This is a genomic window from Polaromonas sp. (genome assembly GCF_039932935.1).
GTDB lineage: Bacteria > Pseudomonadota > Gammaproteobacteria > Burkholderiales > Burkholderiaceae_C > Polaromonas.
In genome coordinates this window covers 1-57,671 of the sequence record NZ_JBDTPB010000053.1, presented here as the reverse complement: position 1 = coordinate 57,671, position 57,671 = coordinate 1, and the positions used below count along the sequence as shown (strand labels likewise).

General features: G+C 60.9%; 40 protein-coding genes and 1 pseudogene (1 of these 41 running past the window's edge). 17 read left to right on the top strand and 24 right to left on the bottom strand.

Features of this window, described 5'->3' with window-relative positions:
• The 12 genes in view from ABI546_RS10280 to ABI546_RS10225 are tightly spaced (at most 57 nt apart) and all read left to right on the top strand, a layout consistent with a single transcriptional unit that may run on beyond the window.
• Positions 1 to 591: the 3' portion of a tripartite tricarboxylate transporter substrate binding protein gene (locus tag ABI546_RS10280; protein ID WP_348046496.1), read on the top strand. 399 nt of this gene lie to the left of the window's left edge; 591 of the gene's 990 nt are visible here — the last part of the coding sequence; its start codon lies beyond the left edge, outside the window; it ends in the stop codon at positions 589 to 591.
• 13 nt (positions 592 to 604) lie between these two features.
• The gene (locus ABI546_RS10275) at positions 605 to 2,164 is read left to right on the top strand and encodes an acetolactate synthase large subunit (RefSeq protein WP_348046495.1); all 1,560 of its coding nucleotides are present in this window, start codon (positions 605 to 607) and stop codon (positions 2,162 to 2,164) included.
• Between the two features lie 57 nt (positions 2,165 to 2,221).
• Positions 2,222 to 3,016: an SDR family oxidoreductase gene (locus ABI546_RS10270; RefSeq protein WP_348046494.1), complete on the top strand. Its 795-nt coding sequence runs from the start codon at positions 2,222 to 2,224 to the stop codon at positions 3,014 to 3,016.
• A gap of 23 nt (positions 3,017 to 3,039) precedes the next feature.
• Complete coding sequence (locus ABI546_RS10265) at positions 3,040 to 4,095, top strand: glycosyl hydrolase (RefSeq protein ID WP_348046493.1); 1,056 nt, start codon at positions 3,040 to 3,042, stop codon at positions 4,093 to 4,095.
• Positions 4,088 to 4,567: a VOC family protein gene (locus ABI546_RS10260; protein ID WP_348046492.1), complete on the top strand. Its 480-nt coding sequence runs from the start codon at positions 4,088 to 4,090 to the stop codon at positions 4,565 to 4,567. The genes ABI546_RS10265 and ABI546_RS10260 overlap by 8 nt, the downstream gene beginning before the upstream one ends.
• Before the next feature lie 46 nt (positions 4,568 to 4,613).
• Positions 4,614 to 5,219 carry an amino acid synthesis family protein gene (locus ABI546_RS10255; protein WP_348046491.1) on the top strand — a complete coding sequence of 202 codons (606 nt, stop codon included), beginning with the start codon at positions 4,614 to 4,616 and terminating at the stop codon, positions 5,217 to 5,219.
• Between the two features lie 9 nt (positions 5,220 to 5,228).
• Complete coding sequence (locus ABI546_RS10250; protein WP_348046490.1) at positions 5,229 to 6,086, top strand: alpha/beta hydrolase; 858 nt, start codon at positions 5,229 to 5,231, stop codon at positions 6,084 to 6,086.
• A gap of 9 nt (positions 6,087 to 6,095) precedes the next feature.
• Positions 6,096 to 6,392: an NIPSNAP family protein gene (locus ABI546_RS10245; RefSeq protein ID WP_348046489.1), complete on the top strand. Its 297-nt coding sequence runs from the start codon at positions 6,096 to 6,098 to the stop codon at positions 6,390 to 6,392.
• Positions 6,393 to 6,416: 24 nt separating this feature from the next.
• The gene (locus ABI546_RS10240) at positions 6,417 to 8,099 is read left to right on the top strand and encodes a bifunctional 3-(3-hydroxy-phenyl)propionate/3-hydroxycinnamic acid hydroxylase (RefSeq protein ID WP_348046488.1); all 1,683 of its coding nucleotides are present in this window, start codon (positions 6,417 to 6,419) and stop codon (positions 8,097 to 8,099) included.
• Positions 8,100 to 8,109: 10 nt separating this feature from the next.
• A complete protein-coding gene (locus ABI546_RS10235) occupies positions 8,110 to 9,537 on the top strand; it encodes an NAD-dependent succinate-semialdehyde dehydrogenase (RefSeq protein ID WP_348046487.1) in 1,428 nt (475 codons plus the stop codon).
• Between the two features lie 25 nt (positions 9,538 to 9,562).
• A complete protein-coding gene (locus tag ABI546_RS10230; RefSeq protein ID WP_348046503.1) occupies positions 9,563 to 11,011 on the top strand; it encodes an NAD-dependent succinate-semialdehyde dehydrogenase in 1,449 nt (482 codons plus the stop codon).
• A gap of 40 nt (positions 11,012 to 11,051) precedes the next feature.
• Positions 11,052 to 11,648 (top strand): nitroreductase family protein, encoded by a 597-nt coding sequence (locus ABI546_RS10225; protein ID WP_348046486.1) that lies wholly within the window; start codon positions 11,052 to 11,054, stop codon positions 11,646 to 11,648.
• A gap of 120 nt (positions 11,649 to 11,768) precedes the next feature.
• Here the strand turns inward: ABI546_RS10225 and ABI546_RS10220 are convergent, their stop codons facing one another.
• The 9 genes from ABI546_RS10220 to ABI546_RS10180 all read right to left on the bottom strand — a co-directional run bounded on the left by ABI546_RS10220 (position 11,769) and on the right by ABI546_RS10180 (position 24,599).
• A complete protein-coding gene (locus ABI546_RS10220; RefSeq protein WP_348046485.1) occupies positions 11,769 to 12,998 on the bottom strand; it encodes an ABC transporter substrate-binding protein in 1,230 nt (409 codons plus the stop codon).
• Between the two features lie 68 nt (positions 12,999 to 13,066).
• Positions 13,067 to 14,404 carry a D-amino acid dehydrogenase gene (locus tag ABI546_RS10215; RefSeq protein WP_348046484.1) on the bottom strand — a complete coding sequence of 446 codons (1,338 nt, stop codon included), beginning with the start codon at positions 14,402 to 14,404 and terminating at the stop codon, positions 13,067 to 13,069.
• A complete protein-coding gene (gene alr / locus ABI546_RS10210) occupies positions 14,401 to 15,528 on the bottom strand; it encodes an alanine racemase (protein ID WP_348046483.1) in 1,128 nt (375 codons plus the stop codon). Before alr ends, ABI546_RS10215 begins: the two co-directional genes overlap by 4 nt.
• A complete protein-coding gene (locus tag ABI546_RS10205) occupies positions 15,525 to 16,523 on the bottom strand; it encodes a YCF48-related protein (RefSeq protein ID WP_348046482.1) in 999 nt (332 codons plus the stop codon). The genes alr and ABI546_RS10205 overlap by 4 nt, the downstream gene beginning before the upstream one ends.
• 22 nt (positions 16,524 to 16,545) lie before the next feature.
• A complete protein-coding gene (locus ABI546_RS10200; protein WP_348046481.1) occupies positions 16,546 to 18,891 on the bottom strand; it encodes an efflux RND transporter permease subunit in 2,346 nt (781 codons plus the stop codon).
• A 227-nt stretch (positions 18,892 to 19,118) separates the two neighbouring features.
• A complete protein-coding gene (locus ABI546_RS10195; protein ID WP_348046502.1) occupies positions 19,119 to 20,768 on the bottom strand; it encodes a DUF1302 domain-containing protein in 1,650 nt (549 codons plus the stop codon).
• A gap of 41 nt (positions 20,769 to 20,809) precedes the next feature.
• On the bottom strand, positions 20,810 to 22,213 hold the full coding sequence (locus ABI546_RS10190; RefSeq protein WP_348046480.1) for a DUF1329 domain-containing protein: 1,404 nt from the start codon (positions 22,211 to 22,213) through the stop codon (positions 20,810 to 20,812).
• Between the two features lie 274 nt (positions 22,214 to 22,487).
• Positions 22,488 to 23,108, bottom strand: a complete 621-nt coding sequence (locus ABI546_RS10185; protein ID WP_348046479.1) for a cytochrome b — start codon at positions 23,106 to 23,108, stop codon at positions 22,488 to 22,490.
• Positions 23,109 to 23,147: 39 nt separating this feature from the next.
• On the bottom strand, positions 23,148 to 24,599 hold the full coding sequence (locus tag ABI546_RS10180; protein WP_348046478.1) for an aldehyde dehydrogenase family protein: 1,452 nt from the start codon (positions 24,597 to 24,599) through the stop codon (positions 23,148 to 23,150).
• A 397-nt stretch (positions 24,600 to 24,996) separates the two neighbouring features.
• Here ABI546_RS10180 and ABI546_RS10175 point away from each other — a divergent pair, with 397 nt between their 5' ends.
• From ABI546_RS10175 to ABI546_RS10165, 3 genes are all read left to right on the top strand, one after another.
• Positions 24,997 to 25,965, top strand: a complete 969-nt coding sequence (locus ABI546_RS10175; RefSeq protein ID WP_348046477.1) for a helix-turn-helix domain-containing protein — start codon at positions 24,997 to 24,999, stop codon at positions 25,963 to 25,965.
• Positions 25,966 to 26,230: 265 nt separating this feature from the next.
• Positions 26,231 to 27,700 (top strand): APC family permease, encoded by a 1,470-nt coding sequence (locus ABI546_RS10170; protein ID WP_348046476.1) that lies wholly within the window; start codon positions 26,231 to 26,233, stop codon positions 27,698 to 27,700.
• A 275-nt stretch (positions 27,701 to 27,975) separates the two neighbouring features.
• A complete protein-coding gene (locus tag ABI546_RS10165) occupies positions 27,976 to 29,346 on the top strand; it encodes an aspartate aminotransferase family protein (RefSeq protein WP_348046475.1) in 1,371 nt (456 codons plus the stop codon).
• Between the two features lie 68 nt (positions 29,347 to 29,414).
• Here the strand turns inward: ABI546_RS10165 and ABI546_RS10160 are convergent, their stop codons facing one another.
• The 15 genes from ABI546_RS10160 to ABI546_RS10090 all read right to left on the bottom strand — a co-directional run bounded on the left by ABI546_RS10160 (position 29,415) and on the right by ABI546_RS10090 (position 55,133).
• A complete protein-coding gene (locus tag ABI546_RS10160) occupies positions 29,415 to 29,588 on the bottom strand; it encodes an AbrB family transcriptional regulator (protein WP_348046474.1) in 174 nt (57 codons plus the stop codon).
• A 136-nt stretch (positions 29,589 to 29,724) separates the two neighbouring features.
• Entirely contained in the window at positions 29,725 to 30,735 is a 1,011-nt protein-coding gene (locus ABI546_RS10155; RefSeq protein ID WP_348046473.1) for an aegerolysin family protein, read from the bottom strand.
• Between the two features lie 109 nt (positions 30,736 to 30,844).
• Complete coding sequence (locus ABI546_RS10150; protein ID WP_348046472.1) at positions 30,845 to 36,157, bottom strand: beta-ketoacyl synthase N-terminal-like domain-containing protein; 5,313 nt, start codon at positions 36,155 to 36,157, stop codon at positions 30,845 to 30,847.
• Positions 36,158 to 36,170: 13 nt separating this feature from the next.
• Positions 36,171 to 42,317 (bottom strand): FG-GAP-like repeat-containing protein, encoded by a 6,147-nt coding sequence (locus tag ABI546_RS10145; RefSeq protein WP_348046471.1) that lies wholly within the window; start codon positions 42,315 to 42,317, stop codon positions 36,171 to 36,173.
• Positions 42,318 to 43,833: 1,516 nt separating this feature from the next.
• Positions 43,834 to 44,151 (bottom strand): hypothetical protein, encoded by a 318-nt coding sequence (locus tag ABI546_RS10140; RefSeq protein WP_348046470.1) that lies wholly within the window; start codon positions 44,149 to 44,151, stop codon positions 43,834 to 43,836.
• A gap of 2 nt (positions 44,152 to 44,153) precedes the next feature.
• On the bottom strand, positions 44,154 to 45,416 hold the full coding sequence (locus tag ABI546_RS10135; protein WP_348046469.1) for a dihydrolipoamide acetyltransferase family protein: 1,263 nt from the start codon (positions 45,414 to 45,416) through the stop codon (positions 44,154 to 44,156).
• Between the two features lie 2 nt (positions 45,417 to 45,418).
• Positions 45,419 to 46,480, bottom strand: coding sequence for an alpha-ketoacid dehydrogenase subunit beta (locus tag ABI546_RS10130; protein ID WP_348046468.1), 1,062 nt, complete (start codon positions 46,478 to 46,480; stop codon positions 45,419 to 45,421).
• Between the two features lie 2 nt (positions 46,481 to 46,482).
• Complete coding sequence (locus ABI546_RS10125) at positions 46,483 to 47,718, bottom strand: 3-methyl-2-oxobutanoate dehydrogenase (2-methylpropanoyl-transferring) subunit alpha (RefSeq protein ID WP_348046467.1); 1,236 nt, start codon at positions 47,716 to 47,718, stop codon at positions 46,483 to 46,485.
• Between the two features lie 74 nt (positions 47,719 to 47,792).
• Positions 47,793 to 48,665 (bottom strand): DMT family transporter, encoded by an 873-nt coding sequence (locus tag ABI546_RS10120; protein ID WP_348046466.1) that lies wholly within the window; start codon positions 48,663 to 48,665, stop codon positions 47,793 to 47,795.
• Between the two features lie 21 nt (positions 48,666 to 48,686).
• Positions 48,687 to 50,222 (bottom strand): AMP-binding protein, encoded by a 1,536-nt coding sequence (locus tag ABI546_RS10115; protein WP_348046465.1) that lies wholly within the window; start codon positions 50,220 to 50,222, stop codon positions 48,687 to 48,689.
• A gap of 117 nt (positions 50,223 to 50,339) precedes the next feature.
• Positions 50,340 to 51,455 carry a radical SAM protein gene (locus tag ABI546_RS10110; protein WP_348046464.1) on the bottom strand — a complete coding sequence of 372 codons (1,116 nt, stop codon included), beginning with the start codon at positions 51,453 to 51,455 and terminating at the stop codon, positions 50,340 to 50,342.
• A gap of 45 nt (positions 51,456 to 51,500) precedes the next feature.
• Positions 51,501 to 52,706 carry a cytochrome P450 gene (locus tag ABI546_RS10105; RefSeq protein ID WP_348046463.1) on the bottom strand — a complete coding sequence of 402 codons (1,206 nt, stop codon included), beginning with the start codon at positions 52,704 to 52,706 and terminating at the stop codon, positions 51,501 to 51,503.
• Positions 52,707 to 52,742: 36 nt separating this feature from the next.
• On the bottom strand, positions 52,743 to 53,813 hold the full coding sequence (locus ABI546_RS10100; RefSeq protein ID WP_348046501.1) for a ketoacyl-ACP synthase III: 1,071 nt from the start codon (positions 53,811 to 53,813) through the stop codon (positions 52,743 to 52,745).
• 2 nt (positions 53,814 to 53,815) lie between these two features.
• The gene (locus tag ABI546_RS10095) at positions 53,816 to 54,034 is read right to left on the bottom strand and encodes a hypothetical protein (RefSeq protein ID WP_348046462.1); all 219 of its coding nucleotides are present in this window, start codon (positions 54,032 to 54,034) and stop codon (positions 53,816 to 53,818) included.
• 133 nt (positions 54,035 to 54,167) lie between these two features.
• Complete coding sequence (locus tag ABI546_RS10090) at positions 54,168 to 55,133, bottom strand: LysR substrate-binding domain-containing protein (protein ID WP_348046461.1); 966 nt, start codon at positions 55,131 to 55,133, stop codon at positions 54,168 to 54,170.
• Positions 55,134 to 55,927: 794 nt separating this feature from the next.
• Here ABI546_RS10090 and ABI546_RS10085 point away from each other — a divergent pair.
• A complete protein-coding gene (locus tag ABI546_RS10085) occupies positions 55,928 to 56,326 on the top strand; it encodes a helix-turn-helix domain-containing protein (RefSeq protein WP_348046460.1) in 399 nt (132 codons plus the stop codon).
• A 396-nt stretch (positions 56,327 to 56,722) separates the two neighbouring features.
• Positions 56,723 to 57,588, top strand: a pseudogene (locus tag ABI546_RS10080) (IS30 family transposase); the annotation flags it as partial.
• Between the last annotated feature and the right edge of the window lie 83 nt (positions 57,589 to 57,671).

Genomic DNA, 57,671 nt, shown 5'->3' with positions numbered 1-57,671 from the left:
CTGGTGGTGAGCTCCCAACTGCCGGTTTCGGACTTTAAATCTTTCGTGGCCTTTTCAAAGGCGCATCCCGGCAAGGTGACCTTTGGTACCGGTGGTGTGGGAAGCGTCATGCACTTGAATATGGAGCTGTTGCAGGCGGGCACCGGTGTGGAGTTCCTCCATGTTCCCTACAAGGCGCTGGCGGAGGTCATTCCCGCCATGCTGGGAGGGCAGGTCGAGGCGACTTCGGGCGGTGTGGAGGCCATCCTGCCTCATGTGCAAAAAGGGACCATGAAGCTCCTGGCGGTCGGGGCCAAGTCGCGCGCTCCCGTCGCGCCGAATGTACCCACCATCACCGAGGCCAGCGGGTCCGACCTGCTGCTCTCCACCTCCTACTCGCTTCACGCGAAGGCCGGCACTCCACCGGAGGTTCTGGTGCGGATGAATGCGGCGCTGGCCAAAGTTCTGGCGGCACCCGAGCTGCAGGCGTTTGCGACGGCGCGCGGCCTGCACGCGGAGGCGTCCAAGCCTGCGGAGCTCGATGCGCAGATCTCGATGGATGGCGAGCGCGTGGGCAAGCTGGTTCTTGAACGCAATATCAAAGTGCAATGAAAGATTCCGTGTAATGACAAGCAAGACTGGCGCTCAGGCGCTCTGGGGAGCGCTCGCCGGTGAAGGGGTGGATACCTGCTTTGCCAACCCAGGCACGACGGAGCTCGATCTGGTGCGCGCGCTGGAAACCCACGACGAGATCCGCTGTGTGGTCGGGCTTCAAGAGAATGTATGCACCGGTGGGGCCGATGGCTACGGCCGCATGCTGGGTCGTCCGGCGGCCACGCTGCTTCATCTGGGGCCGGGCTTTGCCAACGGTATCGCCAACCTGCATAACGCCCGGCGCGCCCACACGCCTATCGTCAACATTATTGGCGACCACACCAGTTGGCATCTGCCCTATGACGCGCCGCTGACCTCGGACATCGAGTCCCTGGCGCGATCCGTCTCCGGCTGGGTGCGCCGCATCGAAAGCGCGGAGGATAGCGCGGTCGCCGGCGTCGAGGCTGTGCGCCGGAGCTTCGGCAATGGCGGGCAGGGAACGTCGATCATCTTCCCCGCCGACTTCCAGTACGGCGAGGTTCCGGCCGCGGCCCAGGAGGTGATATCCGGCAACGCCCCTACGGTCGTGACTGAGGACTATGACCAGGAGCAGGCCATCGCACGGTTGCGTGCAGGCCGCCGGGTGGTGTTTCTTCTAGGGGGTGGAGGCGAGCATGGCGGGCTGGGGGAGCGCGCCCAGCGCGCGACGGCCCGGCTGTGCTCCCTGTTGGGCGCGACGGCTTATGCAGAAACATTTCCATCGCGCGCTGAGCGCGGCCAGGGGCTGCCTGCCTTCGACCGGTTGCCTTACTTCCCGGAACCCGCACGGGCGGTGCTGGATCCGGCCGATCTTGTTGTGCTTGCGGGCACGCTGGCGCCTATCACCTACTTTGGCTATGTGGGCCATCCCAGCGCACTGGTGAAGTACGAGCAACTGCTGGTGATCGGGCAGCCCGGCCAAGCCGTGGCCGAGCGCCTTGAAAAATTGGCCGACGCGCTGGGTGCGCCGGCTTATGAAGCACCGTCTCTCGCGATGCCCGAGCAGCCGGACGGTGAACTCACGCCGGCCAAGATCGCCGCCGTGCTGGCGCGCGAGCTACCGGATCGCGCCATCGTGTCGGTCGAAGGCGGAACCTGCGGCTACCCCTTTTATGCCGCATCAGCGGCGGCGCGTTCACACACCACGTTGACAAACACCGGGGGTGCCATCGGCCAGGGATTGCCTGTTGCCCTGGGTGCAGCCATCGCCTGCCCGGACCGCCAGGTGGTGGGCCTGCTGTCGGACGGCAGCACGCAGTACACCATCCAGACGCTGTGGTCGCTGGCGCACGAGAACCTCGACGTTGTGGTGCTGATCGCAGCCAACCACCAGTACGCCATCCTGCGTAATGAACTGCGCCGCGATGGGGCAAAGCTGGGTACTCGGGCCGAGGCGATGACTTCGCTGGACCGTCCACGCATCGACTGGGTGGGCCTGGCGCAGTCCTACGGTGTACGCGCGACGCGCGCGTCCACTGCGCACGTGCTGGCCGAACAACTACGTCAGGCGTTCGGGCGCAAGGGGCCGGCACTCATAGAAATGGCCCTCTGAAGGGCCTCGCAACCAATCGGGGCGCACAGCCGCCCCACATCAGTCAAGGAGCAGCGAATGGATTTGAAACTCAAGGGCAAGGTCGCCGTGGTGACCGGCGGCAGCCTGGGCATAGGCCGGGCGGTAACGGAAGCGCTGGCCGCTGAAGGCGTGCGCGTGGCGATCGTGGCGCGCAGCAAAGGGCCGCTGGAGCAAGCCGCACGCGAGATCAGTGAGAAGACGGGTGTCGAAATCCTGGCAGCCCCGGCCGATGTCAGCAGCACCGAACAGGTGGAAGCCATGATCAGCAAGGTTGCCGCGCACTTCGGGCGCATTGACATCCTGGTGAATGGCGCCGCGCACCCCGGCGGCCTGGTGCGCAGTGAAATCGAGAACGCCAGCCCCGAAGGACTGCTCGAAGACATCAACATCAAGGTGGTGGGCTACATGCGATGCGCCAAGGCAGCAGCGGTCCACATGAAAAAGGGCGGCTTCGGTCGCATCATCAATATTGGCGGACTCACGGGACGCGGCAGCAAGCAGCTCTCGGGCATGCGCAACGTAGCCATCTGCCATCTCACAAAGACACTTTCCGACCAGCTCGGCCCTTCGGGCATCACTGTCAATGTGATCCACCCCGGTGTGGTCGAGACACCGCACATCCATGAGCTTTACGCCAAGGAAGCCAAGTTGCAGGGCCTGACGCCGGACCAGGTTGAGGCGAACTACGCCAAAGCCACGCCGATCCGCCGCGTCCTGCAGCCCGACGAGATCGCCGATACCGTTCTCTTCCTCGCCTCCGAGCGCGCCGGCGCGATCACGGGTGAATCGATTGCCGTGGACGGCGGCATCACCCGCGGCATCTTCATCTGAACGCATTCAAGAAGGACTCGGTCATGCAAGGAACAATTCTCGTGGGAACCGCTGGGCAAGGCATCCTGCGCAGCGCGGATGACGGCGCCACGTGGCACCGCCTCGGACTGAAGGAGGCCATCGAGTTCGATGGCGTGGTACGCAGCCTGCTGGTGGATCCCTGTGACCCGAACCGGATCTTTGCGGGTGCGGATGCGGGCATTTGCCTGAGCGAAGACGGAGGCGTGCGCTTCAAGCGGCTCGAATCGCCTGCGAACGGCATGCATGTCTGGGCTCTGGCCATTGATCCGCGCGACTCCAATGTGATCTATGCCGGCACCGGCGCACCGTCGCGGGCAGCGATGTTCCGCTCGCTTGACGGCGGCAAGACCTGGACGCGGCTCCCCATTGAGTTGCCGGAATTCTGCGCCGGCGTGAATCGTCCCCGCATCCTCTCGGTCACGGTGGATCCGGACGACGGCGCCGTCTGGTTCGGTGTAGAGGAAGGTGGCGCCTGGCACAGCCTGGATCAGGGCGACAGCTGGCGCCGTGTTGACGATGCGAAAAGCGGCATCGTCAACAGCGACGTCCACGCCATCAGCATCCTGCCGGCGCGCGGCACCCGGCCCAGAACACACCTGATCGCCACCGTCAACTCGGTCTATACCAACACCAGCGGCGGGTATGGTCCGTGGTCCGCGGAGAGCTCCGCCGACCGGTTCGACGGAATGTATTACACGCGCACGTTGGTGCCCCTCGAAGGAGACCAGAATGTGCTTCTGGTGGCCATAGGAGACGGCACACCGGGAACGCGCACCCAGATCTACCGCTCGCTTGACTGTGGTGTTACCTGGGCCACGACCGTGCAGCACGCGGTGCCGAATTCCACCTTCTGGGCGCTGGGCACCCATGCCGCTGATCCCAACCTGGTGTTCGCCGGCACCAAATATGGACACCTCTTCCGCTCGACTGACGGGGGCAAAAGCTGGTTCAAGGACTGGCGCGATTTCAGCGAGATCACGGCCGTGGCCTGGACCCCAGTGGTGGCGGCCGTCAAGCCACATCCCAAGTCCACCCTTGGGGCCAAACCTCATGACTGAGCATGCCACCGGAGTCGTGCGTCCCAGGATACGTCGCACGCATCTCTCGCTCTTCGTGACAGATCCGTTCGCCTCCGCCGCCTGGTACGAACGCATCCTGGGCATGCAGGAGACCGCGCGCGGTGAACGTTGGGTGTTCATGAGTTTCGGCCAGAAGCACCATGACATCGCCCTGATCCGTCCGGAGCCGGGCGAGACTGTAGGCGGTTGCGCGCTGCAGCACTACGGCCTGGAGATCGAAGGCGATCTGACCGAGTTGCGCAGGCTCTATGGGCAGCTACTCCGTGCGGGCGTCGAGGTGGTCAAGACTACCGACCACAAAGTGGGCTATGGCCTGTACTTCAACGACCCTGATGGCCACCGCTTCGAGTTCTTCCTCGAAACCGTCCACGACGATGAGGAGGGCAAGCGTGTGCTGCACTCCCACAACGCGCCCAGCGACCACTTCCAGCTGGAGCCCCTGTACGACTGAGTACGCCGGCTTCCTCTTCCTTCACTCCCACATTCACGGACCTATTATGACCAAGTCTGCCAATTTCAGTGTCTTCCATATCCGCAAGTGGTATCTACAAATCGAGGACACCCTCGCCGGCGAAACCGGTGCGCCGGCCGACGGCGATCCGCTGCGCAAGATCGTTATCGCGGCCTGCATCCATAACCCGTTTGCCGGCAGGTTCGTTCAGGACCTCTCGCCCTGGATTGATCCCTCGCCTGAGTTGGGCCGTGAGTTTGGCCGCCGTATCCAGGAGGCCGCCCAAGGCCGGGCCATCGAGAGCTACGGCAAGGCCATCGTGGTCGGGATTGATGGCGAGTACGAACACGGCAACGCGTTGCTCACCAACCCGGCCGCCAACCCGATACGCGACGCCATCGGCGGCGGCAAGTCCTGGGTTCCGTCCTCCGGAAAGCGTGGTGGTCCTGGTACCGAACTCGACATCCCGTTGGCGCACAAGGACGCGCTGTATGTGCGGTCGCACTACGACACCGTCACCGCCCGATTTGCGGACGGTCCCAACCGCGACGAAGTCATCGTGGTCTGGGCCTTCGCAACGCGCGGCCGCCTCAATGCCCGGCTCGGCGGCCTGAAGGCCTCGGAGGTCAAGGGCCAGGACGGCCTGGTCTAGGTGGCAGAAATGGAGCGGAGCGACTACAGGTTGGCACTGTCCGGGCTGAACTTCCACGTCACCGAGTGGGGGAATGCGCGGGCGCGCCCCGTGGTGATGCTCCATGGCATACGCGGCTACGCCGAGACTTTCGCCGGCGTGGCGGCGGCGCTGCAGCCGGATTTTCGCGTCATCGCCTTTGACCAACGGGGCCGGGGCGAGTCGGACTGGGACCCGGCGCACGACTACTACACCGATGCCTACGTCGCCGATCTCGATGCGCTGGTCCAGGCGCTGGACCTTGAACGTTTCGACCTGCTCGGCCACTCGATGGGGGGTATCAATGCCATCGTGTACGCGGCGCGGTATCCACGAAAAGTGCGACGCCTCATCATCGAAGACGCAGGCCCCGGGGCCTTCGAAGTCAGCGACGGGGCCACGCGTATCCGCAGGGAATTCGCCACCACGCCCGACCGTTTTGCATCCTGGGAGGCCGCCGGCGACTTCATGCGTACGTTACGGCCCACGGTGACCGAAGAGGCTCGCCAGCAGCGTCTGCAGAACATGTTGAAAACATTGCCCGAGGGTGGCTTTACTTGGCGCTATGACCACGTCGGTATTGCCTCCACGCGGCTGAACCCGGACCCGGCTCGCGCGGTTGATCTGGAGTCCGGTGTTCGCGCTATCTCCTGCGAAACGATGGTGCTGCGCGGCGGCCGTTCCGACTACCTACAGCCGGCCATGGTGGCGCGTATGCGTGAACTGAATCCGCGCATCACGGATATCGACATCCCGGACGCCGGGCATTACGTGCACGACGATCAACCCGCATTGTTTGAGCGGGCGGTCGCCAACTTCCTCCAACGAGACGATATTTCTGCTCCCTGATTGAACGCCATGCTCCACGAACTTCGAACCTACACACTGACGCCCGGCGGCACGCGCGAGTATTTACGCATCTACAACGAGATGGGGCGCGAGGTGCAGACACGCCTGCTGGGCAACCTGGTCACGCTGCTAACGCCCGAAAGTGGCGATCTCAATCAACTGGTCTTTCTCTGGGCCTTCGAGAACTACGAGGAGCGTGTCCGGCGCCGGGCGCAACTGATGACCGATCCCGTTTTTATGGAGTTCCGCAAGGCGGTTCGACCGCTTATGGTCCAGCAGGAGAGCCGCCTGTTCAATCCCGCTTGACGCACGCGCACCGGGATCGTCACGATGACAAACTTCACCGAAACAGATGTGCTCATTGCCGGCGCGGGGCCCGTCGGCGCCACGATCGCAAATCTCCTGGGCACCTACGGAGTCTCCACACTGATCGTTGACCGCAGCCCCCATGTGCTTGACTACCCTCGCGCAGTGGGGCTCGACGACGAAGCCCTGCGCACCTTCCAGGCCGCCGGACTCGCTGAAAACATGCTGCGCGACATGATCCAGAACGTGCCCATGCGCATGTACACCGCCAAGAAGCAGTGTTTCGCCGAAATTCTGCCCCGCACTCGCGAATTCGGCTGGTTCCGTCGCAACCTGTTTTCCCAGCCGCTGGGCGAAGCCGTGCTGCGCCGGGGCCTGGCGCGCTTCCCCTGCGTGCAACTGCGCCTGGGCGTGGAGCTGGTCGATCTCACACAGGACGAAAGCGGTGTGAGTGCCACCCTGCGTGACGCGCAGGGCGGCGAGAGCTGGGTGCGTGCGCGTTACCTGGTGGGTTGCGACGGTGGGCGCAGTCTGGTGCGCGAAGGCATTCTCAAGCTGCCCTTTGAAGGCCGCACGCACGCGGCCAAATGGGTGGTCATCGAATGTGATCAGGATCCGCTGGACGCTCCCTACACTGCGCTGCACTGCGAGCCGGCTCGGCCCTACGTGTGCCTGCGCCTACCCTACGGCTTGCGCCGCTGGGAGTTCATGCTGTTTCCCGGCGAAGACGGCGAGCAGATGCTGGCGCCCGAGAAAGTGCGGGAACTGCTCGGCCGCCACGTGGCGAACCCGGAGAAGCTCAACGTGATCCGGGCCCGCGTCTATACGCACAACTCCCGTGTGGCCGGCTCCTTTGTTTCAGGACGGGTGTGCCTGGCGGGCGACGCCGCGCATATCACACCGCCGTGGATAGGCCAGGGCCTGAATGCCGGCTTGCGTGATGCGTTCAACCTGTCCTGGAAACTCGCCTGGATACTGCAGGGCCGGCTGAAGCCGGAACTGCTGTTGAGCTACCACGACGAGCGTCATGCCCATGCCAAGGCCATGATCGATCTGGCCGACCTGTTTGGGTCGGTGCTTTCGCAGCGCAACCGGTTCGTGGCTTGGTGGCGCGACCTCTTCTTCCTGTCCATCAAAAACATTCCGCGTGTGCGGGATTACGTGTTGCAGATGAAGTTCAAGCCCATGCCGCGCTTCGTCAACGGCATTGTCCAAAACAGCGGCGATGTTCGGCGCGATGAGCTGGTAGGGCGCATGTTCATCCAGCCCAATGTCGAAAGCGAAGCCGGCCGTACGCAACGGCTCGATGACGTGGTCGGACGGCGCTTCGTGTTGCTGAGCTGGCGCAGCGACGCACTGGCTGGCGCATCAGCCGATCTGCTGGCGCAGCTCGATCGCCTGGGCTGCGACCCCTACCTGGCGGAGCGTTCGCGCAGCGCTCCGAACGAAGCGTCTTCGCGTTCTTTGGTACAGCCGCGTGGCAATCGCATCGAAGACGTCGACAACACGCTGAATTTCTGGTTCCAAGACCAGAAGGTCGACTGGGTGCTGATCCGCCCGGATCGTTTCATCGCTGCTGCAGGCAAGGTGAGTGACGCCTTACAGCAACTCTCGACCTTCTGCGACACCGTGTTGCCGCGTACGGATACGGTCCCGCCGCAGCAGGCAATTGATACCGAAAAGTCGTGCCAGTTGGCGCGTGCGTGAGGAGCGAGTGATGTATTCAGAGCTTTCCCTTTACATCGACGGACATTTCCTCGGTGGAAATGATCGCCCCGGGCAGGCCGTGCACAACCCGGCCACCTTTGAGGTACTGGGCCATCTGCCGTGGGCTACGCAGGCGGACATTGACACTGCGCTCAATGCCGCGCACCGGGCCTTCCAGGCTTGGCGAACCAGTTCGCCGATGGAGCGCTCGGAGGTGCTGCGTCGTGCCGCGGCACTGGCGCGTGAGCGCGCCGATGTGATTGGACACTGCATCACGCTGGACAACGGAAAACCCCTGCCCGAAGCTGTGGCTGAAGTGCTTAATGCCGCCGAGCACATGGAATGGCATGCGGAAGAGTGTCGGCGCATCTATGGCCGGGTGGTGCCTTCACGCAACCCGGCGGTACGCCAACTGGTGGTACGTGAGCCCGCGGGTGTCGTGGCGGCCTTCAGTCCGTGGAATTTCCCGTTTGGCCAGGCTGCAAAAAAAGTTGTGGCCGCCATCGGCGCAGGTTGCACCGTGGTGCTCAAGGGCCCGGAAGAGTCGCCCAGCGCCATCGTCGCCATGGCGCACCTGTTTCACGACGCGGGCTTGCCCGAGGGTGTATTTAACATCGTCTGGGGCGTGCCCAGCGAGATTTCGCGCCAGCTGATCGAGTCGCCCCTGGTGCGCGTGGTCTCCTTCACCGGCTCGGTGCCGGTGGGGCGGCAGCTCGCGGCCCTGGCGGGCAGCCACATGAAGCGCACCACCATGGAGCTGGGCGGCCATGCCCCGGTGCTGGTGTTCAACGATGCCGATGTGGACCACACCGCCAGCATGCTGGCGCGCATGAAAACCCGAAACGCCGGGCAGGTGTGCGTGTCACCCACGCGTTTTTTTGTTCAGTCCGGCGTCTATGAGCGATTTGCCGTCCGCTTTGCCGAAGCACTGGGCGAGGTGAAGGTGGGCTCGGGCCTGGAGCCCGGTGTTCAGATGGGTCCGCTGATCCATGCGCGCCGTCTGCAAGCCGTGCGCGATCTCGTGGACGATGCGAAACACGCCGGCGCCAAGGTGTTGACGGGCGGCCAACGCCTTGCTGAACGCGGCTACTTTCTGGCTCCCACCTTGCTGGCGGACGTGCCCGACAGCGCCCGTGTCATGCATGAAGAACCTTTCGGCCCGATCGCCGCGCTGGCCCGTTTCGAAACTGTGGATGACGCGCTGCGTCTGGGCAATGCACTGCCTTTCGGCCTGGCCGCCTACGTCTTCACGCAGTCCATCCAGACCTCGACTCGTGTGGCCAACGGCCTGGAAGCCGGCATGGTCAACATCAACCACTCCGGCATGGCACATCCCGAGTTGCCCTTTGGCGGTGTGAAGGACAGCGGCTTCGGCAGCGAAGGCGGTACAGAGTCCTTCGACAGTTTCCTGGTGACCAAGATGATCACCCAAATCTGAGTTCTTCAACTTGAAATCCCCCACCATGCTGAACCTGAAAGACCCCTCACTGCTGCGAGAGCAATGCCTCGTGGCCGGCCAGTGGATCTCCGCCGCCCAGACCATCGCCGTCACGAATCCCGCCACCGGTGCGGTGATCGCCCAGGTACCCAAGCTCGGTGCGGCCGAGACGCGCCAGGCCATCGAGGCGGCGAACCATGCGTGGCCGGCCTGGCGCGCCCGTACGGCCCAGGAGCGTTCGGCCCTGCTGTCCCGCTGGCATGCGTTGATCCTGGAGAACCGCGAAGACCTTGCGCGCATCATGACGGCGGAGCAGGGCAAGCCGTTGGCCGAGGCGCGCGGCGAGATCGGCTACGCGGCTTCCTTCATCCAGTGGTTTGCCGAAGAAGCCAGGCGTGTGTATGGCGAGACCATTCCCGCGCCCATAAGTTCGCAGCGCATTGTGGTGATCAAGGAGCCGATAGGTGTGTGCGCGGCTATCACGCCGTGGAATTTCCCCGCCGCAATGATCACCCGCAAGGCCGGCCCGGCCCTGGCGGCGGGTTGTGTCATGGTGGTCAAGCCAGCCAGCCAGACGCCCTTGACCGCGTTGGCCCTGGTGGCGTTGGCCGAGCGGGCGGGCATTCCTTCGGGCGTGCTGTCGGTGGTCACCGGTTCGGCCGGTGACATCGGCACCGAGCTGGCCACCAGCCCGCTGGTACGCAAGCTCAGCTTTACCGGCTCGACCGAGGTGGGACGGCATCTGATGCAGCAGACCGCGGCGACGATCAAGAAAGTGTCGATGGAGTTGGGCGGAAATGCGCCTTTCATCGTGTTCGAGGATGCCGACCTCGACGCCGCTGTGCAGGGCGCCATCGTCTCCAAGTTCCGCAACGCCGGACAGACCTGTGTGTGTGCCAACCGCTTGTACGTGCACACCAAGGTCTACGACGCATTTGCCGCCAGGCTGGCCGAAGCCCTGGGCGCCCTGAAGGTGGGTCCTGGCGACGAGGACGGCGTTGGCATGGGGCCACTGATCGACGAGGCCGCTGTGCGAAAGGTGGAGGAACACCTAGACGATGCAAGGGCAAAAGGCGCACGCGTGCTCGTGGGTGGGAAAAGGCACGCCTTGGGGCGTAGCTTCTTCGAGCCCACCGTGCTCACGGGTGTCACTCAGGCCATGCGTGTGGCGCGCGAGGAGACCTTTGGCCCGCTCGCGCCGCTGTTTCGCTTTGAGACTGAGGACGAGGTGGTGGCTATGGCCAATGACACCGAATTCGGTCTGGCGAGTTATTTCTACGCCCGCGACCTGGGACGCGTCTGGCGTGTGGCCGAGCGCCTCGAGTACGGCATGGTGGGCGTAAACACCGGGCTGATCTCCAACGAAGTCGCGCCCTTCGGCGGCGTCAAGCAGTCGGGCCTGGGGCGTGAAGGTTCGCACCACGGCATTGAGGACTACCTTGTCATCAAGTACATCAACATGGCGGGCATCTAGCCCTTTTATTCACCTTAACTAAACTGGAAAACTGGAAAACATGACAGAAGCACGCAAACCCGATCATCCCATCAATACCCTTTTCACCGACCGCTGGTCGCCGCGCGCCTTCACGGGCGAGGCCATTCCCGAGGCCGCTTTGCTGAGCACGCTCGAGGCCGCCCGGTGGGCGCCTTCGGCTTACAACGCGCAGCCTTGGCGTTTCATCTACGCGCGGCGCGACACAGCAAGTTGGCTGCCGATCTTTGATACGCTGGTGGAATTCAATCAGGGCTGGGCACAGCGCGCGGCCGCTCTGGTGGTCATCGTCTCCGCCAAACAAGCGGTGTTCCCAGGCGCGGCGAGCGCCGCGCCAAACTCGTGGCATTCCTTCGACTCTGGAGCGGCCTGGGCGAGCATCGCATTCCAAGCCACGCTTTCAGGCTGGTCGGCGCACGGGATGGCTGGTTTCGACGCGGACAAGTTGAGACAAGTAGCGGTCATTCCGGACGACTATGCGATCGAAACGGTGGTGGCAATCGGCAAGCGGGGCGACAAAGGCATTCTTTCTGAAGGACTGCAGGCGCGCGAGATGCCCAATGGACGCCTGCCTCTGACGAAGCTGGCAGCAGAGGGGCGATTCAACTTCGGCGCCTGAGGGCTGCACGGGGCCGGCCGCCCTTCAGGGGCCTGCGCTGCAAGGCCTGTCTGGCGCGTAAACCTGCAACCGCGCGGCGGCTTCCCGATTTTCTTCATATGCGGGCGGAGAGGGTCACCATCACCGGGTGATCTTCCCTTCGAACCCGATATACACGATGTCTGTGTACTGGGAGCCCGGCCTGGTGCGATCATTCAGGTCAATCTCGAAGCCTCCCAGATTGACTCGACCCGTGCTTCTCATGGCCTGGAGTATGGCTGCGCGGTTTGAGGTCACGGGTTTCCTGCGCAGGACTTCTCCGAGCAGCAACGATGCCATGCATCCTTCCAGTTCCGCATAGGTTCGTTCACCCGGGATGCCGCGCATGGCGGAGTGGAAGGCGAGGACGACCGGGATCCGCGTGTCCCGAGGCAGGGGGACTACCTGGCTCATCGCAAAGCCGCGCGCACGTGCACCCAGCTCAATCAGCTCGGCCTGGCTTGCGGCGGATGAAAGACCGTATATCTGAAGCAGATTCAAGCCGCTGCTCGAAGCGGCCGTCAGCGACTGCAGCAGGGCGATGGTGGCGCGGCCCGATGTGGCCAACAACACGGCCTGTGCTTTGGCTTTCGATACCGATTGCGCGACGGTGGCGGCGTCACTGCCGTCCGGCTTTGCCGCAATCAGCGCGATAGCCGCGACGTTGGTGCCTCCCAGGCCTTCCTCCAAGGCCGTGAGGGCGGCACGTCCGGCGGGGTCGGAGCTATGCACTATCACGACACGATTCATGCCCAGCGATGCGACATGCAAGGCAAGCCGCTCAGCTTCTGCACTCTGATTCGCTGTGAGGAAGTACGCGGTGTCGTAGCGGCGTGTCCGGTTCTCGATGTCACCGCCGTACGGGCCAAGCACCGCCATTCCCTGTGCATTCGCCCAGTCGAGCACCGCCGCATTCACCGAAGGGCCCATCGACCCGAAAAAAGCCACGGCGCCCTCCCGGTCGACGAGCTCCTGCGCCTGTTTGACTGCAAGCGCGGGGTCGTTACGGTCGTCCCGCGTCACGATCTTGAGAGATTGGCCCCGGATGCCGCCTTGAGCATTTATCCAATCGGCGCAGGCTTGCCGTCCCCGCAGTAAATCCTGGGCGACTCTGGGCGACGGTCCTGTGAGCGACAGCGTTTGGCCCACAACGATGGATTCGGCGTGAACGGATGCCGGGGCAATCCATGCGAACAGGACATAGGCGGCCGCCACGAGCACGGCATACCGTGCCGCCGCGAGGTGCCGATTGCGCCTTGGATCGAATCCATTGCCCGGCTCGTCAAGGGCCTCCGCGGACGTTGAGGGTCGCCGAACCTGGGCGTGGGCCACGGTGGACTGCGGCCGTGGCTCACCGGGAACCGCTGTCCAGGAAGATGTGCGGGCTTGGGGACAGGTAGTCATGATCGCCCGTCGGTTCCGCCGGATTTAGGCTGAAAACCCGGGAGCGAATGCACACGGGAGGGCGCTGCGCCGGTCGTACTGCCTGCATAACGCTCGAAGGTCAGGCCTTCGGTGTCGATTTCCGGTGTGCGGCCGGACATCCAGTCGGCCAGCAGCTTGGCGGTGCCTGCGGCCATGGTCCATCCCAGCGTTCCGTGGCCCGTTGCGAGCCAGAGATTTCCGACAGGACTCGGCCCCACGATCGGCGTGCCGTCGGGCGTCATCGGTCGCAGCCCGGCCCAGAAATCTGCCCTGGCCACGTCTCCGCCTTTTGGAAACAGGTCACTGACGACATGTTCGAGCGTGCGCCGGCGGGCTTCAGGCAGGCCCAGGTCGAAACCAGAAAGCTGGGCAGTGCCTCCCACCCGGATGCGATCACCAAGACGCGTTATCGCAACCTTGTGCGTCTCGTCCATGATCGTCGAGTCGGGGGCCATGGAGGCATCGGTGATGGGAACGGTTATCGAATATCCCTTGACCGGATAAACCGGGATCTGCAGGCCCAGGGGTTGCAGCATGGCCGTGGAGTAGCTGCCAAGCGCCAACAGATAGCGGTCCGCGATGACCGGGCCATGCTGGGTCTGTACGGACGTTATGCCGTGCGAGTCGCCCCTCAAGCTGTCGATGCGGACGCCGAACTTGAACTGCGCACCCAACTCCTGCGCCATGGCCGCCATCGCGTTCGTGAACTTGTAGCAGTCGCCGGTCTCATCCCCCGGCAACCGTAGTGCGCCCACGAATTTATGTTTGACCTCTGCCAATGCCGGTTCGTATCGCAGATAACCTTCGCGGTCGAGCACTTCATAGGGCACGCCATACTGGCTCAGGATTTCGATGTCTTTGCCCGTGCCGTCGAGTTGTTTTTGTGTGCGGAATAACTGCAGCGTCCCCTGTAGGCGCTGGTCGTACTGGATGCCCGTTTCGGCGCGGAGGTCTTTCATGCAGTCACGGCTGTACTCGGCCAATCGCACCATGCGGGCTTTGTTGACGCGGTAGCGTCCTTCGGTGCAGTTGCGTAGCATCTGCGCGCCCCAGCGCCACATGGCTGCGTCGAGCATGGGCTTGACGACGAGCGGGCTGTGGTGCATCAAAAGCCACTTGATGGCCTTGATCGGAACGCCGGGGCCGGCCCACGGCGCCGAGTAGCCAGGCGACACTTCACCGGCATTGGCGAAACTGGTCTCCAGCGCTGGGCCGGCTTGCCGCTCCAGGACCGTGACCTGATGGCCTGCGCGAGCCAGGTAATAGGCGGCGGTGGTCCCGATGACCCCGCTGCCGAGAATTGCAATTTTCATGTGTGACCCAGGTAGTGCCGATGGTATCGAGCGCCAAGGCTCGTCAGGATTTCATAAGCGTTGGTGCCGGCTTGCTGTGCCAGGACATTGACGTCCTGGATTTCGTCAATCACGTCGAAGAGCGTTCCCGGCACGAGGCGGTCGGACGCGATTTTTGTTACGTCGACCGTTACGGTGTCCATTGAAACCCGGCCCACCAGGGGCAATGCCATGCCGTCAAACCGCAGCAATGCCCGATTGCTTGCGCTGCGTAAATACCCGTCCGCATATCCGATAGACACTGTCGCAATGCGCGTCGGGCGGACAGCGTGCCAAGTATGGTTGTAGCCGACCGCTTCGCCCTCGTCAATGTCATGCCACTGAATCAGGCGCGCTTGAACCCTGACCACCGGGCGCATGGGGTTGGGCTGTCCGGTCGTCGGTGCCACACCATAGAGCGCGGCACCCGGCCGAGCCAGGTCAAAGTGGAACGCTCCGCCCAGGAAGATGCCCGACGAGTTGGCAAGGCAGCCGAAGACGGTAGAAGGGAAAAGTGTTCGCAGCGAGTGGAATCGTTGCAATTGCAGCTGGTTGATCGGATCACCTGGGTCTTCGGCGCTGACAAGATGGCTAATTACCAGTGTCGGCCTGATGCCTGCTAGACGATCTTTGGTTTCGAAAAGACGCGTGAACTCCAGCAGGGGAAGTCCCAGCCGAGTCATTCCCGTATCGCCCTGGATCGCTGCGGGCAGGCTGGTGCCGTGCCTACGCGCCAGTGTCTGCCAGCGCTCGATCTGGTCCCGGCTGTTGAGCACCGGCACCAGCCCGTGTTCGAGACAGGCGGCTTCGGCGCCCGGTAAAGGCCCATGCAGCACATGCACGCGTGCGTCCAACGGCCACTCCTGCTTTAGCGATTCGCGCAAACGAACGCCCTCGTCGACAAGTGCGACGAAGAATTCCCTGCAACCGGCCTGCAGCAGTGCGCGCACTACGGGCACTGCTCCCAGGCCATAAGCGTCCGCCTTCACGACCGCGCCGCATCTGGACGGCGCCACACGATCCGACAAAAGCTTCCAGTTGGCGACGATGGCGCCAAGATCGATGGTAAGAACGGCTGCCGCGTGTTCCATGGCGATCGTTTTCACTTTTCCGTGGGATTGTTTGTCGCGACGCCTTGCCGCGAGTACAGAATGGGCTGGCCCTTGTCGTCGAGTGTCAGAGTCGTCAATGGCAGGTGGTCGGATCGCACATGCGCGGTAAAGGTCGACCCTGCGTCATCGCTGTCCAACATCAAGCCGTCGAGACCCACCGCCACAACGTGAGCGGCGGACGCGGCCAGCGACGTGATGGAGGACTTGCTGCCGGTCTCGATTCGTTCCCAGCTTCGGCCGTCGTTGCCGCTGCGGTAGAGTGAGCCCCGCATGCCTGCGACCAACAAGGTTCCGTCCTGGGTGGCAGTCCCCGTCCAGAAGGATCCCTTGTATCCGGTGGTCAGGTAGTTCCAGCGTTGTCCCTGGTCATCCGAGCGCAGCACCATTCCTTTTTCGGCCGCCGCGAATATGCGGCCGCGCTGGTCCACGAACAGACCCAGAAGATTCAAATCGGCCTTCTTGGCGCCCTCGGGGATCGGCATTTTTACGGTCTGCCAGGTGATGCCTCCATCATGGGTGGTCACCACCAGCGACCACAAGCCGACCGCGACGCCGTGTGCGGCATCAAAAAAGTGCACGGCAAACAAAGGCCGGTCTTCGCGTACGTCGCTGCGCTGGACTACCCAGGTCTCGCCGCCATCGGTGGTGTGGATGATGACGCCGGCATGGCCTGCCGCCCAACCCTGCCGAGCATCGACAAAACTCACCGAAGTAAGCGTGCTGTCCACGGGAACGGACTTGGCCTGCCGGTGCGTCTTGCCGCCGTCGTCGGATAACAGCACCACCCCATGATCTCCGACCGCCACAAACCGGGGTCCGGCGCGTGTGCTGGCCAGCAGCATCGCCTGGGTCGCATGGTGCGCAAGCCGGGCGGGGGCGAGGATGGGCGTTGTCGCTGCTGCGGTTGCTGGAGTGGGCTGAGCGATACCGGCGGCGGGCGAGCCTAGCGATCCGGCGAGCAGAAGAATGAGGAAGGTATTTTTTCTCATGGCAGAAAATATCTCAATGATCTCAATGGTTCTGAAGCCCGGTGGCCACGACGGGTTTGCGGCGGGGAAACAGCCGCTCCAGCCAGACAGCAATCGCCGGCAGTGCGGTCATCGCCATCACCATGTTCACCATAAACATAAACGCCAGCAGCTTGCCCATGTCGGCCTGGAACTTCAGCTGCGAGAACGACCAAGTTGCGACACCGATAGCCAGTGTGATGGCGGTGAAGATCGTCGCGGTCCCGACCTCGAGAATTGCGTTCTCGACCGCTTTTCCGATGGGCTGCCCGTTAGCCATGTGGACCAGCAGGCGGTTGTAGATATAGAAAGCATAGTCAACGCCTATGCCAACCGCCAGCACCATCACCGGCAGCGTCGCCACCGTCAGCCCGATCTGAAGCTCCTTCATGAACCAGTAGCCGATGAAAGTGCCCACTGTCAACGGCAGGCAACAGGCGACCACCGCGCGCAGATCCCGGTACACCAGGAAAACAAGTACGACGATGGCGGCATAGACATACAGCATCATCGGCAGTTCGCTTTTTTCGACCTCATCGTCGATGGCCGCCAGAACGCCGGCGTTTCCAGAGGCGAGGCGGATCTTGACGCCGGCCAGTGTGTCGTTGCTGCGGAACTGTTTCGCGGCATCGATGACCCGCTGGATGGTGGTTGCCTTGTGGTCGGTGAGAAACAGGTGCACCGCCGTCATGCTGCAGTCCTTGCGCATGGTTCCTCGAATGCGGCCGATTTCGGTGGATAGCGCGGCATAGTTTCCCGGGTCCAGCGGCACCACGTTCATTTTCGGATTGCCTTCGTTGTAGCCCTCGTTGTACAGGCGCAGTTGCCCCGAATACGAGGCCACCGACAGCACCCCTTCGACGGGCTGCATCGCCCAGGTGAAACGGTCCTGGTACAGGGCGATGTTGACGTTGTCGCAGCTGTTGGGCGGCGCTTCGAAGATCACCGTCAGCCAGTCGAGGCCGGTGTCATAGTTGCTGGAGATCGCCACGGCATCGCGGTTGAAGCGCGAATCTTCCCGCAACTCGGGAGCGCCCGGCTGCAGCGTGCCAACCACGCGATCACGGCTTTGCCAGACCGCGGTGGCGAACACGACCGCGGTCACCATCAGAATGATCAGTGCGTTACGCGGATCCGCCACTTTGGCCAGCGTGCGCAGCCAATCGGAGCGTTTCTCCCGTTGCGCCAGGGCTGCGTCCGCGTAGCGCTTGCCGATGCTGAAATAAGAGGCTGCTATCGGAAGCATTACCAGGTTAGTGACGATTTTGTAGGCAACGCCCAGCGAGGCGGTGATCGCCAGTTCGCGCACCATCGGGATCGGAATCATCAATAGGGTGACGAAGGAGACAAACGCGGTCACGAGCGCAAGGACGCCGGGGATAAGGAGTCCGGTGAAGCTGTCGCGACAGGCGTCATAGTTGGAGTGGCCGAGCGAGATTTGCCGGACGATGAAGTTGATCTGCTGCACGCCGTGCGAAACACCGATGGCAAATACCAGGAATGGCACCAGAACGCCCAGCGGGTCGAGCCCAAAGCCGAGTAGCCGCAGCGTGCCGAATTGCCAGACCAAGGAAGTGAGTGAGCAAGCTATGGGCAGCAGGGTGAAGCGCAGAGAACGGCAGTACCAAAAAACGGCGATTGCCGTGAGCAGCAGCGCCACCGCGCAGAACTTCAGCACCGAACGCGCGCCGTCCGCGATGTCGCCGATCTGCTTGGCGAAACCGATGATCTGGATCTCGAAATTTTCATCCTCGAACTTCGCGCGGATTTTCTCTTCGAGGATGCGGTTATAGGCGACATAGTCGAGCTTGGTGTTGTCGGCATCGAACTCCAGGAGCTCGGCGGTGATCATCGCGCTGGTCTCGTCGCGCGAGACCAGCGTTCCCACGAAGCCGCCTTGCGAAGCGGCTCGGCGCACATTGGCGATGGCGTCCTCGGTGAGCTGCTCGGGCGTGATGGTGCTGTCGATCAGGGGATCGGCGCGAAAGCCTTCTTCGGTGATCTCGTTGACGAAGCTGTTGGGTGTCCAGACCGACTGAACGCCGAGCCGCTCCACGTTGGGCAGGTAGGTGACGGCCTGCGTCACCTCATAGACACGCTTGAGCGCCCTGGCGTTCCAGATGCTGCCGCGCCGGGCCTTCACGACGATGTTCAGCCTGTTGGCTCCGAGCACGTCGTTGCGGTATTCCTTGAAGGTTTCGATGTACTCGTGCCCAACGGGCATCTGTTTTTCGAACCCTGCGTCCATGCGCAGCTGAACCGCGAACCATGCCATGGCGAGTGTGAAAATGCCGAGTGCGACAAGAAGCCTGCCCCGGTAGCGGAAGACGAGCTGTTCAACGCGTTGCACGGCGCGGGTGATGGATGAACTGGAGGCAGGTACGGGGGCGGAATCAGACACGGGCGACTTTCAGCATGCATTCGGGAGGGGTGATCTACGCTCGGTGCGGCCTTGGGCGCCCGATGGTGGGTCGGGTGTTCCCCGATGGAGCGACGTGGGCAATCGGGTAGGCAGGAGGGTGGCCGCATGAAGCCAAGGGGCTGCGCTGGCGCGTGGCCTCTTGGGCTCTGCTTACATCAGAAATTTCGGGACAGGGTGATTCCGAGGTAGTTGCGATCACGCAGAGGTTGATCCAAGGCGTTTTTTCCCCCGAAGAAGGCCGTGTAGTTGATCGCCCCTTGCCATTTCGTCGGGTTCTGCAGGAAGCTGATGATCAGGTTGACCGATTTGGCTCCCTCCATGAACTGGCCGGCGCCATTCGGGGTACGGCCCTTGACTGCCTGGAAGTAATAGATCTCCGGGACCACTTGCCAGCCGGGAATGATGGTGCCGTCATAAACCCAGCTGAAATCGACGTTATAGCCCCACGAAGTCTTCGAGCCCGTGACGGTCGGTGTACCGGCCGCGTCGAATTCCTGTCCCCAGCCCCAACCGCCGGCGGCGACTGGATCGACCCCGTACATCTGCCGCAGCTTGGGGTAGCGCACCACGACAGCTTCAGCACTCAAGGTAGCGGTGTTGGCGCCAAGCAGATTCAGTATTCCCTGGGAATTACTTGGCGTCATGCTGTAGAGGCCGGTCAGATGCCATTGGAATTTCTTCTCGTCTATCCAGCAGTTGCCGTTCTGCGACGAACAGCCGCTGGCGTTCGAGTTGAGTGAAACGGCATCCCTAGGGCGGTAGGACAGTTCGGTGCCGATCGCCCAGTCGCCCAGCGGCAAGTTCGCGCTCACGCCGTAGAGACGGCGATCTTCCGCGAATGCCCAGCCGGCCTGACCGCTGCCGCCGACATTGGTACTGAAGTTGGGGCCTTTGTCCTGGTAGCTCATGGCGTAGACGCCGAGGTTCAGCGATGTTCCCTCGGGTTGGTAGCGCAGCGCTACGCCATACTGGCCGCTGTTCTTGGGCTTGACTTCGACGAGGCCATAGGCGTCATGGCCTTTGCCCAGGCCGTTGGCGGTTGACCAGTAGCTACCTGTGGGCGGCATGTAGTTGCCGTTCCACTTGGCCTGCACGTAGGCTTCGAAGTTCAGTCCGTGTCCCAGTCCGCTGGCGACACTGACCATGGGCGCCGGCAAGAGGACTTCCTTCAGCTGTGTTCCGGGCTGCGAGGCGCGCATCACATCCACGGCATTGGTGCTGTTGATACCGCCCGGAAGGAACAGGCTCTCGCCCCAGTTGATAACCTGGTTGCCGACGCGTACCCGCGCCTGCTGTTCCCCGACCTGAAAGGATTTGCTGACCCAGAAGTCCAGCACCCGAGCCTTGAATCGCAGATCCTTGCGCGCGTCGCCGGCCAGCCCATCCGCGAGGGCGGGAGGGGTCGTGGCGCTCAGGTAGCCGGTCGTGTTGCTTGCCGTGAAGTCTTTCATCCAGTTGACCCGCCCGAGAAACGTAACGTCGGACGGCAGCTTGAGCAGCAGTTCGTGGCTGCCCTTGATATAGGTCGTGAATGCATCGCCCTTGGCGTAATTCAGGTTGCCCTGGTCGCCCAGCAGCGAGGTAGTCGCGAGGCACCCGCTTGGGGCGCCATTGCCGCTGGCGCCCGCGGTGACCTGCGAACACCCCGGAGCTTTGGTGCGAATGCCGGTGCCGACGGTGATTGTCGAATCGAAATTTCCCCGAACATCTTCGGTCTCAAACGTCATCGCCTGCGCGCCGAAGCTGAGCAGTGCGCAGGCGGCCAGCGCGATCGATCGTTTCTGGAATAAGTGGATCTTGTTCATGTGGTTCATCGTGTTCTACCTGGTGTGGTCTTGGGTCTGGTTCAACGCTCGCTGATGGCGCGGAGGTTTTCCGATGTGTAGAAGCCCGCCTTGAACCTGGGGCCAGTGGGCTCGGTGAACCAGCGGATGTCCTTTCCGACGCCGACGGTGTGTGTGTCGAAGACGTAGCGTCCTTCGGCCAGGTTGTTCTGCACCATCGCCATCACGTCGCAGGTTCCGGTTTCATACACCGGGATCAGGAAGCCCTCGCGCATCTTGGCCAGCTTGTTCTGTCCGTCGAAGTCGTCCATCAGCACCGGAGCCCAGCTGTCCTCGTCCAGGTAGACCGTGCGCTTGGGGGCGGAATGACGCATACCGGCTTTCACCGTGGCTTCAACGACCCAGACGCGGTGCAGTTCGTAACGGCGATGGGTCTGCGCGATGAAATCTGGTTTGGCGACATCCTCGAACTTGGCCTTGAAGTCGTGTGCGCCGAACGCGTTGTAGGGAACGTAGATTTCCTTTTTTCCGACCAGCTTCCAGTCGAAGCGATCCAGCGCTCCGTTGAACACGTTCGGCTCATCGAGCGTGTACTGGTTCTCCATTCCGATCTGTGGCGCGTCGTGGGAATAGGTCGGCATGCGCCGCACCCGCCGTTGGCCGGGGAAGTAATAAAAGGTCTCGTTTTCGGCCTGGTTGATGTACTGCGTGATTGCCAGCGCCTGCCCGGCCAGCGCTGCCGGCGCGACATAGGAGAAATACACGAAGAACTCGACCGGCGGATAGGACGAGAGCTGGTTGGAGCCTTTGGCGCCCCACGGGATGAAAAGCGTTTGCTCCGAGTCGGCGCGAATCCACTCGGTGCTGCCGCGCCGCGGTGACACCGCTGTGATGGTGCCCTTGTAGTCGAGACCCACGCCGCGATACCGCATCTTGGAATTCCACATGGCCTCTACGCCCGTAGAGGGAATGGGGAAGGGATAGCCTGGAACCGTTGCCTCTTTAAGGCTCCAGCCGTCGTCGTTGAGTTTCGCCGTATTCACGTTTTTCTTGGTATTGCCGGCCACGAAATCCGGCACGCCGCAGCTCCGGTGGGACGGATAAACGTCCATGCGGTAGTCCTTGCGCTGGTTGATCATTGCCAGCTGGCCGGCGCTCAGCTTGTCGGCATACTTGCTGACGTTGGATGCGTCGATGGTGAAGAGCGGCTTCTCATCTTTGTGTTTCCAGTAGTCCCGCCGCAACTTCCCCCATTCCCAGCCGGGCAGCGGCGCTTCGGCACCTTGCCAGGACGGGATCGTTCCATTTTTGTTGCCTTCTTTTTCGGCGCCGGACGGCGTGAGCTTGTCCAGCTGTGCTGGATCGGCGGCCGAGGTAACGAGGGGGCTGCCCAGCAACTGGATGGCGAGAGCTGCCGTCAAAGTTGCACGTGATAGCTTGGCGAGTTTTGGGTTCTTCATGAGCATGGCTTCTCCGGGTTAGGCTGACTTCAATCGATGACCCTGGCTGATCGCGATGCGGCTGACCCGCAGCACTCGCTCATCCAGGGGACGCATTTGGTTGCAGGTTCAAATCTATTGGCAGGGAACAAATATCAATAGCCCGGATCGGCAAGTTCTTCGTACGGACTTTGATGAGCGATTCGGTCTCTTGCGACGCGCGCATGCGGCGGCCAACCCAGGATGACTGCGGTGCAGTCAACCCTGGGTTGGCGCGTTTTTTCGGCTCGGTGCGGGGCTGTTAATTGCGTGTCGGCAGCATGCGACGCAAGATAGTGTCTCGGCGGACAAAATGATGGAATAGCGCGGCGGCGATGTGGATGCTTACCAGCGCCCAAGCCACCCATTTGCCGAGAAAGCTGTGCACGGTCCACATAAGGTCTTCGAGTTGAAGGGTGGTCAAGCCGAAGCTTGAACGGATCCATTCCGCGAATGCGGTGTCTCGGCAGGCAGGAATCACGAACAGCCCGAAGTTGGTCGGGTCGTAGGTGGTCATATAGCCCGATATCGGCATCAGCAGCAACAAGGCGTACAGTGCCCAGTGCGCGATGTCGGCTGCGCGATTCTCGAGCCTTGAAGCTGATACATGTTGTGGCGTGGTGCCGAAGAGGCGCCAAAGCAGGCGCGGCAGTGCCAGAAAGCCGATCGTGATCCCAAGAATCCAGTGGATGTTGAGGATCGGGACGATGTTCTGCGCGTTCGGCGCTACACCAAAAAGCGGTGGCTTGATGCTCGTCTCCGGATCGACGAACCAGATCACATAGTAGACAACGACATACGACGTGATGAAGGCCGCCGCAGTGAACCAGTGGAAAAGCATTGAGATACCGCCGTAGGCGTCAATAGTGTTTCGCCATTTCATGATCTCTCCCTTTGTTGGTTGGTTGTACGCCCTGATGGATCAGGGCAGAAGCACGGTGACAACTTTTTCTTCGGTGTACGCCAGTGCTCCTGCCAGACCACCCTCGCGCCCGATGCCGCTGGTCTTCAGGCCGCCCCAGGGCAGATTGGCTTCGAGCGGGCTCCAGCAGTTCACGCCGACGGCACCTACTTTCACCGCGGCGGCGACGCGGTGCGCGCGCGCGAGGTCGGTGGTCCACACGGTAGCCGCCAGGCCGTAGACGGAGTCGTTCGCCAGGGCAACGGCTTCTTCCTCGGTATCAAACGCAATGACGGTACCTACAGGCCCGAAAATTTCCTCGCGCGCGATGGTCATGTCGTTCGTGGCATTGACGAAGATCGTGGGCTTCACGAACCATCCCTTTTCCGGATTCGACACACCGCCGGCCAGCAGTTCGGCCCCTTCGTCGAGGCCGAGCTGGATGTAGCGGTTCACGCGCTCGAACTGTGCCTTCTTGGCGACCGGGCCCATCCGCACTCCTGGTGTGCGCGGGTCGCCTACGGTGATCTCGCCTGCGGCTTCGGCCAAGGCCGCGGAGAATCGCTGGGCAATGCTGCGATGAACAAGAATGCGCGACCCAGCGGCGCAGACCTGCCCCTGGTTGACAAACAAGCCCAGCGCGCAACCGCGAACGGCGTCTTCGAAAGACGCGTCGTCGAACACGATCTGCGGGCTCTTGCCGCCAAGCTCCAGCGTCACACGCTTGAAGGTGGCGCCGGCTGTACGCTGGATGGCACGTCCTGCTTCAGGGCTGCCGGTAAAGCTGATCTTGGCGACGTCCGGGTGCTCGCACAGCGCTGCCCCCACCACTTCCCCCAACCCCGTCACCACATTGACCACGCCGTCGGGAAAGCCAGCTTCCTGGCACAACGCAGCGAGGTGCAGAGCTGACTGTGGCGTTTCTTCCGAAGGCTTGATCACGACGGTACAGCCTGCCGCCAGCAGTGCTGCAAGCTTCCAGGTGGTAATCATCAGCGGCGAGTTCCACGGCACGATGGCACCCACCACGCCGATCGGCTCGCGGATCGTGTACGAGAGCGTCTTCATTCCCATGTACCCGCTGGTCGGGATGGTGCGGCCCTCGAGCTGGTTGGCCCAGCCGGCGGCGGCGCGCAGGTTTGCAACGGCGTTGGGTACGTCCATCATGCGCGGCTCCATCGGCGAGCGTCCGATTGCGTGGGCATCCATGTCGGCAAGGAGGTCGGTGTCACGTTCGACAAGGTCCGCCAGTTTGCTCAGCAAGCGGCCGCGTTTTGCGCCGTCGAGCTTGCTCCAGGCGCCGGTGCTCAGCTGAGCGTGCGCGGCTGCAACTGCGCGCTGGACGTCTTCGGTGGTGCCGCGCGCCGCGGTCTCATACTCTTGCTCGTCGACTGGGTTGACGAGGCTCATGCGCCCACCGTTGGAGGCCTCGATGGACGCTCCTTCAATGTAGTGCTTCAGGTACTTGCTCATGGTCATTTCTCTATATGTGCGAGATGGTTCCGACATCTCTACGGGTGTGCACGCCGATCAGCGGCGGTTCCAGGGGGACGGTTTGCTGCCAACCGCGGCAACGCTGCTGAGTTTCCGGGCGCGCGGGGGCACCGCGTTAGCCCAAATCAGCAACTGAAAGACCGGGCCGCGGCATGAACGATTTCAGGCGCGAGATGGCACCCAAATTGCTGTATCGGCTTCGCGACCCCGCTTCGATGGATTAATGCACCGTTATTGTGCAAATTGATCAGTGAGGAAGTGCAGGGTTTACACCCGTATGTTTTTCGAGCTTATTTTTGCAAAATTATTACTAAATGAGAAGTTAGCATTTTTTTCGTTTTGCAATGCCGAGTCACCACGGAGCTTCTTCTGAGCCATGAATCACAGCATCAATCGATTTCACGACGTCCATGTCCATGCGACTGCTGTGCAGGAGTGGAATCAAACGTATAGCCAGATAACGGGGGGTACCCTGGAGAGTTCGCTGATGCAGCTTACCAGTGCGCGGTGCCACTTTTTCCGTGAGCAAATCAACCAGCGTGTCGTGCAGCACGGAGAGGCCCCGCGCGGGAAGGTGTGTTTTGCCGTCCCGATCGCAGTTCCGGGCTCGATCCGCATGCAAGGACGGGAAGCGGATGACAAGAGCATCTTCTTTTTGCGCGGGGGCGAGGAGTTCATGTTCCACATGCCGATGGGGATGGATTTGCTGGCGATCACATTCGACCAGGATTTTTTCGAGCGTGCTTTGGGGGAGACGTTTTGGGCGGATGAGATTGGCAGCCTGCTCAAACAGCCTGTGATCAAGGTGCCGCCGCAGCGGCTCATTGACTCTCGCAGGCGGCTGCTGGCCATGTTCTCCGAGGCACTGATCAATGAGGATCTCGGCGTCACGCCTGAACGAGAGCATGAGTTTGAGCGGGCCATGCTGGATGAAATGCTGCAACTCATGACGGACCCCGCCTGCGACAGAGCCCAGCGGCATGGCAGTTCGACGCACAGCTTCATCGTTGAGAAATGCCATCGCCTCACGATGGCTGACGCGATCCAGGTTCCCAGCGTGGTCGAACTGTGTGAGCGGCTTCAAGTGAGCCGCCGCACGGTGCAGAACAGTTTTCGCACGGTTGCCGAGACGACGCCGGTGAACTACCTGCGATCCGTTCGTCTTAACGGCGTACGCCGGGAGTTGATGTCGACGGGTATGTCCGCGCTGTCAATCGGCGACGCTGCGTTCAAGTGGGGGTTCTTTCATCTCAGCCACTTCGCCGCCGAGTACCAGAACCTGTTCGGTGAACTGCCTTCCCAGACCAAGCGGGCCGATGCAGGCCGGCGGCACTTGAACGACTGAGCCACCAATGGCCAGGCGGTACAGAAGTATCCCGCCGGCATATGCACCCTTGCGACGCCTGCCGGCTCCAACAGGGGGCAGGCGTTCTCAAGGTTGTATCGGGTTTTCTTGCTGCCGGACAGATAAAGCGCGACTATTTGCCGATCCGGGATACCGCCAACGCACTTCCTGTTCCTAGACTGCCGCATACGCTTTGTCGGAGCATGTGGGCATGCACAGCCTGGCGCCCAAGCATCGATAAACACACCCTGTTCAAGGAGAGAAAATGCAGCTGACACCCCCGGTGGCGGATTATTCGCATGAAGCGGCCCAAGCCCGTTCCACCAACTTACGCCGCTCGACGCTCAGCGCTGGTTTCATCACGCTGCTCGTCATATCGGCGGCAAGCCCCCTGAGCGTGGTTGCGGGAGGGTTCCCGATCGGGATCATGTTGGGCAACGGCGCCGGAACGCCCGCGCTGGTGCTCATGGTGCTGGCCCTTTTGCTGATGTTTGCCGCCGGATACACGGCGATAGCCACCTGTGTCACCAGTGCCGGCGGCTTCTATTCCATCGTCGCGCGAGGCCTGGGCGGACGTGCGGGGGGCGCGGCCGCGATGGTGGCGATTCTTGGTTATGTCACCTTGCAGTTTGGGTTGTATGGCCTGCTGGGTGCGGTGGCCTCCGAAGCGCTTCAGGCCCAATTTGGATGGAGTGCACCATGGTGGGCCTGTACCTTGGTCGCCATGGCAACGGTGGCGTACTTCGGGTATCACCAGATCGACTTCTCCGCAAAAATGCTGGCAGGCTTCGTCGTCGCCGAGTACCTGGTTGTCCTGACCCTGGACGTCCTGATACTCAGCCATGGAGGGGCTGATGGCATTAACTTCAATTCCTACACCCCCCAAGCCATCACCAGCGGAAACCCCTTCGTTGGCCTGCTTTTCTGTTTCGCGGCTTTTATCGGCTTCGAGGCAACCACCATCTACAGTGAAGAGGCGAAGGATCCCAAGCGCAGCATTCCAATTGCCACCTATGCCGCGCTCTTGCTGATCGGCTGTTTTTATTCGTTCTCGCTGTGGTGCCTGGTCATCGGCGCCGGCAGCGACAAGGTTGTCGCCGCAGTGACCGCGCTGAGCGACCCGACGAACTTTCTGTACACGCTGTCTGAGGCTTATGCGGGCTCGCAGCTGACCACGGTGTTGAGAGGCATGTTCATCATCAGCATCTATGCGGGACTGGTCGCGTTTCACAACTCGACAGCGCGCTACTTCTATGCGCTGGGGCGTGAGGGCTTGCTTCCGTCCAGGCTCGGGTGGACCCACGCGAAGCACAAAAGTCCGCATGTCGCTTCGCTGCTTCAGACAGCCTTGTGTGTCATTGTGGTGATTGGTTTTGCGGTGGTCAAAGCAGACCCTGTCCTGATGATGTTCTCATGGCTGAGCAATTTGGCCACTGTCTGTGTGCTTGCCCTCATGATTGCCACCGCGCTCGCGGTGATCAGGTTCTTTCGTTCCGGAGCACGTGGTTATGGCAAGTTCAGGATTTTTTGGATGCCTTTGTTTGCCTGTATGGGATTGTGTGCGGTGATGGTGCTCGCCGTTGCGAACTTCCATGTCTTGACCGGGGCGAGCAAGGCGATATCTTTTGCCCTGCTGGGACTGGTGCCGATCGCGGTCGCGGCCGGCTGGTGGGCCGCGAGCCGGCTCAAGCGCCGTGAGCCCGCCCGTTTTGCGGGACTCGGCCAGGATCGATAGGCTTCCTCGCGGCGTCCCGTCCAGCTGACGATCACGGGCGGATTGTCGATCGCCGATTTCCGATTGCCGATTCGGGATAACTCGCCAAGAGGGATCTGGATCATCATCAACTGACGCCAAACGGTGTTCGATCGAGTCTACCTCCCGGTGGCTCGTTGCCCTGGTTGGGACGCAGGCCCCCGTCGCTTTTTGCGGGCCTGCCCTCAAGCTGACAGCCGTTCGCCAGCGATCCGCAGCGAATCATTTCCCTCAAGAAACCGAAACAAGGTACGTATATGTCTGAAATTGAACTGGAAGCCCTGAATTTCCCGGATGCCCCCAAGATGGTGTCAGCCACCTTCCCCGGCCCCAAAGCGGCTGCGGCGCTGGCCTTGTCCGCGCGCACCGAATCGATGGCTCGTGGCGGAGGCCGGATGCCGGTGGTCATGGACCGGGCTTTCGGCGTGACGATCAAGGACCCGGACGGCAATACCTTCATCGACCTGTCGGCCGGTGTGGGTGTGAGCAGTGTGGGGCGCTGCCACCCGGAGGTGGTGCAGGCCATACGCGATCAGTCGGAAACGCTGATGCACGCCATGGAGGTGAACAATACCAAGCGTACCGACCTGGCCGCCAAGATATCCGAGATCGCGCCCGACGGTTTGAAGGGCGACTGCATTACCTTCTTCACACAGGGTGGCAGCGATGCCCTGGAAGCTGCCGTCAAGTTCGCCAAACGCGTCACCGGGCGGCACCAGATCATCGCTTTTCACGGTGGCTACCACGGCATCTGGAATGCCTCGAACGCGCTGACGACGGGAACGGCCTACCGCAAGGGCTACGGTCCGTTCATGGGGGGTGTGATCCATGCCCCCTATCCCTATGCCTACCGGTTCCCTTTCGACACCACCCACAAGAGCGCGGAACAAATTTCCGGCGAGTACATTGACTATCTGCTGAACACTCCCTATACAGGGGCCGATGACGTGGCCGCGGTGATCGTGGAGCCCGTGCAGGGAGAAGGTGGTTATGTGCCGCCTTCTCCGGAATTCCTGCAACTGGTGCGCAAGGCTTGTGATCGCAGCGGAGCGTTGTTGATCGTGGACGAAGTGCAATCCGGTGTCGGCCGCACCGGCAAGATGTGGGCTGTAGAACATTCGGGCGTGAAGCCCGATATGTTGACCTTCGGCAAAGGCATGGGCGGCGACGTTCCGATGGCGGGCCTGATCATGCGCTCGGACCTGGCGGCCAAGATTCCCGATGGCTCCGCGCCTAACACCTTTGCGGCCAATGCCATGTCTGCCGCCGTGTCGCTGACGAACATCCGCCTGCTGCAGGACCCGAAGCTGGACCTCATCAATCGCGCCCATACCTTGGGCCTGGAAGTGCAGGAGCGCATCCGCAGCTTCAACAGCCCGTATGTGGGGGAGGTGCGCGGCCGTGGCCTGATGATCGGTATCGAACTGGTCGAAGACAAGGTCACGAAGGTTCCGCTGACCGGCGAAAAGCTGGGAAAACTTATGGACTACGTGCTCAGTCACGGTGTACTGATGGTGCCTTGCGGTCGCTATACCAACGTCATGCGTGTGATGCCCTCGCTCACGATTCCGCGCTCATTGTTGTTCAAGGCGCTGGACGTTTTTGGCGAAGGTTTGGCTGCGCTTTGAGCAGTGCCTTACTTTAGCGCGTTTATGGGAAGGCGCGCGGGTTTCCGCGGGCCGATATCCCAGCGCAATCATCGTATGCTTGCTCCCTGATTGGCAATGGCCCGGTTCATCTCTTCGATGGAAACGACTTTCTTGGGTTTGCCGAACATGCCTTTGAGTTCGGTAACAGACCGCGTTGCCGCGACGAATAGGAACTGGCCAGGCTCTATCTCTACAAACTCCACCTGGTCACCGGTATCCACATGGAGGGATTGCCGGACGTTGGCCGGGAGCCAATGCCGGCTAGCCTCCCTTTCGAGTACCTCCGCAACGCAAACTACGTGATCTTATGCGGCCGCCGCAGCCGGTGCGAATGGGGGCACGGGCTGCGGGGACCGATTAGGCCGATAATTCCAGCAGGCGCGCGAGTTGCCACTTCTCGATTTTCTCGCCTGCCCCGACGTCTGCCGCAGTGTCACGGGCGCACGATCCAGCCTGCGCGAGCGCCGCACCCGAGCTCATGTAGATGCAGGCAAGAATTCCATCCAGCGCGGCGACCTGGGGCAGCAGGGTTTTGTGATCGCGTTGCGCCAACATCAGGGCCTTGGCGTCCTCGATCGCGTTCGCCATCTTCTCCAGATCGGGCGGAGGTGCTCCTTTGATCATGTCTCGCAGTGCCTGAATGGTCGCCTCTGCCAGCTCGTACACCAGCTTCTCAGGCTTCAGGACAGCAATCACGTAGGCCGCGAATTCGACGGCTTCGGTGAATTCATTCAAAGGAGAAATCAGACCGCGGTTGGATACGAAGCGCACACGATCCCCGGCAGAAAGGCTACTGACGTTCAGGATGTCCTTGCAGGTCGCCGTCGTCTTGCCCTTGAACATGACCACCAATTCGGGCCCACTGACTTCGCCGCAATCGGCCGCTCGCGCGACGCTCGCGATGTCCATGGCGGGAACTGGAATGTTCTTCGTGAGCGCCTTGATCTTTGCCGCGACTGATTCCGTGATCGAAGATTTCTTTGAGTTCTGCGATTGCACAGCGGCGCCGATACCGTAGTACACAGTGACGGCCGACCCGCTCGTAGGAAACGACACGACGTTCTGGTATGTGCTGTCCATCTCCTGCGCCGTGTAGTTGCTGGATCCGGGACCGTTTACGGTCATGGTGCCGGAGTTGGAGCCACTGTACGGAATGTCCCAGTTAATGGTGAACGAGGTCTGGTTGTCCGCGAACATGTAGGTCACTGACCCCGACGTACCGGTCGCCGAACCCTTTGCGCCCTGGGCGCCAAACGACACGGTCTGCCCATTGGTAATCTGCGTCGGCGGGCTGCCATTCCATTTTCCCCACGGCAAATTAGTGGCGGAGCAGGTCAAGGTGCCTCCGGTGGTGTTCTTGATGTTCATGTTGCACTGCATATTTTCTGACATAGGTCTCTTCTTTCCTTTAATAAATTCCCGGCGGAGGGATTTCCGTTGCGGGTACGCTGTTCCGGAGTCAGCGCGGCGAGATCGACTAAGCCGGAATCCTGTCCGTATCGCGCTGCGATTCGATCGGGAAATTTGTAGGCGCGGGCGCGGAGCGGCTAGCAAGCAGGTCCGCCAGATCGAGCAAGGAGCCGCGCCCAAGTAAATCGATCACGCCCAACTCGCCCGGCCAGTCGTTGGCTACTTTGATCTGCATCTCAACGGCCATCAGAGAATCCAGACCCAGCTGGGTGAGGTTGCTGCCTGCGTGCAGGTCGCTCTCGCCCAGGCGCATGACTTCCATCGCGTACTGAATCAGATCGTGCAGTGCGGCATCCCGACGCTCAGCGCCACTCGCGGTGGCGCGGTCGCCGCGCCGAGGTGATGCGCGATTTCGCACGACGTCTTCCAGCCGCGGGAGCTGGTCGGCCAACAGCCAGAGCTGGTTGCGATGAGTTTCGAGGAAAGTTGGCCAGTCGAATGCCACGCAGTAGAGGTGCTCTTCATGACGAGACAAAGCGTTCCCGAGAATGCGATATCCCTCGTGCGGTGCGATGGGCACCAGCCCCTGGGCTTTGAACAGCCGCGCCAGCTTCTCGCCCCGCGCCATGCCAATTGTCCAAGGCCCCCAGGCGATCGAGCGCGCGGGCACGCCGCGCTGCTGTAGCAAGGACGCGCTGGCGTCGAGGTAACAGTTCGCGGCCGCATACAGCGCTTGGCCATGGGAGGGCAGGAGCGCGGAGATGGACGAATACAAGAGGAGGAAATCGAGATCAATTCCTGCGTTCGCTTGCAATAGTCGATGCAAGCCCGAGATCTTGGGACCCAGGACACTGTGCAGGTCATCCTGCGTAGCGGAGGCGAACGCGCGATCGGCCGTCATTCCTGCGGCATGCACGATGCCCCGGATCGCCGGAAAGCCCGCGTGACGAACAGTCGCCTCGAATCCTTCCCACGCATGCTGCGAACGGATGTCAAAACCCAGGGGCAGCACGCGTGCCCCCTTGCGCTCCAGATCGAGCACCCAATCGATGCGATCGCGCCATGTCTCGGGCTGGGGCCGGCTCCAGTCGGCGCGCGGCGGCGGCGATTGACTTCCCAGCAAAACCAGGTTGCGCGCCCCGGCCTCTATCAGGAAGCGCGCGGTCAGGCGCCCCAGTGCACCGAAGCCACCCGTGATGAGATAGCTGGCGTCGCCGCGCAACCACGGTTTGGGTAAATCCGCTCGCGGTTCGCAGGCGACCAACTGCGGCGCCTGCCAGACGTCCTCGTGCAGGCGAAACTGATTTTGCCTCGACGCGCTTCGAAAAAGTTCGAACAGGGCTTGGTGCCAAGACGCGCCCGCTTCCAGCGGAATGTCGGCCACGCCCCGAAACACGCCCGGGTACTCGACATTGCCGAGCGTACGGACCAATCCCCACAGTGCGGCCTGTACGGGCCAGGGAGCCTGCGCATTCTGCGCACCCCGCGTGACCAGCCATATCCGCGCATGGGTTCCCGCCAGGCCGCACTGCCGCTGCAGGTGGGTGACGGTTTTGCTGATTCGCTCGAGATCCGCACCCTCATCGGTGTCCCAATCGAGCGCCTGCAGGTTCACGACGAGTAGCGACCCGTCGCCCTCGCTTTTTTGGGCCTCCCATCCGGATTCCGCAGGATCGGAGGGATCATACAAGTGCACGGACTCGCCCTGGCTTTGCAGGTAACGCGCAAAGCTGCAAGCGTGCCCTGCCGCACTTCCCCAAAGGAGCCAGCGACGCGGTCGATAGTGGTCCGCGGCCTGCGCTGCAGCAGCGGACTCGATGTTGCGCCAGTCGAGCCTGAACAAGGTTTCCGCGGGGACGCGCCCTGCGGTCAGCGCGGACGGTGTGTCTGGGGATTTCATGACGACACTCAGCAGTTCCGCCAGCATTTCACCGGTATTGCTGCGCAGTTTGAGGTCGTTCACCGATCGCTGCGCATCGCGCTGCAGGCTGTTGCCTTCGATGACCAGCGGGAAATCGTCTGCGCCGGGCGCGCGATGCAGGCGCACTTCGCCGATTGATACCGGCAAGCGACAGCCATGTGGCGAACCGCCAGAGCCGCCAGAGCCGTCAGACAATTCAAATCCCAGAAGCGACTGCAGACAGGCGTCCAGAATCTCGGGCGCAAAATCAAGTCCCGCGATGACCTTTCCGTCAATCCGAGCGCGGCAGTGTTTGGAGTCGAATTCCACAGAGTGCAGCGGTCTGAAGCCCGGACCGTAGTCATAGCCCAACACACGCACGGCTTCGTAGAAGCGCTGCGCAGACCAGGGCGCTGCAATTGCCAGCGCATCGAGAGGCGAAGTGCACTGCGCATGCACCGCCCATGCCGTCAGAAGTTGCGCATCGACGAGCGGCCGTCCCGAGTCGTCACTGATGCGCACTGTTCCGCTTGCGGCGTCCGCAACCGTCGTCAGGCGAACTCGCGTATTCGATGCAAAAGCGACGCCCCGATGAAAACGTACCTCGCCCAGACGCACCGGCGATCCGGGTGCGATTCGCTTGCATGCGGCGGCCACGAGTTCGACGAAGAAGGCCGCTGGCAGCCGGGCCTGGCCCTGCACACGATGGTCGGCAAGATGCCACTCGTCACTGTCCTCGAGATCGACATCCCAGGTCCATCCGACGCCTGGGCGCCGATAACCGAGGAAAGGATGATCGGCCTGGTCCAGACGCTGGGCACGCATCTCCGGCGACTCGGACCAGTACCGGCTTCTATGCCAAACCGTTCCCGGTTGCTTGACGACATGGGCGGGTTTTGCATAAAGCGCCGACCAGTCGACTGCGACGCCGTGGACATACAGGCGCGCGAGACTCTCAATCGCGGCGGCGGATTCATCGCGCCCCCGGCGCAGACTCCCCACACTGGCCGGTGAGCCTTGCAGAATGTCCCGCAGATAGCCCTGCAGTACTGGCTGCGCACTGAGTTCCTGAAAGACCGTCGCGCCACACTCGGCCATCTGCTGGATCGCGTCGACAAAGGCCACTGGCTCACGCAGGTTGCGCCACCAGTAGCTGGAAAAATCGCGCAATGCGAGATCGTCTAGGCGAGTGCCCGTCACCGTGGAGTACAGCGGTGTTGTAACCTTTTGAAATCGCAGCCCCTGCACCGCCTCGCGGAATTCTTTCTCCAGCGGTGCCATTAGTTCGCTGTGATATGGAACCTCTACCGCCAGCTTCCTGCAATAGCACCCTTGGTGCGCGAGATCGCGGGCCAGCGCCTCGAGCGCGTCGTCGTGGCCCGCCAGAGTCACCATGCGTGCGCCATTGCGCGCGGCCACGCATACGCCGTATTTTTTCAGCAAGGGACCCCATGTTTCCTCGCTGGCCGAGACCGAGATCATGCCGCCTTGGCCTGCCAAACGGGCTTGCAAGCGGCTCCGATGGAATACTAGCGTCAGAGCGGTATCGAGATCGAGCGCGCCCGCCGCATGGAAGGCGGCGATTTCGCCTACGCTGTGGCCTACCACCGCGCAGGGACGCACGCCCCAAGTGCGCAGCAAGGCTGAAAGCGCGATCTGGAAACAGAGGTTGAGCGGCTGCGCAAGCGCCGTGGGAAGCACGGCAGAACTGCCGGGTTTGTTCCCGGCGTCGACTTGCGCGAGACTGTCCGCCAGCGAGAAACCTGCGATCCGCGCAAACCGGGTCATGCATTGTTCAAAGGCTTCGCAGAACACGGGGAATCCGCGCGACAGTTCCCTGCCCATGTCGGCCCATTGCGGTCCCATACCCGCGAAGGCCCAGGCGACCGCGCCCAACTCGGGGCCGCGTGCTTCTCCCTGCGCCCATTCGGTCGAATCCGGTCGGCCCAGGTATTCCTGCAGCAGACCCGACAAGGACGCGCGATCTTGAGCGACGAGCGCCAGACGATGGCGAAAGTGGTGCCTCTGATGAATGGTCGCAGCCGCCAGTTGCCCAACGTCTGCGTCGGCCGGCATCGCGTCGATGAAGTCGCGCATCGCCGCCGCCTGCAATGGTAGGTGGGCCGCGCTCGCACCGGACAATAGCACCGTCCAATGCGGCGCGCGTACCTGCCCATCCGTCGTCGGCGCCTCGCGCTGCGGAGGCGGACCTAGGATGACATGCGCATTCGTGCCGCCGAAGCCAAAAGAATTGACGCAGGCATATGGTGCCTCGCGCGGCCAGGGCTGTGCCAGCAGCGGCAGGCGCAGGCCGCAGCCCTCAAGATCAACGTCCGGCGGCGACGATTGCCAATGCAGGTGAGGCGGAATGGTCTGGTGCCGCAGAGCCAGCAGCACCTTAATCATTCCGACAACCCCGGAAGCAGCTTCGGCGTGGCCCAGATTGGTCTTGACCGATCCGATCAGCAGCGAATTGCCGGTGCGCCCGCGCCCAAGTGACTGGCTAAGCGCCTGCGCTTCGGCCCGGTCGCCTGCGCGCGTGCCCGTGCCATGCGCCTCGACGTAGCCAATGGCATCAGGCGAAAGGCCTGCCTGCGCTAGGGCGGAATCGATGAGACCGGCTTGCGCCTGTGGGTTAGGCAGCGTCACGCCGATGCCTTTGCCGTTCTGGTTGACCTGACTTGCATGAATCACACCGTGCACTGGCCAGCCTTGCTCCAGTGCGCGATCCAGCGGAGCGAGCATCAGCATGCCGGCCGCTTCGGCACGCACATACCCATTGGCACCTGCATCGAAGGCCCGGCAACGCCCGTCGGGCGACAGAAAGCCGCCGCGGCCCTCGATCGCCGTGTGATAGGGCGTGAGCTGCAATTGCGCGCCACCTGCGAACGCGAGTTCGCACTCGCCACGGGTGATGCTGCTGGCCGCAAGGTGCACTGCGACAAGCGACGACGAGCAGGCCGTATCGACCGTCATGCTAGGGCCAGTGAAGTTGAAGCAGTATGAAATTCGGTTCGACAACAGCGTCTGCATGGCTCCGGTGGCGCTGTGAGTCTCCGACACGGTCGTCGCGCGTCCGCCCAATTGCAATTGCAGGTAGTCCTGTGTGAATGCTCCGATGAAAACCCCAACTGGGCAGCCCGCGAAGGATGCGGGCGAGATTCCGGCCCCCTCCCAGCACCTCCAGACCTCTTCCAGCAGGATGCGCTGGGCCGGATCCATGGTGTGTGCTTCGCGAGGCGAAATGCCGAAAGCGACTGGGTCGAACAGATCGATGTCCCGCAAGAAACCACCAAAGCGGCTTAGGTGATCTAGGCCGATGGCGGGCTCCGTGCGCAAGAAACGCTGCACGTTCCAGCGCGAAGCGGGTACCTCCTCGATCAGGTCGCGTCCGTCCACGAGCGATGCCCACAAGGCCTCCGGCGTGTCGCAGCCGCCGGGGAATCGCCCTGACAGGGCAATAATTGCAATTGAAGACATGCGCAACTCCCGGCTAGAGCGCCAGTACCAGCACGGGCAATACCTCCAGCACTGCCTCGCCCGCCGTCGCCTCGGCGGCGACCGACCCTGCCGTCGCTGCGGCCGCGGCCCCGCCGATTGTCGCTTCAGCCGCGGCCGAACCCAGCGCAACGGTCGATCCCACCGCCGTGCTCGTAGAGACGGTCGCGGTCGCGGTAACGGCCGAGGCCGCCTCCGCGCTTTCGGCGACGCCGCTAGCTACGATCATGTCGGGAATCGCGGCGCCCTCGACTGAACCGATCACGCCGGCGTTGGCAGCCGGCAGCGCATCGACCGCTGCCACTTGCGACAGGCTTGCGACGACCGGGGCGGCGGCGTCCCCGCCAACCACACCGTCGCCCGCAACAGCCAATGCGCCGTCCACGTTCGCCGCTCCCGGAAGCGCCATCGGGGCCAGGCCATCGGCGCCGGCGACTGCGGCATCGCCACCGCCAACCGCCGCGCCCCCATTGACAGCCGCAGCGCCGTCTCCAGCGCCGACGGCGCCCAGACCGCCTCCGCCGCCGCCCAACGCGCCGCCGCCTAGACCACCGCCCGGAGCTCCCCCAACCGCCGCGGCGACAGGGGCCTGCGCGGCGGGCGTGAGATACGAGTCGAGCGCATTCAAGATACCGCACACAGCGCCGACCGAACCAGCAGTAATGCCCATCGGCTTGGCCAGATCCGCATCGGCCGCGGCCGTGATGCCGAACCCTGCGCTGACTACCCAGCACACCCCTCCTGCAACGCCAAGGGCCGAGTGTCCGGTCGGATCGAGATAGCTCGCCGGGTTGTTTAGAACATAGGCGTTGTCGTTAAGCGCGTCGGGACGCAACAGCGGCCCGCCGAGCTGGCTGTCAGGCTTGAGGAAGCGACCATAAGCAGGATGGTAGCCACGCGAATTAACCCAATAAATGCCTGAATACGGATCGAGTTCCTTGGCCGTGTACAGGAAGCGTGGCAGCGCGGCAGGCGACGCCTGCAACTTGCCCATCGGCGAATAAGAGAAGGTGGCGAGCGATTGGCCCTTCGCGCTTGAGGTCATGAACACACTGCGCTGATGATCGGTGTGTAAATAGTATTGAGACGGGTCACCGGTAGTCGCGCCCCATTGAGCGAACGGAACACCCCGGGCCGACAACACGCGAATCGGGCTGGATGCGCCCTTGGCGATCACGTCCATGTACCAGGGCGACACATAGACGGTCTGGCTTCCGTCAGGCGCCACCGCCAGGATGCGCCGCCCTTGATCGTCGTACTTGTAGCTGGCACCGGCGGCATCCTTGCCCTTACGGACCGCAACCAGCTGGTTGCGCACGTCATAGGTGAATGCGAGCGGATCTTGTCCTTGCGGCGCGAGATCGAGCATGTTTCCCATCGGGCCGTAGGCGGCCTTGAACGCCGCGCCACCGCTTGCGGAAATCGCCTGGGTGCCCGAATACGTGTAGGCCGCACCGTCGTATCCGGTCATGTTGCCGGTGTCGTCGTAGGCGAAATTCGTTACGTTAGCGCCGTTGGTCGCGCTCGCCAGACGCAGGCCCGCGTATTGGTATTGCTGCAACACCGTGGCCGGCGTCGTCGTGAGATCGGTGACCGTCTGTAGGCGTCCGAGCTGGTCCCAGGTGAACGCCCGGGAGATTAGCACCTTGCCCGCGGGATCAGTGATGGTGAGTTGCGCGGGTGACTCGTCGATATTGAGTAGGTAATTCGCGGTGACACCGTTGCCGTAGGTGATGCGGCGTGGCGTGCCGGCTGCCGAATAGTCGCTAAACGTGGCGCCGGCACCGCCGGCGATGGAGACCGATGCCAGCCGCGTTCCATTGAAGCCGCGCTGCACCACGCTGCCATCCGGATTGCCGAGACGAACCAGATGGCCCACGGGATCCACGGAGCTGGTCGAGACATAGCTCTTGCCCGCCGCCGGCAGATTCATCGTCACCTGCGCCGGCTTGCCATAAGCATCGTAGGCATAGGCATAGCTCGAATCGAGGCTCTTGTCGGCGTTCAGCACTTGTGCCGCATCCTTGCGGTTCATGCCGAACGGCACTTGCGGATTGTCGAAGACATAGCCGCGCGCCTGCCCGGCGGAGTCCAGCACGCCCAGCCTTCGCCCGATGAGGTCGTAGGTGTAGTTGAACGTTCCGCCGCTTTGTTTGCGGCTGGCCAGATTTCCGGCGGTGTCGTAGGTGACGGTGATGTTGCCCCGTGTCGGTTCGGTTTTGCTAACGATGCGATTGAGCGAATCGTAGGAATACGCATAGCTCGGGCGGCTACCGTCCTGGCTGACAGGCGCGGCCGCGGAAACGCGGCGGCCCAGGACGTCATAGCCAAAGGTCGTCGCGGTTGTGACGCCTTGCGTGGTCATTGACAGCAGCCTGGGCTTGTCCGCGAAATATCCGTACGCCAACATCTGCGTATTTGCATAGGCAGTGCCCGCGGCACTCGTCATCTGGACCGTGGATCCCGTCGCGGTCGCGGTATAGGACTTCGTGGAAATCGACACGCCGTCCGCGCCCCAGGGCGTGTCGGTCTCGATCGGGCGGCCTTGTACGTCTCGCTTGTTCACGATGTAGCGCACCGGATCACCCACGAAGTACGGCACAGCCGAACGGGAGATCTTGTTGTGTTCGGAGTAGGCCGTCTGACTCGCGACCAGCATCCGCTCGCCTGGGTTGGTCTTGACCACCTTGCTGTTGCGCCAAAGGCCGTCCATGTACTGGGTCGATTGCAGGGTTGTCCTCTCGGAGGATTGCGGCCAGACGGCAAGCGCGGTCGTGGTCACGGCCGGCAAGCCACCGCTGGTTTGGTAGCTGCGCTGCTGGATAGTGAGCAGATTGGCCGCGGCAGGCGCGCCGGTGGCGAGCGATGACACGCACGACGCGTCGAACGAACCGGTGGTGCGGTTGTCAGGGTAAGGGCCCTGGCTTGCGATCACGCGGCCGAAACTGTCGAAGCAGTGCGCCTTGGTCACATTGTTCGGATCGACCGACACCGACAGCTTGCCGAATCGCGGATCGTAGCCATAGGTCCAACCAAGCGTTTTGCCCGGTGCCGGCGTGACCGATTTGCTCAGCGGATAGGCATGAAAGAGCGGATCGTAGGACACGCTGACGACGGCAGTCGAAGGCTGGGTGGTGACGGTGCGATTGCCGTATCCGTCGTATTGGTAAGAATCGCTGAGGAAGCGTGAATTGCCGTTGTCCCATTTGCCCCGCGTGGCGAGATTCAGCTTTGCGTCGTAGGTCATCGCACTGAGCGAAAAATCCGTCCCAGGATTGAACTGTCCGATCTTGGCCGAGGCACTCGACGAAGACACCTTGCTGAACAGCAAGAAGCCAAAGCGCCAATTTACCGGGTCGTTGAAATATTGATGCAAGGTGTAAACATTCTTGGACGGATCCAGAGCGTGTCCATTGGCGTCAACCGCGTTTTGGCGCGTGACCATCGCGACGTTGCCATAGCTGTCGTAGTCATAGTGAGTGCCCAGCCGGCGCGCGACTGCGCAATCCTGATATGCCACGACCTGTCGGTCGGTGCGGGCCACGAAATAAACCGGCGTGGCCTGCGGACTGGTGCTAACTGCTGTCTGTACAGGCACATAAGCGAGCTTTTGGCCCGAATGGGGCACCGGACTGCCGGAGCAGTTGGGCATCTGCAGCCGATCGACAGTAGTACTCTCGGTGAGATTGCCGATGAAAGGAAAGTCCTGGAGATAGGTATTAACCAATCGCTTGCCGCCGGCCTGACTGTCGGTCGTGACTTTCGCGAAGCCGGCCCAGCCGCGGCCGTTCAGATCGACGCCGCCGTTTTCGTATTGAATGCGGTGCGCATAGTTGAAGGCTGTGTCGCCTACCGCCGAATTGTCGGCGATCTGCAGCGTCTTCACCACGTGATAGAAGCCACCTAGCTTGGAGGCGGATCGGAAGTTCGGGATAGCCGATTGGCTGCTGAAGGGCTGAAAGTTCTGATATTGCGCCAGCGCCGACTTTTTAGCTGCGGGGCCAGTTTCCTGATACACCGTCTTATCGGACAACGGTGCATAGGTGACCGTGTATGTCGCGCCGGCGGAGCGGACAGCGCCGACCATCACGTCAGGCACCGCGCCGGCCGACAGACCCACATAGACGTTCGTGTCGCCGATGCCAACCATGTCCATCAGCCCGTCGCCGTTAGCATCGCCCAGGAGGCGCGTGGTGATAGTTGACGAGCCGCCGCCGCTTAGGCCCCAGGGCAAGGAAGCCTGGTTCCACTTTCCGTCCAGGAAGGCGTGGCCGTTCGAAATCGCCGCAATCACGCCGCTGGACGTCACGGCGACCAGGTCGGCCAGGCCGTCGCCATTCAGGTCCGTCAGCATGCGCTGGTTGCCGGCGCTCCAAGTGGGTCCTGCGAACGTGGTGTTCCACTTTTCCGCCGGCTGAAAGCCCTGGCCGCTGGATAGTGTGACGTACACCGCATCGCAAAACGCCACCACGTCCGTGAGGCCGTCGCCATTCACGTCAGCAACCATCAGCGGTGTTTGGGACGTGACGGGCTGCGTCCCGCACAGCCCCTTGAAGGCCTGGTTTCGCCAACTGCCGGTCTCAAATGAAGTTCCGGTGGAGAGCGCGACGCGGATGGACTGATCGTTGGCCACCACCATTAGGTCGGCATTGCCATCGCCGTTCAAATCGGCCGACAAGTAGTTCGCGCCGGACTGGCCAAAGTTTTGAAGCCAGACTGTCGGAGTGGCGAAGGTGCCGCTGCCCTGGCCAACCGCGACCCAAGCCGAGCCGTTCTTGACGCCAACGATGTCCATGACCTTGTCGCCGTTGACATCGATGAGCCAGACCGGCATGTTCTGGGTCCAGCCCTGGCTGGAGCCGAAATAAGGGAATACGGTCGCACTCTTCGTGAACGCCGCGCCACTCGAGATGGCGACTTCCACGCCTTTGCCAGAGATGCCGACAATGTCGGCAAGCCCGTCGCCGTTGACGTCGGCGAGAAGACGGCGTGTGCTCGAGTTCCAGCCCTGGTCCCCCGAAAAATCGTTGATCCATCGCGTAGGCGTTTGGAAGCCAGCGCTGCCGCCAAGCGCAACCTGCACGCCGTTCTTGAAGCCCACGATGTCGAGAAAACCGTCTCCGTTCACGTCGGCCAGCGTGAATGGGTTTTGCACGCCGTCCCATCCCTGGCTCTTGCTGAACGCACCGTTCAGCCAGTTCTGCTTGCCCGCGAATGCGAGAGCGCCATTGGCGTACGAAAAACTGGCCGGAGCCAGTGATGTCGCCGTGGTGGCATCAGATTCGAAGCGGTTGACCGCCAGCATGCGAGAACGGCCCGTCGCGTTGCTCGATTCGTAGGTGAGACGGTAGTCGCTAACCATCGCGCCGGCGACGAAAGTTTGGATTCGGCTCAGGCGCACGGACAGGCGTACCTCCGACCCACCGATGAAGGTGCGCTCAACATCGTCCCGTGCCTCGTACTTGAAGCGCACGAATCGATTGGCCGCGGTACTCCCATTGGAGGTATATGCGATCTGCACGGGATATCCGTGGCGGTCGGGACTTCCGGTATTCAATGGATCATCCGAATAGGTGATGTCCATCGAATTTCCGTTCAGATCGGTCACGCGATTCACGTTCCATGCCCGTACATCGGACCGTCCGGCCGCCAAGACGCGACTATCGGCGGTATTGCCCTGCTCGAGAGTACGCCCGTCTCGAGTTTTGACGATGAATGAGCTGGGGCCGGAACCGGCTACTCCTCGCGCCGACACAAGTTGCCAGCTTTCGATTTCGCTGTGATAGACGCTGCCATCCGCGGCATAGACGCCAGCCGTGACGATGAGCCGCTGGCCTTGATAGGAGAACTTGTCGTTTGCGTCGTAAGCGATGGTGCCATTGACATCATCGATTGCGCGAATGCGCTTGGTCCTCTGCACGCTGGGCAATCCCGTCAGCGACCATCCCATGCCGACGATGCCGTTCTGCTGCTGACTGCTGTAAGCCAATGAAAGCTCCGGCTGCATGCCAGCGATGCCGGGAGGCACCTCAATAGGAATTGAGAAATTAAAGGCGCCGTTCTGATCGACTTTGGCGTTTTCTTTGAGATTGCCCGGCACTACGCCGCCAGCCAGTGCGACTGTTGCGGCGAATGCGACCAAAGCGATTAGCGTCCGGGACAGAACCCGTTGACGCAAGAGTGCGGCATTCGCATGACTGTCTTTTCGCGGATCGAGCGAGAGCACCCCCCTCGACTCAGAGCTTCTTCGGCGAGTGCACGCCACCGAATGGACTGCTGTTGGCTCAAACTCTGCCGAGCTTTCCCCATATTTCATAAAGACGTCCATTTCTAGCCCTCCCTTTGTATCTCGATACTAGTGAGTGCTTTCACGACTAGCATCCTCAACATAGAGGAGACCCGAACAGCACGACGCTACCAGCGCCGGGAAGGTGACGATGTCGTCTATCAGGAACAGTGTCCTCCAGATCAAAAAAATTTCAGAGCCGCGCTTCTTGGTCAACTACGCAGTAGGAAAATCGACAGCGTCAACGACGCGTTGACGCCTGCGAGTAATCGAATGCAGATGCCATCCGCCTATTGCGCATGCATGCAATTGACAGGCTTTAGCATTAACTACTAGTTCTACTATCCGCATTTTGTACAACGCAGGAACGACAGTATCTGCAATATGCAGAATGTGAAGGAGCACCACATCAACACATCGAAAGCTGTGTCGGCTTCCCCAGTGTTCCTAAAAGTTCCCGCCAAACAACGGTCCACTTTTCCTGCTCAAGGCGCGTTCGGTATTGATCTAGATGTCGGAACACTGAGATTGACGCGGCGCCTATCTTTGCAAAATTCGCATTTGCGTGAATATTTACATCACACCACAAAGATACCCTTTAGATGCTGAGCTAGTGCTCAGCGATTACAGTCATCGACCGATCGGAGGATAGAAATGCAATCGAAGATGCCACTGTGGATACAAATACTTTTAGCGATCGCAGGGCTTGTCGTGCCATTGGTGATTGCCTTTTCCCCAAAGGAAAGCAGTGTTCCTAAATTGACACCGGCCACTTCACCAACTGTGTCTGCCGCCCCTATACAGAAGTCTGAGGGTGAGAATGCGAACAACATCGTTCAATCCGGGAGTGGAAGCATCTCCATAAACTCGGGGAGCGGTTCGAAAAACAAATGAAAAGATGTTTTACCTGGGTAGGGTTACTTCTCTTTGGATCTCCGAGTCATATGACTTTGATAGCACGGAGAACAAAATCTGAACACAAATACGGCGCCTACTTCCTTCAATCGCCGCGGGAAGATAACATCTCTCAAATAGCCGCTCGTAGTTATTTCTACGCAGCCAATCATCTGCCTCGGTAGTAAGAGATTCCACCATCTGGCCAGAATAGATTCTCACCCCCTCAGATTCTGTTCGAGTCAATTCATGTTGAAGCGCCCAAGAGTCGAGTGCCTTGCAGCGCGTAGTTTGTGCGACGTAGAACTGCATCAATCGCTTGCGGAATCTACTATTCTCTTGGCAATTCTCGAATGAAAGTGATCGTCACCTAAGTGCAAACTCATGGCAAAGTACGTCAACTCACCCACTCGACATGGTTCGGAATCGTTGCCAGAAATTTTTCTGTTAACCAATGACACCAACTGATCAGCTAGTTCTATGGAGCTGAAAAGGCTATACGGCAACCAGTGCGAGCATTAGGTAGGGCGATACCTAATTGACTCTCAAGCACGACCAATCTCTGACAAGCTATTGTTTGCAAAAAGAAAGACAGTAAAAATTTAGGCGGCCCCGATTTTTTCACGTGCTTGTAAAAATCCCTTATCCCTGCTTTCTCAAAAAAAGCGTGAAAGTAAAGAGTGTCATACATCGTCGAAAAATCATCATGGCGATGCTTGACGTCTTGCGGTGTTGCGGCCACGTAGCCGGCGGGCCCGCCACCGATGACCAAGAGCGTGGCGTTCTGGATTTCCATTTTTACTCTATGAGGAGGATGCTGGGAGACTCGAGTGCCAACCGGACGGCCTGGATGAATCCGGCTGCGTCGACGCCATCGACGACCCTATGGTCGAAGGACGAAGAAAGGTTCATCATCTGGCGGCTCACGACCGCGCCGCCGCGAAAGACCGGTCGTTCGACAATGCGGTTCACGCCGACGATGGCCACTTCCGGATAATTGATCACTGGCGCTGTGACGATGCCGCCGAGAACTCCCAGGCTCGAGATGGTCAGAGTTGATCCGGACAGTTCCTCGCGCAGGCTCTTTCCGCTGCGCGCTCTTTCCGCCATGCCGGCAATTTCGGCCGCGCAGGACCACAGGTCGTGGCTTTCAGCATGCCTGAGCACGGGGACCATCAGGCCCCCGCTGGTCTGTGTTGCGATACCCAGGTGCACTGCCTCATAGCGTTTCACAACGCCGGCATCGTCGTCATAGCGCGCGTTTATCTGCGGGAACTCCCGTAAGGCAATGACGAGCGCCCGCGCCAGCAAAGACAACAGGGTGAGCTTGCCGCGTGTTGCCGAATACCTCGCATTCAGTTCGCCACGCATGGTCTCCAGCTTCGTCACGTCCACTTCCTCGACGTAACCGAAGTGGGGGACGCGCCGCTTGCTTTCCTGCATCTTCTGCGCGATCTTGCGTCTGAGGCCGACGACCTGAATCTGTGTTTCACCCGTGAGCCGTGCGCGGCCCGGCGAAGGGGCACTGACGGCCGCTCCCCGCGCCGCCACATGCAGGTCCAGATCTTCATGCATGACACGGCCCGCCGGACCGCTGCCCTGTACATATTTAAGACCCACACCAAGTTCGTCTGCGCGCCTTCGCACCGACGGCGATGCGAGCGGTTTTCCGGTCGGCTCAGCTCGTGGCTGTGCCTGCGGCTCTGGCTGCGATGGCGGTTGCGGTTGCATTCCTGGCGCCGCCTGCGGAATCCGTGCGACGACCGGCGCCGCCGCATCGCCGGGAACGGCCACGGCCTCGTCGGCCACGTTGCCCTTTGCGTCCACCTCGATGCGTACCAGTTCCGCGCCCACTGCCATCTGTTGGCCGACTTGCCCACCGAGGGTCACGATCCTGCCCATGACGGGGGACGGTATCTCCACCGTCGCCTTATCGGTCATGATGTCGGCAAGTGCCTGGTCCTCGGTGACGAGGTCTCCGGCCTTGACGTGCCACGCGGCCAGTTCGACCTCCGCGGTGCCTTCGCCGATGTCCGGCACCTTGATGATGTGCAGTCCCATTTTCAGCGCCCCATTGCACGTTTCAGCGCCGCGCCCACACGCTCGGGGCCAGGGAAGTATGCCCATTCCTGGGCATGCGGATAAGGCGTGTCCCAACCGGCGACACGTTCAACCGGCGCTTCCAGGTGCCAGAAGCAGTGTTCCTGCACCAGGGCGACCAATTCGGCGCCGAACCCACTGGTGCGGGTGGCCTCATGCACGACGACGCACCGGCCGGTTTTGCGCACCGAGGCGACGATGGCCTCCAGGTCGAGCGGCCAGATGGACCGCAGGTCGATGACCTCGGCGTCCACGCCGCTTTCATGCGCCGCAGCCTTGGCGACCCACACCATGGTTCCGTACGCAAGCACGGTTACCTCCCGGCCCGGTCTCACCACGGCCGCAGATTCGAGCGGAACGGTATAGTAGCCCTCTGGAACTTCACCGCTTGGATGGCTGAACCAGGGCACAACGGGCCGGTCATGGTGGCCGTCGAAGAGCCCGTGGTACAGGCGCTTGGGCTCAAGGAAGATGACCGGGTCGTCGTTCTCGATGGAGGCGATCAGCAGACCTTTCGCGTCGTACGGGTTGCTCGGCATCACCGTGCGCAGCCCGCAGACATGTGTGAACAGGGCTTCCGGGCTCTGGCTGTGGGTTTGCCCGCCGTAGATGCCGCCGCCGCATGGCATGCGGATGGTCATCGGTGCCGAAAAATCGCCAGCCGAACGATGACGCAACCGGGCCGCCTCCGACACGATCTGGTCTGAGGCCGGATAGAAATAGTCAGCGAACTGGATCTCGACGACGGGACGCAACCCATACGCGGCCATGCCGACCGCGGCACCGACGATACCGCCCTCGGAGATCGGCGCGTCGAAGCAGCGCGACGCACCATACTTGGCCTGCAGGCCCTCGGTCACGCGGAAAACACCGCCGAAGTAGCCTACGTCCTGGCCGAAGACAACCACGTTGCCGTCGCGCGCCATCATGACGTCCAACGCCGAGCGCAACGCCTGAATCATTGTCATCGGGGTTGTCTTGCCTACGCCCGGCGCAAGTTCCTGAGTGCGGGTTTTTGTCAGCATTTTCAAACTCCCAGTTCCTGGCGCTGGCGACGCAGATGATCGGGCATGTCCTTGTAGACCTCATCGAATATCGTCGCGGCACTTGGTACTCGCCCGTCCAGCAGCGTGCCGTGACTCTCCGCTCTCTTTTGCGCGGCGGCCACGTCCTGTTCGAGCTCCATCGCCAGGGCGTCGTGCCACGCCTGCGACCACTCGCCCAGGCCGACAAGGTGCGCCTTCAACCGCTCGACCGGATCGCCCAGAGGGAACCGCTGCCAGTCGTCGGCGGGCCTGTACTTTGACGGGTCGTCGGACGTTGAATGCGGCCCTGCCCGGTATGTCACCCATTCGATCAGTGTTGGCCCGAGATTGGCGCGCGCGCGCTGTGCGGCCCACAGCGAAGCCGCATGAACCGCGAGGAAGTCGTTACCGTCCACACGAAGCGAGACAATGCCGCAACCGACACCACGCGCGGCGAAGGTGGTGGCCTCGCCCCCGGCAATGGCCTGGAAGGACGAGATCGCCCACTGGTTGTTGACGATGTTCAGGATCACCGGCGCGCGGTAGACGTGGGCGAACGTCAGCGCGGTGTGGAAGTCGGCCTCGGCCGTTGCGCCGTCGCCGATCCATGCCGAGGCAATATGCGTGTCACCCTTGATGGCCGAGGCCATGGCCCAACCCACCGCCTGGATGAATTGTGTGGCGAGGTTGCCCGAGACGCTGAAGAAGCCCGATGCCCTGCGCGAATACATGACCGGCAGCTGCCGCCCCTTCAGCGGATCGGCCTCGTTGCTCATCAGCTGACAGATCAGCTCTTCCATCGGCACGTCTTCTCGCGACAGCAGCAGGCTTTGCTGGCGGTAGGTCGGAAAGCACATATCGCCTGGTTCGAGAGCCTGTGCATGGGCAGCGCCGATGGCCTCCTCGCCCAGGCTCTGCATGTAGAAGGACATCTTCTTCTGCCGCTGAGCAACCAGCATCCGCGCATCGAACGCGCGCGTCTTCACCATCGCGCGCAGCCCGTGCCGCAGCGAGTCCGCGGAGAGGTGAGGCGCCCACGGCCCGACGGCACGGCCTTGCTCGTCGAGCACACGGATCAGGTCTTGGGCGAGGTCGCCGGTATCAGCCGCAGAACAGTCAAGCGGCGGGCGGCGCACGGAGCCGGCGGGAGATAGCTGAAGGTAGGAAAAGTCGGTCTTGCAACCGGGCCGGGCGCTAGGCTCGGGCACGTGCAAGCGCAGCGGTTGGTGCTGGCTCATTTCTTCTACTCCGCGCGCGATTGTGTCGCTCGCCTGGGTCAGGGAGGAGAGGCCACTTATCTCAATTTTCCGGGCTAATTCTTCAGCCGCGTGACAATGATGCTTCCCAGGATGATCAGCACCAATCCCAGCAAAGCCTGAGGCGGTAACCGCTCGCCAAGTAAAAATGTGCCATAAATGATGGCAAAAAGTGGAGTGAAAAACATACTGAGCGAAGCATTTGTCGCGCCGGCACGTTGAATCAGCAGGTAACTCAGCACAGCGGGCAGAGCGGTGCCAACCGTGGCCAATCCGGCCAGCGCCACGAGACTTCCATTGCTGGGACGCATCAGGAGAGGTTCTTCCAAAAGGAAAATAACCGGCAGCATGACCAGGGTCGCAACGATGAACATAGCGCTGAACAATGCGACGGGATGCAGGTTGCGATGCCGTCGCAAATAAACGGTCCCAAGCGCATAGCTGAGTGGAGCAATCAGTGTGACCAACTCACCTTTGACGTTATGGCCTATGCCGTTAATCAGAATGTCTGGCCCGATGGCTATAGCGACACCAACCATGCCAATCAATATTCCTACGATTTTAATTGCGGTAATTTTTTCATCTTCAATCATGAAATTGGCAAATACGATTGTAAAAAGCGGCATGGAAGCATAGAGAATCCCCCCAAGCCCGCTGGCAATTGTCTGCTGCCCGTAGGAAATGGCTGTGAACGGGATCGCGACCAACAACAACCCCGCCAACAGGGCTGGTCTAATTGCCTGAAAAATATGCTGCTTGGTGGCTCCCAGTAGCGGCAAGATAGCTAAAAGCAGCGGCAAGGCCAATAAGGTGCGCAAAAACGCAAGGGTAAAGGGTCCGATTTCTACAACAATGACTTTATTGAAGGTAAGTGACGTTGCGAAGCTGGCCGACGTGACCATCAACAAAATCCAATTTCGACCCAGCATGTTGTTTGTACTTTCTTGATTTCAGACTGCGTGAACGAACTTCTGATGTCCCTCCCAATGGGGGGATCGAAGTGCTACCCTGTCGATTTTCCCAACAGCAGTGCGTGTAAGTTGATCGTATTGCATGTTGATCGCAACAGGCTTTCTATACGAACCCAGTTCCTCTACGCACAGGTGAATCAGATCTTCTTCTTTCACTGTCGAGCCTTTTCGGATCTGGCAAACAGCCTTGGGTCTTTCTCCCCATTTGGAATCGGGGACTCCGAACACGGCAACTTCGAGAATATCGGGATGAGAGAGCAAAACAGTTTCAATTTCTGCTGGGAAAATATTGAACCCACCCGAAATAATCATCTGGCTTTTGCGATCAACCAATGTGAGCATGCCATGCTCGTTCATAAGACCGATATCGCCTGTTAGGACAAACTCTTGGGAGATGCGCTGGCGACTATTGGTGCCGGCTGCACCATAAAAGCCACTCATCATGGCTCCGCAAGCCAAAGCAACTTCCCCAACCTCATTTCGCCCGAGGCGGCGCTCCGAATGCTCTAGATCGCGTATTTCGATGACTGCATAGGGCAGGGGCCAGCCAACGGAGGACAAAGCGGCGTCTTCGGGCTTTGCGTTCTCGATATCGCTTGGCTTGAGGATCGAAACAGGAAGCGCCTCCGTTTGCCCGTAGAGTTGATGAACAATGGGCCCAAAAATCTCACACGCCGCCAACAGTGTTCTTGGTGTGACTGGGGCCGAGGCAACTTGAATGCATTTTGCGCTGCGCGTGACGTGGCCAAGCTCGCGTGCCCGCTCGACAAGGGCAGCTAGCATCGTTGGAACGAGGAATGTCATGGCATTGCGCCGTTGCAATAGGGCTGCGAGGGTCAAATCGACGTCAAAATCGGGCATCAAAACATTGATGCCGCCGCGCAGCCAGACTGGCAGGAAGCAATAGCCTGAACCATGCGATACGGGACATGCATGCAGGAACGGGTCTGCGACTTCCACACGCGGCAATTCGCTGAACCAATCCTTGGCTGCATCAATCCATTGCCGGTTGGAATAGGCAACCGGCATCGGATAGCCTGTCGTGCCACCGGTGTGGCGTATGGCGTGCAAATCATCCCAGCCTCCATGAGCGATCTGCGCGAGTGGCTGTTCCTGCCCTAGCTCGAGACCCAGTGGAACAACCAAAATACCGCTTGATGCGCACGCATCGTGGAAACTTGGCAGCGCAATAAAGGTGTCATCCAAAAGCACGGCTTTGCAGCCAGTCCCTTTGAGCATATGCAAATGGCCTTTCAAGCTGTCGCGCGCATATAGTGGAACACGTACTGCACTCAAGATCGCCAGCGACAAAATTGCATCAACCGCCGGAATCGTATTGGCGCACAGTACACCGACACGGTCGCCTGCATCGATGCCGTTTCGGCGCAGTGTCGCCGCAAGGCACAGTCCACGATGCCACATCTGAGCGTAGCTAAAAGCCGTATCGCCACACTCAATGGCAATCTTGTCTGCATACCGCCTAGCGGCTTGTTCCAGAAGTTGGGCCACAATCATGCTACACCTGCGCTCTTGAATGAATTGGACGATTCCCAACGCACGACGGCCGCTCCCCAGGCCATCCCTGCTCCTGCGGTCGGTAACAGCAACCGACCTTGACACTTGGCAAGCGGCTTATCCTGCCGACTGGACGTGCTGTACATTCCGGCGTGCCCGCCTTTCATGGATGACGGGAATGGTGCTCCGTGCGGCTTCTCTGGGGATCATCCCAGAAAAGACATGGAACATATAGGAGCTTGTGAGCCAATCCTCGAACTCCTCAACGCTGCCTAAATGCTTCTCGCCATTGATCATGATCCAGGTTAGTCGGGCCAAAACGTTATAGCAGGCCGAGCAGTCATGATCTTCGCCGACAGGGCAACGCCTGGTCGTTTTCAGGTCGGGTAGATAGACACGCATGTGATCGGAATGGGCATTGCCATTGCGGATACGCTCTGCATTTTTGGGATTATCGGCGCTGACGACAGGGCAGACTGCGTGACCCCAGCTTTGATCGTAAAGACGATTTGTGGTTGCTACATTGGCAAGATGTGCAGTTGTCAGAATCCATTCTGGGTATGCAGCTGTCGCAACCTCGATTTCGCGAACAACCTCGGCAAATCCTGAGCGATGATCGAATTTATGGCCGAGATTTCCATGGTCCTCATAGAATGAAAACATGATGTAGTTCTTGTTTGCAACGATTTCTTTTACAACCGGCATAATTTCGTGCGCATTTCCTGGTGTTGTCGTGTAATACCAGACAACGCGCGGATCGTTTCGGTAGTTTTCAAGCGATTTAGCGAAAACATCTTGCTTGCCACCACCGCGCAGTTTCGTATCGGTCTCATGCCCTCCCCAAAGAGAAATCGCGATGTTCATGGCTTCAAAACCATCACCGCGTGGGATGGGTATGGCACCGTTTGTATAAGGCAGGATATTAAAATTCTGATGCAATTTACGCAGGCGGCCGAGTTGAAGGGCCGGCTCTCCACCTACGACTGTCATGTAATTGGTGCCGCGCGCCTTTTCCATGGCCACAAAAGCATCAAAATCCGCTTCCTTACTCGGCGCCTTATGTCGATCCATGTCTTCCGCAAAGAAATAACAGCCGGTGCAGCGCAGGTTGCATTTATGCGTTAAATCAACCACCGCCGGCCTGATGGGCGGGGAATCGGCCAATGCCGTAGCCAGTTTTTTCAAAAAGGGATCGCTGATATACGATTGAACGCGTTCTTGCTTCATCAACATGGAACACTCTCCTTGATCTGAAAGATAAAAAACTTCGGCGTGGTTCTAATTTCGTGCCACGAGGTGAACTGGCAACTTGTCAGGCCCGCGGAAAGCAACAGAATCGATCCAGCTCACGCTGCCCGCTGCTTCGACATGCGAGATATCGGCAAGGAACGAGTTGATAGCGATTGGCAATTCCAATCGCGCAAGCCGTAAGCCGATGCAGGTATGTGGACCATGTCCGAACACGATGTGCGAGTTTCGCTCCCGGTGAATATCAAGCTTGTCGGGATTATCAAAACGGCGTGGATCGCGGTTGGCGGCGTTGAGCATGGGGAAGATGCGGTCGCCAGCCTTAATCGTCCGATCATGCAAGAGCGTGTCATTGATGGCAACACGCACCATCGATTGCACTGGCCCGTCATAACGTAGCAATTCTTCGCAGGCGGGCTGGGCAATGCTGGGATCTTTCTGCAAATCTCGCAGTTGGTCCGGATGTTTCAGAAGCGCATGCAAGGCATTGCCGAGCATATGAGTGGTTGTGATATGTCCGGCATAGAGCAGCATCACGCAGGTCGCCACCACCTCATCGCGCGTCATGCGATCGCCATCCTCTTCGGCAAAGATCAGGCGGCTGAGCAAATCATTTCCCCCACTTTTGCGGACGCGCTGTTCGTAATGACGCATAAAATACTCAGTGATACTCTCGAGAGCATCACTTGAGCGTGGATATTTGTCGGGTACATGCTTGGCTGCACCAACGAAGAGATTGATCTCGTGCACCCAGTGGCGCAGCATTGCGATATCCTCATCTGGCAAATTAAAGAGTTTTGCCATAACGCCGATCGGAATCTGATGGGCGAAATCGGCCATGAAGTCGATTTGATCGCGTTCTTTGGCGGCTTTGCTCAACCGTTTTGAAAGATCGTGGATGATCGGCTCGGCGGTATCGATGAAATCGCTGGAGAGGGCCTTGGCCATGAGACGGCGCAAATGAACATGCATCGGCGCATCATTGAACGTGGCCCAAAGCGCAATCCGCTGCATACCCTTACTGTCGCTGTGATCGACAGCCTGAAGGAAAGCGTCCAATCGTTCAACGGACCAGTTCAGAGACTCCCGAACATCCCAATAGCGCGTCAGAACCCATCCGCCAAGCCGCTCCGACCAATGGGCAGGATCACTCTCACGCAGCCGGGAAAACATCGGGAAAGGGTTATCAATAACATCGGGTGCGGTAGGGTCAAAATGCTCATACTGTGTCGTCATATTCGTTCCTAAAGTAAGTTCGCTTGTCGCCCATGGTCAGCCCTCCCGGCCCGGTTGAACCGGATTGTCATCACCTGCCCATCTATAGCTCAGAGCACCCCAGGCCATGCCGGCGCCAACCGCTGGCATCACGATCCACTCCCCGTTGCGGAAGCGACCGGCCCGCTTGGCCCTGTCCAGCGCAACCGGAATGGACGCTCCGCTGATGTTGCCCATCTCCTCGTAGGTCAGCACCACTCTCTCCATTGCGATGCCCAGACGATCGGCCCACTCTCGGATGATGGTCGTGGACGCCTGGTGCGGGACAAACCAAGCCACGTCGGCCTGGATCAGCCCAGTCTTGTGAATCACGTCGGCCGTGCAATGGCTCATGCGCTCCAGCGCCCATAGCTTGATGTTGTGGAAGTCGAGCTTCCAATACTGCTCGCCGGCGGCATGGCGCGCTGGCGTCAACGCCGACTTGCTGCCGCCGCTGGGAATCAACACATAGTCGCCCAACTGTCCATCGGACCCGGTGGAGAATTCGCGGACACCCATCGCGGCATCGTCATGCCAGGTCAACACCACGGCACCTGCCGCATCGCCGAAGACAGTTTTGGGCAGATATTGCTGCGGCCCGGACAGCCGTGACAGCACATCGGCAGCAACCACCAGCACAGTCTTGAGCCCCTGCTGACGCATTAGGCTTGTCGCGATCCACATGCCATCCACGAAGCCACTGCAGGCCGCATCGATCTGCAGAAATTTCGCCCGTGCCGCCAGCCCAGCCTGCAACCGGGCCGCCGTTGAAGGCACTGGGTGATCGCTGGTGAATGTGGACACCACGATCAGGTCCAGGTCCGCAGCGGTCATGTCTGCGTCGGCAAGCGCCCGCCTCGAAGCGGCCAGCGCGAGGTCCGAGGTGGCCTCGTTGTCGTCCGCCCAGTAGCGGATCGAACCACCGTGGTGCCGGCGGGCCCAGTCATGCAGCGACTGGCCCTTGCCGCAGCGGTCGTAGCCCGTGCCTACCTGTGCTTCGATCTCGTCGTTCGTCACCGGCCGCCCCGGAAGGTAGGAGCCACACCCGGCAATCACGATACCGCCTGTCATTGGCCGCTGGCCGCGCATGGTCACTTAACAGCGATGATCGGGATCACCCGCTTGGTGGCGGATGCAGGCATGACCGGCGTGTCGCTATGCAGCGCCGCGCGTCCTTCATCACGCAGCGCCTGCTGGAGGGCGTGAATCTGAGGCGTCGCCGGAATCGCCCGCAACTGGGTGTGGAGCTCGATGGCCAGGGAATCACCCTGAAGATAGTCCTCAGCCCGAGGATCGCTGATGTTCATCATAGTGCCCGCCCTTTTGCCTGTTGGTATGCGCCGGACCTGACTTTTGTGCGCTGATTCGCACGATGGCTGGCCTGGCGAAATCAGTATGCGGGTGATGAGTTCATTCGATCAAACGATATTTTTTCATTCGCAATCATTCGGTTTTGTCATGGTCCCATGCGGACTCCTGCGCGGATTCACGGATCAACCAGTCCAGGAATTCAGAAACATGTGCCTGCCCGCCGGCTGCCGCCACGTGCCAGGAACCGGCCAGCATCCGAGCACCGCGAAGCGGCGCGCGCAGCGACCCGTCGCGCAGACAGGCGGACACCAGTGGCAGCCGTCCCAGCGCCACGCCATGGCCGTCGAGCACGGCCTTGAGCACATGCTCATAGCTGGAGAAGCTCCATGTTCCCACCGGCTTCTGCGGCGCGAGTCGCAGCTGCTCACGCCAGCGCGTCCAGTCATTGGCGCGGTGGCTGCTTGCACGCGAGGTGAACTGGATCTGCACATGCCGTGCAAGATCGCTCGGCTGCTGCAGGGGCCGGTGCGCATCCTGCAGCAGCGACGGCGCGCAGACCGGCAGCAGTTCGTCGTCCAACAGCTTGGTCCAGCCGTCCGCCGGCTCGCCGGCCTTGAAGTAGCGGATCGCGACGTCGGCGCCACTGGGCACCGCAGGCGCGGCCTCGCCGATGGCCTCGATGCGCACGTCATAGCCGGGGCAGCTCACCATGAAGCGCGACAGGCGCGGCACCAGCCAGCAGGAGGCGAAGGAGCCGCATGAGGCGATCCTCAGCTCGATGCGCGATTTGTTTTCATTGAGCCGCATGACCGCGCTGTCGATCAGCTTGCTCGCGCTGGTGACGGCGGAATAGAGTGCATGCCCCGCAGCCGTCAGTTCCAGCGTTTTTCGGGTCCGATGAAAAAGCAATGTGCCAAGTTGGATTTCCAGTGTCTGGATCTGACGACTGACCGCCGATTGCGTGAGGCAGAGGTCCTTGGCCGCTATGGTGAAGCTGAGGTTCTGCGCGACCGCAGCAAAGCCGCGCAATAAGCCGAACGAAAGCCGCGGCTGCCTGATGAGCAGCATCTCATGGACCTTGCTGTTGGACGGGCGCATATGCCGGAAATTCCTCCCTGCAAATGCAGCCCGCACCGTGCGGGTGACTTGCTATTTTGATTGGACGATAAGGATAAGATCGGCCAAATGCAAGTGTTACTACTACCACCTTCAAGATAAAGCCATGTAAGACGGCGCCTCCACGAGAGGGCAAGCATCACTTCGATAAGCGGTTTTATCTACTTTTTCGGGCATTCGCATGCCACCCACGAAAACGACCCACGGCAAATTACCAACAAAGCAGTAGCAGTACGCCGAGAGTATCCATTTCTGCAACCGTGCCATGCAGCGAGCGAAACTGGGGAAGAAGCAACACGCATACGCCGAACGCTATGGGGCCGATGAGAAGATGACACGATTGCTCAAGACCTCAACTCACAATCCAAAAAAGCCAAGCCAGCCCCCAATGACAGGCCGATAAACAGTGCAACATATTTGGAAACCGACTGCATCGGGCAAGCTATTCACGACAACACCAGAATGGGTGTTGGAGCTGATTGAGAAACCGTTTGCCCTTACGGTTCAGGACCAAGTCATGACGGGCGGTGTCGATCTCTTGGCCAGATTAATGGTGAATATAGGTCCTTTTGGGCGACGTTGACTGTTCACGGAGCCCAGGGAAACATCCTCCTGCTCGATGGCATCCCGGGATGCCTTGATCGATGCCAGCACCCGGTCAACCATCACGCCTGCCTGGCCCAGCGGCGGTACGTCTCGCTGGCGTACTGGGCGGATTCAACCGGTCGTCGCACACCTTAATCTAGGAGGTGTTTATGGGACGACCCGCAGGGTGGATGAAGAAGTTGACGGGGCGAGAAGCGATGCGCTCGCCGGGTGTGCCGTCGCACCGGCGTGAGATCGAGCAGCGATTTTGGGAACAAATCGCGACAGGAATCACGAGCGAGAAGGCCGCGGAGGAGGCCGTTGGCGTGTCGCAGGCCGCTGGTTCGCGCTGGTTCCGGCATCGTGGCGGCATGCCATTGTTTATGTCGAAACCTGTGTCCGCAAGATATTTGTCGTTCGCGGAGCGAGAAGAAATTGGGTTGTTGCGAGCCCAAGACGTTGGTGTACGGGAGATCGCGCGCCGCATTGGGCGAAGCCCTTCTACGATCTCACGAGAGCTGACACGCAATGCTGCAACTCGTGGAGGCAAGCTGGAGTATCGGGCATCTGTTGCGCAGTGGAAGGCATAGCTGGTTGCCAGAAGGCCCAAGCCGGCGAAACTGGTGACTAACCCGCGAATGCACCGCTACGTCCAAGACCGTTGGAAGGAAAGGTCCATGATGCTGGTGGCCGTGCGGTTGCCGGTCCCCGGCAGGCACCGTTCCAAGGTCGCAACAAACCTCATCGAGGTGACCGAAAATGGGTCAATGGCTGGTCGCCCGAAACAGATTGCCAACCGACTGCGTATCGACTTCCCGGATGACAAATCCATGCGTATCTCTCACGAAGCCATCTATCAGGCCCTCTACATTCAGGGTCGGGGTGCTCTCAAGCGCGAGCTGGTGCACTGCCTGCGCACCGGGCGGGCATTGCGCGTGCCTCGAGGCAGGGTACAGGCCAAGGCATGGGCGCACGTCAGCGAGGATGTGATGATCTCCAGTCGCCCTGCAGAGGCGCAAGATCGCGCTGTTCCCGGACATTGGGAAGGTGATTTTGATCATTGGCTTGAACCGCTCTGCGATCGGCACGCTGGTCGAGCGATCAAGCCGGTTCACAATGCTCGTGCACCTGCCTCGCGAGAGCGACTATGGACTGATTCCCCGAACGAAGAAAGGCCCCGCACTGGGAGGCTATGGGGCCGTGACCATGGCCGATGCGCTTAAAAGGACTGTATCGACCCTACCGGCCCAGCTGAAGCAATCGTTGACTTGGGACCGAGGCAAGGAGCTATCCGACCATGCCCGATTCACCATTGAGTCCGGGGTGAAAGTCTTCTTCGCTGATCCCCGCAGCCCATGGCAGCGCGGCACGAACGAAAACACGAATGGCCTTCTACGGCAATACTTCCCCAAGGGTACTGACCTGTCCCGATGGGGCGCCCAGGAGATCCACGCCGTCGCCAATGCGCTGAACGCCAGGCCTCGAAAAACACTCGGCTGGATGACACCAGCCGAAGCCTTGAATGAATATCTAAAATCCAGTCAACAAACCAGTGTTGCGACGACCGGTTGAATCCGCCCACTATCGCTGGCCCGGTTGGCTGTCGAGGATTGGTGACGCGAACTTGATCCGCTCGATGTCGCGCAAGAGGTGTTCGCCTGACAACGCTGCATGCGAAGGCTTCTTCGGCCGGCTGAAAACGGAGCTGTTCTACCCTCGGGACTGGAAGACCACAATCATTGAGCAGTTCATTGAGGTAGTTGATTCCTACATTCGCTGGTACAACGAGAAGCGGATCAAGATCTCTCTTAGCTCCATCGAATACCGAGAGAGTCTTGGACTTACGGCATAAACCAGTCCAAGTTAATGTCCGCACCCCCATGGAGTGAACCCCTCGAGCTGGACCACGGGGTGCATCAGAACTAAGCCGCCTCC

What these genes read in the sequence shown, in the direction of transcription:
- ABI546_RS10120 (WP_348046466.1), bottom strand. Translation starts at nt 48,665, where the DNA reads ATGCTGGGTCGAAATTGGATTTTGTTGATGGTCACGTCGGCCAGCTTC.
- ABI546_RS10275 (WP_348046495.1), top strand. Translation starts at nt 605, where the DNA reads ATGACAAGCAAGACTGGCGCTCAGGCGCTCTGGGGAGCGCTCGCCGGT.
- ABI546_RS10150 (WP_348046472.1), bottom strand. Translation starts at nt 36,157, where the DNA reads ATGTCTTCAATTGCAATTATTGCCCTGTCAGGGCGATTCCCCGGCGGC.
- ABI546_RS10240 (WP_348046488.1), top strand. Translation starts at nt 6,417, where the DNA reads ATGACAAACTTCACCGAAACAGATGTGCTCATTGCCGGCGCGGGGCCC.
- ABI546_RS10085 (WP_348046460.1), top strand. Translation starts at nt 55,928, where the DNA reads ATGAAGAAGTTGACGGGGCGAGAAGCGATGCGCTCGCCGGGTGTGCCG.
- ABI546_RS10260 (WP_348046492.1), top strand. Translation starts at nt 4,088, where the DNA reads ATGACTGAGCATGCCACCGGAGTCGTGCGTCCCAGGATACGTCGCACG.
- ABI546_RS10190 (WP_348046480.1), bottom strand. Translation starts at nt 22,213, where the DNA reads ATGCTCATGAAGAACCCAAAACTCGCCAAGCTATCACGTGCAACTTTG.
- ABI546_RS10230 (WP_348046503.1), top strand. Translation starts at nt 9,563, where the DNA reads ATGCTGAACCTGAAAGACCCCTCACTGCTGCGAGAGCAATGCCTCGTG.
- ABI546_RS10140 (WP_348046470.1), bottom strand. Translation starts at nt 44,151, where the DNA reads ATGGAAATCCAGAACGCCACGCTCTTGGTCATCGGTGGCGGGCCCGCC.
- ABI546_RS10250 (WP_348046490.1), top strand. Translation starts at nt 5,229, where the DNA reads ATGGAGCGGAGCGACTACAGGTTGGCACTGTCCGGGCTGAACTTCCAC.
- ABI546_RS10265 (WP_348046493.1), top strand. Translation starts at nt 3,040, where the DNA reads ATGCAAGGAACAATTCTCGTGGGAACCGCTGGGCAAGGCATCCTGCGC.
- ABI546_RS10180 (WP_348046478.1), bottom strand. Translation starts at nt 24,599, where the DNA reads ATGAGCAAGTACCTGAAGCACTACATTGAAGGAGCGTCCATCGAGGCC.
- ABI546_RS10185 (WP_348046479.1), bottom strand. Translation starts at nt 23,108, where the DNA reads ATGAAATGGCGAAACACTATTGACGCCTACGGCGGTATCTCAATGCTT.
- ABI546_RS10165 (WP_348046475.1), top strand. Translation starts at nt 27,976, where the DNA reads ATGTCTGAAATTGAACTGGAAGCCCTGAATTTCCCGGATGCCCCCAAG.
- ABI546_RS10095 (WP_348046462.1), bottom strand. Translation starts at nt 54,034, where the DNA reads ATGATGAACATCAGCGATCCTCGGGCTGAGGACTATCTTCAGGGTGAT.
- ABI546_RS10090 (WP_348046461.1), bottom strand. Translation starts at nt 55,133, where the DNA reads ATGCGCCCGTCCAACAGCAAGGTCCATGAGATGCTGCTCATCAGGCAG.
- ABI546_RS10135 (WP_348046469.1), bottom strand. Translation starts at nt 45,416, where the DNA reads ATGGGACTGCACATCATCAAGGTGCCGGACATCGGCGAAGGCACCGCG.
- ABI546_RS10175 (WP_348046477.1), top strand. Translation starts at nt 24,997, where the DNA reads ATGAATCACAGCATCAATCGATTTCACGACGTCCATGTCCATGCGACT.
- ABI546_RS10245 (WP_348046489.1), top strand. Translation starts at nt 6,096, where the DNA reads ATGCTCCACGAACTTCGAACCTACACACTGACGCCCGGCGGCACGCGC.
- ABI546_RS10100 (WP_348046501.1), bottom strand. Translation starts at nt 53,813, where the DNA reads ATGCGCGGCCAGCGGCCAATGACAGGCGGTATCGTGATTGCCGGGTGT.
- ABI546_RS10235 (WP_348046487.1), top strand. Translation starts at nt 8,110, where the DNA reads ATGTATTCAGAGCTTTCCCTTTACATCGACGGACATTTCCTCGGTGGA.
- ABI546_RS10125 (WP_348046467.1), bottom strand. Translation starts at nt 47,718, where the DNA reads ATGAGCCAGCACCAACCGCTGCGCTTGCACGTGCCCGAGCCTAGCGCC.
- ABI546_RS10115 (WP_348046465.1), bottom strand. Translation starts at nt 50,222, where the DNA reads ATGATTGTGGCCCAACTTCTGGAACAAGCCGCTAGGCGGTATGCAGAC.
- ABI546_RS10110 (WP_348046464.1), bottom strand. Translation starts at nt 51,455, where the DNA reads ATGTTGATGAAGCAAGAACGCGTTCAATCGTATATCAGCGATCCCTTT.
- ABI546_RS10195 (WP_348046502.1), bottom strand. Translation starts at nt 20,768, where the DNA reads ATGAACAAGATCCACTTATTCCAGAAACGATCGATCGCGCTGGCCGCC.
- ABI546_RS10205 (WP_348046482.1), bottom strand. Translation starts at nt 16,523, where the DNA reads ATGAGAAAAAATACCTTCCTCATTCTTCTGCTCGCCGGATCGCTAGGC.
- ABI546_RS10270 (WP_348046494.1), top strand. Translation starts at nt 2,222, where the DNA reads ATGGATTTGAAACTCAAGGGCAAGGTCGCCGTGGTGACCGGCGGCAGC.
- ABI546_RS10225 (WP_348046486.1), top strand. Translation starts at nt 11,052, where the DNA reads ATGACAGAAGCACGCAAACCCGATCATCCCATCAATACCCTTTTCACC.
- ABI546_RS10255 (WP_348046491.1), top strand. Translation starts at nt 4,614, where the DNA reads ATGACCAAGTCTGCCAATTTCAGTGTCTTCCATATCCGCAAGTGGTAT.
- ABI546_RS10170 (WP_348046476.1), top strand. Translation starts at nt 26,231, where the DNA reads ATGCAGCTGACACCCCCGGTGGCGGATTATTCGCATGAAGCGGCCCAA.
- ABI546_RS10130 (WP_348046468.1), bottom strand. Translation starts at nt 46,480, where the DNA reads ATGCTGACAAAAACCCGCACTCAGGAACTTGCGCCGGGCGTAGGCAAG.
- ABI546_RS10155 (WP_348046473.1), bottom strand. Translation starts at nt 30,735, where the DNA reads ATGAACATCAAGAACACCACCGGAGGCACCTTGACCTGCTCCGCCACT.
- ABI546_RS10105 (WP_348046463.1), bottom strand. Translation starts at nt 52,706, where the DNA reads ATGACGACACAGTATGAGCATTTTGACCCTACCGCACCCGATGTTATT.
- ABI546_RS10215 (WP_348046484.1), bottom strand. Translation starts at nt 14,404, where the DNA reads ATGAAAATTGCAATTCTCGGCAGCGGGGTCATCGGGACCACCGCCGCC.